Here is a 57,671-nt window from a genome sequence, read left to right on the forward strand (position 1 = left end):
TTGAGGCTGAACCAGTTGTTGAGGCTGAACCAGTTGTTGAGGCTGAACCAGTTGTTGAGGCTGAACCAGTTGTTGAGGCTGGCGCAAATGATTCTCAATTAACAGCCCACTCTGATGAAGATCCACGTACGTTGCTGCGTTGTCCACCTCAAGAACTGACAGGCGAGTGGAACCCAGAAAAGTGGGACTACTGGTTACAAACTGCTCGTGAAGGCGAGGTATTGGCACAAGATGAGCTAGCACTGGCACGACAAGGTACAATGACTGGTCAATGCAATGGCAAAGCCACGTTTTTGACCAGTGTTGATAGTAAGCATTTGCAGGTCACTTTTCAGCAATTGGCAGCTAAGCTACAACAGCAATTTACGCAAGCTGACATTGACTTGAAAATTGATAGTAGTATCATGCAGACCGAAGATAAAACCCCAGAGCGCCGACAGAAAAAACGTTTAGAGCAAGCGAAAACCGTTGCTGAAACGAAATTACTAAAAACACCAGTGATGCAGTATTTGACTGAACGCGGTGAAGGGAAAATGGGTAAAGTACAGCTGTATTGAAACTTTAGAGCAGTGATTGGTCAAAGTATTTGAAAGTATATTTATATATTGAACGTAGTTTTATATTAAATATCAAGGTGATAGCGATATACCATCTTGATATTTTTGTTTTTATTACGGGTCAAAATATATTTATCAAACAAGAGAGAACCATTTGATAACGATAAGATGAATGTAAAGTCGTTATAATGGTTAAGTTATATTAAAAACTGAAATGACGTTTAGGTGAGAATATGTTGGATAATTTACGCGGTATGGCTGTGTTCGCCAGTGTGGTCGGACATGGCTCTTTTAGTGGCTCAGCACGTGAGCTAGGTATTACAACCAGTGCAGTCAGTCAGCAAATTCGTTCATTAGAGAACGAGCTTGGCGTGGTATTGCTACATCGCTCAACTCGTAAGCTAAGCTTAACAGAAGCTGGTGAGAGCTTTTATGAAGCGGCAAAAGACGTCGTCAGTGCAGCGGAGCAAGGGCGTATCAAAGTTAATCAATTGCGTGATGAGCTAGCAGGTAGCTTGCGTGTATCGACCACGCCTGAGCTTGGTGTTAATCACATATTGCCAGCACTCTCTACTTGGATGGCGGCACATGATGATCTTAGCGTCACCTATCTAGCAGACAATCATTATATTGATATGATTGATGAGCGTATAGATATTGCTATTCGCATGAGTCCATCGATTAATGACTCTAGTCTGAGCAGTCATCCATTGACTGATGTGCGCCAATTATTGGTTGCCTCACCTCAGTATTTGCGTCAGCACAGTAAACTAAATACGCCTAAAGACTTGGCTGAGCATCAATTAATCTGTATTGAAATCATGAAAGATGCCAATCAGATCGATATGATTCAGACTGAAACTGGCAAAAAAACGCGTGTCAAAATGAACTCGCGTATCTATACCAATAACGTGTTTATGGCAACGACGTTGGCTAAAGAAGGTCACGGGTTGGTTAGAATGTTAGAAATGGACGTCAAAAAAGAGCTTGAGAGTGGTGAGCTGGTAGAAGTGTTGACTGGCTATCAATTACCAAGCTTTGTGCTATATGCGGTCACTTTAAATCGTGACCAACAGCCAGCTAAAATTACTCGTTGTCTAGAAGTATTGAAAAAGTACTTCCATGCAAATTAAGTGTTGTTCTCACTACGCACGAAACGTTTTTAGTTAGCAGTTAGCAGTTAGCAGTTAGCAAAAAGCCTATAGATAATGAATCATCTATAGGCTTTTTTGTTGTCTATTATTAACGTTAAAGCATGCTTTAAAATGATGGCTTTAATAAATTAATTAAACGCTCAATAACTTGTGTGCTTTCATCACGGCTCATGTTAAGTGGTGGCAGCAAACGTACAACATGACCACCCGTCACATTAATGATCAGCTTTTGCTCATCACGGGCACGATCTACCAGTTGGTTACAATCCATATCTTCAGGTAGCGCGATACCAATCATCATACCTGCACCGCGACTACTAACGCCATGTTGGCCAAATGTATCAACGATACTTTCTCTAATGAATAAACCCTCAGTCACTGCGTTTTCCATGATATTACTATTTGCTAGCACGTCATATACGCTATGTACCACACGGCTGGCCAATGGTGTGCCACCATAAGTAGAGCCATGACTACCAGCACCAAACAAACCATTGGCACGGCCACGTACCATGCACGCACCAACTGGGAAACCATTACCTAGACCTTTGGCTGTCGTCAACACATCAGGGCGAGCATTGCTATGTTGATAAGCAAAATATCTACCCGTACGGCCATTACCTGTTTGCACTTCATCCAGCATAAATAGCCAGTTATGAGCGTCACATTCTGCTTGCAAATCTTCAAGATAAGTGAAGCCATTGGCAGCAGTGTTTAGGCCACCTTCGCCTTGGATCGGCTCTACAAAGATAGCGCAGATATCATCATGTTCTTGAGCAGCTTGTTTGACAGCTTCGATATCGCCAAATGGCACACGAATAAAGTCCTCATCTAGTGTATAAAACCCTTCTCGCGCTTTTGGATTTGCAGTAGCTGACAAAGATAATAACGTACGACCATGGAACGATTGCTCCATTACGATAACTTTTGGACGTTTAAAGCCTTGTTTGTACGCGTATAAACGTGCCAGTTTCAATGCAGCTTCATTGGCCTCGGCGCCGCTATTGGCAAAAAACACACTGTCCATTTGGGCTGCGGTACATAGTATCTCTCCAGCACGCTCTTGCCAGTCAATGCCGAACAAGTTGCTTGTATGAATTAACGTACCTGCTTGCTGCTGAATCGCGTCAGTGACTTGTGGATGACAGTGTCCTAAGCCGCATACCGCAATACCAGTCAAGGCATCTAAGTAAGGCGTGTCATCTTTGGTATAGAGCCAACTGCCTGCACCGCGTGTAAAGCTGATTGGTTGACGATTATAAGTGGGCATCAGGTAAGTAGCAGACATGTAAAGCATCCTTGATATAATAATTGAGTAAAAGTGTGGGTTATAGCTCGTCAGAAAAAGGCGTGGTTTCTGCAGGTAAGGTGTAGTCTTCGTTTGCCCAAGCACCTAAGTCGATCAGCTTGCAGCGACTGCTACAAAACGGCTTGTATTTATTGTCTTGCCAGGCCGTCTGAGTGCTGCAACGTGGACAAGGGTAGGTCTTTGGAGGCGTGTTTGCAGTAGAGTCAGTCATAAGAAAAGAGCAATGTCCTAAATGTTATTAGTATTGGTTGCATATGGCACGAGCAGAAAACGCATCCGTCATTTAAATTACGACGAAACGAGGCGTACTTGCTATCGCTGTATTACTATTCAATTGGATTGACTATATAATAGCATGGGGCCGAATAATGACAAAAGACAAATGCTTTAAGGATAGTAGATGACCGACAATATTGATCTCACGCATCAGCAAGAGCGTGCCTTTCAACCACAAAAACTGTCAGCACCGCGTGACTTTATTATTCCAAATATCATCAATGACAATAAAGATGAAAAACCGTTGATGCTAGAGATTGGGGCAGGGAAGGGTAAGCATGCACTTAGCTTTGCCGCACAAAATCCTGATAAGCATCTGATAGCCATTGAACGCACGCGTAATAAATTTGAAGCATTCTCAAAATTAGCCACTCTACAAAATCTATCAAACCTAGACGCGATTCATGCGGATGCGATTGCATGGACAGTGCATGCAATCAAACCAAACAGCTTGGCTAAAATCTTCATTCTTTATCCCAATCCTGAACAGCACAATCCAAATCAGCAATGGCTGAACATGCCTTTTTTTGAGTTTCTCTTATCACGCTTGCAGGTGGGCGGAGAAGTGATATTAGTCACTAATATCGAATCCTATATGGACAATGCAGAACACCAAGCAACCAAAGTGTGGTGTCTACCATCAACACGTTCTCGAGTACCAGCGACCAGTCAGCGCACTCATTTCGAAGTGAAATATCTTGCCCGACAAGAGGTGTGTTGGGAGCTAAGTATTCGTAAGCCAAAGTGGTATAAAACAAGATTCGATGATTGGCAGGTAAGTGCTATAAGCGAAAAATAATAGCCTAAGCAAATAAAATTAAAACACTAAATAGCCGTCACTAAAGGACGGCTCAAAATTTACACATTTTATAAATAAGGTTTTACAAGGCTATTGGAGTTGGTATGAGCATCTAGAACAGTTAAAAAGGTATATGCACCGATAAACTTGCGGCTAATAAACATAAATTCTTTTGGTGGTAGATTAAATTCAAAAGATTGCATTGCGCGTGTAGCCGTAGTAGATAGGCGTGAATGTAATTTACTGTTGGCCCAAATATAGCGATTCTGCTCATCCAAACATTCGCTAGGGATATTAATGTGTTTCTCAGGATCACTAAAAGGCTCGGTAGCCAGTAAAAATAACGAAGCAATATCTGAACGTACTTTATTGCTCATGCTATCGAAAAAGTCATATCCTTTCATAGCAATGCTCATTGCTTGCTGATCATGGCGATATCCCGCACGTAGTAGATCACGGGCAATCGTTAATAAGTTACCATCAAACTGACGAATTGCTCCAAAATCTAGCAAAACCAATCTATCGATATCTTCTTCGTTGTCGCTCACACGCACTAGATAATTACCAAAGTTAGGATCGGTCTGCATCTCACCCCATACAAAAATCTCTTGCATCATGATTTCTATGGCTGCTTGGCCAATGGCATTACGGCGTTCATGAGGTAATAATTGTAATGCTTCCGAGACCACAGTGATACCTGGCTCGTATGACATACATAGCAGACGCTTTTTAGAATAAGTGCGATTAATCTTAGGCACGATATAGCGAGGATCATCGATTAAACGCTCGTAAAAACGTTCTGTCGTAGCCGCTTCCGCTTCATAATCGACTTCGTGATGGAGTAGGTCAAGTATTTCCTCAAACCAAGCATCGAGTGCGCGTGTTTGAGGGACGATATTACTTACTTTTAACAATCGTTTAAACAAGGCAAGATCAGAGTTGATAGCATCTGCCACACCCGGATACTGAATTTTTAATACAACTTGTTCGCCAGTGGCGAGTACGGTCGCACGGTGAACTTGAGCAAGAGAAGCGGTTCCGATGGGGACAGGATCAATGTCTAGCTCGTTTAGTTTGTTGCCCAGTAACTGGCGTAATGTTTGCTCAATCGTCGGCCAAGTCAATGTTGCTGTGTCGTCGTTAAGGGTTTGCAAAGCGCGTGTGATCTCTGGCGGCAGTATATGCTCACCATAAATCGCTAGCATTTGACCAATCTTGACGACCGAACCTTTCAATTTACCTAGCTCTGATGCCAGATAATTTGCTTGAGTTTCCATAAACGCCTGATTGCGTGCAGTACGAGCTTCTTTATTTAAGAACATACCAGACACGCTATTACCCGCCCAACGACGACCAATATTCAAAGAAGTTTTTGCAATCGACATACGACGATCAAACCCTGAGGTTTTTAGGCTATCGATTGATTGCTTGTTGCTAAAAGGTTTAGACGTATCATTTGCCATAAGTATAATCATTCATCCAATTGGTATTGATTTGCGGGTTCGAAACCTACAATACAAGGGAGACGTGATGCACAGGTACAAAATTGTATCATATAAAGCGCGTTGGTTTTATGAGCCTGAGCTGGCCATTGATAGTTACTTTGTAAGCCAATATCTAGTGGTAACTATTGATAAATAGGTGCTTACTAATTTGAGTATGATTAATAAATAGTTAGCATTTTCTAGCAAGTTCACTTGTTATTAAAACTTAATACTAAAAAATAAGACCTAGCATGATGCTAGGTCAAATAGTGATGTAGAGCTATAAAATACAGAAATACTATTAATCAAACATATTGAGCGAAACCTTCGCATTATCTAAAATGTTGTCCAAGACGTTACTCAATATGTTTTTAGGATGCCTTAGCTGCTAAGCATTTTCGCGAGTGATGGCATGGTGTCCAATATCACGGCGATACTGCGCACCATCGAAACTAATAGCAGCGGTTACTGCTAATGCGGCTTGCTGAGCATCAGAAATGCTATCTGCTAACGCAGTTACACATAATACACGCCCGCCGTTTGTGACGACTTCTTTATCATTATCGTTAGAAAATGCCGTGCCAGCATGGAAAACTTTAACGGCTTCGTCGTTGTTAGGATCTAGTTCTGGCAAGCCAGCAATCACATCACCTTTAGACGAAGTTTCAGGGTAGCCTTTTGATGCGACAACGATACCTAGAGCAGGGCGCGCATCCCATTTTGCTTCACTAGGTAATTGACCTGCCAAACCTTGTGCGACCAAATCGACCATTGATGACTGCAAACGCATTAAGATAGGCTGCGTTTCAGGATCACCAAAACGGCAATTGAACTCGATGACATACGGGTCGCCTGCCTTATCAATCATAAGACCAGCATATAAGAACCCAGTATAAGGATGGCCTGCGTGTTTCATGGCATCGACTACTGGTTGAATCACTTGCTGCATGACTTTGTTATGAACATCATTCGTAACAACTGGAGCAGGGGAGTAGGCACCCATGCCGCCAGTGTTTGGACCAGTATCACCTTCAAAAGCACGTTTGTGATCTTGGCTGGTTGCCATTGGCAAAATGTTATCACCATCAATCATGCAGATAAAGCTAGCTTCTTCACCCTGTAAGAACTGCTCGATAACCACTCGGCTGCCAGCATCACCAAACTTATTATCCGCTAACATATCGTCGATAGCTTCATGTGCTTGTTCGATCGTTTCAGCAACGATAACGCCTTTACCTGCAGCAAGACCATCTGCTTTGATAACGATAGGCGCGCCTTGCTCATCGACATAGGCTTTTGCAGCGACTGCGTCGGTAAAACCTTGATAAGCAGCGGTTGGAATGTTGTTTTGTTCCATGAACTCTTTAGCAAAAGTTTTTGAGCCTTCTAACTGTGCACAGTATGCTGTTGGGCCCCATGCTTTGATACCTGCTTCACGACAAGCATCAACAATACCCGTAACCAAAGGCGCTTCTGGACCAACAATTACCATGTCGATATCATTATTTTGACAAAACGCGATAACAGCACTATGCTCGCCTGCGTCAGCGTCGGTAGACTCTAGCGTAACGTTTTGGCATTTAGGCTCAAGGGCGGTGCCGGCATTGCCAGGAGCGATGTAGACATTTTTTACATTGTCATCTTTTGCACATTGCCATGCCAATGCGTGTTCGCGACCACCTGAGCCAACCACCAAAATATTCATCATACCTTTTGCCCTTAGCATTAAAGTTAATAGTGAGCGAGTCGTACGCTCTTAAATATGTTGGCATATTCTAACAAAAAAACGCCTTCAATTACCATGAGTATCCGCCTGCAAGCACCGAATCATTCATATCGACGTCCAAAACCGCATTGTCTCATTAGTAAAGGTTATCGACACACCGCTGATTCATGAAATGATGTTGTACACTTTAGCTCGCGCCTTATGTGCGTTACACTTCACTATATTGGTAGTATTAAATTCTGATGGCTACATATTAATAAAAAATAAGAGCAAAAAAGGAGAAAAATTCTAACTGTTATAAAAATAAAATAAGTCGCGTGAATGGAAATACTGCACCGTTGCACCAATGATGAATATGCAGTAACAGTAGTCAATCTAAATCGATAAACTTAAATAAATAAATGTTAAACCAAATCTATAAAAAAAGGACGCAGGAAATGCCAAACTCCCTCAGTATCGCAAAAGAGCGCATTAGCCAGATAAGCGATATTGCTACCAGTTATGTACAAAAAGACAAATCACTATTTGATCATTTTATTCATAGCTATTATCAGCCGCTGCATCAAGAAACTGCAGAGGCGATTAGTAATGCTGACTTGGCGGGCATGGCGCTACATCACTTTACACTACTCAAAGCTTACGACGGCAGCAAGCCGCAGCTGACAGTACTAAACCCAGCAGCAGAAGAGCAGCACTTTCACAGCTCGCACACTGTCATTCAAATCGCAGCTTATGATAGACCATTCTTAGTTGATACGATTTTGATGAGCCTAGAAGCAGAAGGTATCGATGTTCATCGTACTTATAACATCATCATCAGTGTTGAGCGTGATGAAAATGGTGATATCACCCATATCGAAGGCGCACATGAAAGTGCCACTTCACATATGTCATTGATTCATTGTGAAATTGCTTACCAAGACAACGAAGACTTGGAAGCACTGCAACAGATGCTGATGTCAAAAATTGACACGCTTGATACGGTCGTTGGCGACTGGAAACAGATGCGTGCGCAGTTGAACGATATCAAAACTGAGCTTTCGACTAAGCCGCTACCAGAAGTATTCTACTCACAACAAGAAATCCAAGCATTTTTAGATTGGATCTTAGACGATCACTTTATATTCTTAGGATATCGTGAATACCGCTTGGAAGGTGGTCAGTCTATCGAAGTGACTTCTGAGCCGACCGATTTAGATTTATTCGCAATCGGTAACAGTGGTCTTGGTCTATTACGTGGTTCTGAAAAAGACAAGCTATCAGAAAGCTTCAGCCAATTGCCTAGAGGATTAAAGCAATTATTGACTGAGCCGCGCGTGTTAATGCTGTCTAAATCAAGCCGTGTGTCACCTGTGCATCGTTCAGTATATATGGACTTTTTGGGCATTCATAAGTTCGATGACAATGGTAACCTAATTGGTGAATACCGCTTTATCGGTTTGCTTACGTCACAAGCCTATCAGCTTACTGTACAGCAAATACCGTTATTGCGCGAAAAAGCCAATAAGATTATGGCGATGGCAGACTTGCCACGTGACGGTCACGCTCATCATAAGATGATGCATGTGATTAATACCTTACCACGTGATGATTTGTTCCAAGCCAGCGTCGAAGAGCTATACCCAATTGTTTCGGGCATTACTCAACTACAAGACAAAAAGAGCTTACGTCTATTTAGCCGTATCGACCATTATCAGCGTTTTGTTTCGTGCTTGGTTTATATCCCGCGTGATAAGTTCAATACCGAGCTACGTATTAAAGTACAAAACGTCCTAAAAGACGCCTATAACGGTATGTCTTCAGGATTTACCACTGAGTTTAACGAATCTGCGCATGCTCGTGTGCATGTCCACGTACGTACCGTACCTGGCCAAGTAAACGACGTCAATATCGCCACACTTGAAGCCAAATTATCAGCACTCATGCAATCATGGGATGATAATTATCAAAAAATGCTCCTCGACAATGTGGGTGAGCAACAAGCCAATGCTTTAAATCGTCGTTTCTTAAACTATATTCCTGCTGCCTACCAAGAGCGTTTTGATGCTCGTACCGCAGTCGAAGACACGAAGCGTCTGGCAGGACTGACCGCAGAGCAACCAATGCTTTGGCACTTATACCAGTCGACAGGCGATGCACGTAACCAGCTCCACCTAAAGCTATACGGTCGCGAGCAGCCGGTTATCTTGTCAAAAGTATTGCCAATACTTGAAAACTTTGGTGTGTCAGTTATCTCAGCACAGACTTATGAGTTTGACTTGCCAGAGCAGCCTATCTGGATGCAAGAGTATGAACTGACCCTAGAGCATGTCGATACGGTCAATATGCAAGTAGTACGTGGTCAGTTCGAAGATAGCCTCAAGCAAATCTGGGCAGGTCGCGTTGAAAGCGATTCATTTAATGAATTGGTACTAACGACCAAGCTCGATACTTATGATGTCGTCGTATTGCGTGCATTGTCTCGCTATATGCTGCAAGCACGTGCGCCATTCTCTAGTGCTTATATTCAGCAAACTGTGGTCAAAAACAGCGATATCAGTGTCGCGTTAGGTAGTTTGTTTGACGCACGCATGAATCCTAAGTATAGCCTCGATACGCGTCAAGAAAAGGCTGCTACCATTCAAGAGCAAATCACAGCGGCGTTAGCAGATGTGGATAGCCTGGATGAAGATCGTATTTTGCGTTGGTACTTAGATTTGATCAATGCGATGGTACGTACCAACTTCTATCAAGTCGATAGTGATGGTCAGCGCAAAGATCGTCTGTCATTTAAGTTCTTGGCAGCAGACATTCCAAACTTGCCTAAACCAAAGCCAATGTTTGAGATATTTGTGTATTCACCACGCGTCGAAGCTGTACATTTACGTGGCGGCAAAGTCGCTCGTGGTGGTCTGCGCTGGTCAGATCGTATGGAAGATTTCCGTACTGAAGTACTTGGCCTTGTCAAAGCACAGATGGTCAAAAACGCAGTAATCGTCCCTGTAGGCTCTAAAGGTGGTTTCATTGTAAAAACCAAGAGCATGGCTGATGGTCGTGAGGCGTTCCAAGCAGAAGGTATCGCTTGTTATCAGACATTCTTACGCGGCATGCTTGATGTCACAGACAATATTGTAGATGGCAACATCGTCCCGCCAGCCAACACGGTACGCCATGATGAAGACGACCCGTACTTGGTTGTTGCAGCAGACAAAGGTACAGCTACCTTCTCTGACATAGCCAACGCGTTAGCAGCAGAGTACAACTTCTGGCTAGATGATGCCTTTGCATCAGGTGGCTCAGTAGGGTATGACCATAAAGCAATGGGTATCACAGCTCGCGGTGGATGGGAGTCGGTCAAACGTCACTTCCGTATGCGCGGTATGGACATCCAAAACCGTGATGACTTCACCGTTGTCGGTATTGGTGACATGAGTGGTGATGTATTCGGTAATGGCATGTTGCTCTCAACGCATACTAAGCTCGTTGCTGCCTTTAACCATTTGCATATCTTTATTGATCCTAATCCAGATACGGCGGCCTCATACGCTGAGCGCGCACGCTTGTTTGAATTACCACGCTCATCATGGGCAGATTATGAAGCATCATTGATCAGTCAAGGTGGTGGGATATTCTCGCGCCAAGACAAAACCATCGCTATCAGTCCTGAAATGAAATCGCTCTTCGATATCAGTGAAGATAGCCTTGCACCGAATGATTTGATCAGTGCGTTACTACGGGCACCTGTCGATCTTATTTGGAATGGTGGTATCGGTACTTATGTCAAAAGTGCAAACGAAACGCATGCTGACGTGGGCGACCGTGCAAATGATTCGCTGCGTATCGATGGTAATGAGCTACGCGCAGCTGTCGTTGGTGAGGGTGGTAATTTAGGTCTAACTCAGCAAGGCCGTATCGAGTACGCTCAAACGGGTGGACGTATCTATACAGATGCAATCGATAACTCAGGCGGTGTTAACTGTTCGGATCATGAAGTCAATATCAAAATCCTACTTGGCAAAGTGGTCGAGCAAGGCGATATGACGCTGAAGCAACGTAATGAGCTGCTTGAGAGTATGACTGACACCGTAGCAGAACTGGTATTACGTCAAAACTACTTACAACCACAAGCGATTGAGCTGAGCCATATTCGTGCAGCAGCTAATTTGAATGATCATCAGCGCTTTATTCAGATGCTAGAGAGTGAAGGGCGTCTGGATCGTGCGATTGAGTATCTACCATCAGACGAAGAGATTGCGAAGCGTCAAAAAGCGGATACTGGTCTGACCAACCCTGAGCTAGCAGTGGTCTTGGCTTATGGCAAGATGTGGGTTTATGACAATCTACTACTATCTGATTTACCAGATGATCCGTACTTTATCAATGAGCTACGTAAGTACTTCCCAGATGAGCTTGCGTCACGCTTCTTCGATGAGATGACTAAGCATCGTTTGCATCGCGAGATTATCAGTACTTACTTGACCAACAGTGTGGTCAACCGCTTAGGTATTGAAGCGCTATTCCGTCTCTTTGAGGAAACCGATCAATCACTAGCCACTATCGTACGTGGTTATGCGATTAGCCGTGATGTATTCAACGTATCGCGCGCTTGGAAAGCACTTGAAGCATTAGACAATCAAGTTGAGGCCACATTACTGCTGAACCTTGAGCTACGTCTACGTGATTCACTTGAGCGCGGTGTGGTCTGGTTCATCAATGCCTTCGGTCAAAATCTGCAAGTCGCTGATATGATTAGCCGCTTTAGTGAAAGCGTTGAAAAACTGACTAAGCCAAGTGGTTTTATCGAGCAGCAATTTGCACAATATCTGCAAGAAGATACCAAACGCTTGATGCAAAAAGAGCTGTCTGATAATGATGCTACGCTATTTGCGATGCTACCGTACCATGTCGATGCGCTCGATGCTGCATTGCTTGCTGAGCAATACGAGCGTCCTGTTGATGAGATTGCAACTTTATACTTTGAAGCCTATCAAGTATTACAGTTAGACTGGATGATGGAAAATATTGCGAACCTACCACAGCAAGATTATTGGGATCGCCGTGCACGCCATGCGTTAGTGAACGAGTTGTCACGCAGCTTGCGCTTATTGATGGATGCGGTACTGTCCAAACCAGATGCTAAGCAAGCATTTAGTGAATGGAGAGCAAGACACGTCGATCAGCTTGCAGCAGTCACCACAGAGATGAATAAGTTGGATGAGCTACATAGCAACGATGAAGAAGGTCAAATCGGTCTTTCAACGTTGTCAGTATTGATGAGTGAGCTTAGTGGTTTAGTTACTAAGTAATGAAGTAATATCACTCCCAAACTGTCGCACAAAAAAACCACCGTTCTTCATGTTCGGTGGTTTTTCATTGTCTAAAAGAAATAGTTTAATTGAAAGTATTAAGTAGTAAAGTGATTAACCTAACTTATGATGCTTTTTCACTGACGACTTTATGACACCCTTGACCACTAATTCGGCTAAATCCGCCCGAGAGCTTCTCGACTTTAATCTGGGTTAAAATGCGATCTTTTAGCGCCTGAACATGGGATATCACCCCGATTAATTTACCTTCTTGCTGTAGATTGGTCAGCGTATCAAGTGCAATGTCTAAAGATTCCTCATCCAACGTACCAAACCCTTCATCCAAAAATAGCGAATCCACACGTATATTTTGGCTGGCCATCTGTGATAGCCCTAGTGCTAATGCTAGGCTAATGATAAAACCTTCGCCGCCTGAGAGGTTTTTAGTGCTGCGAATTTCACCGCCCTGATAATTATCAATGACATTCAGCTCAAGTGGACTATTATCATCACGGGCCAGCAAATAGCGATCGCTCATTTTTTGCAGCTGCGTATTGGCGTGAGTGACCATAAGGTCAAAGGTTAGCCCTTGAGCAAAAGTACGGAACTTTTTGCCATCAGATGAACCAATCAATTTATGCAATTGTTGCCAAACTTGCAGTTTGTCCTTTTGAGCAGTGATAGCATCAAGCTGTGCCTGTTGGGTGGTTTTTTTGTCTTCATTGTCCTTTAGACGCTGACTGATTGCACCGATTGACTCAATTCGTTTGTTAAATTCATCTTGGGCTTGTGATTGCTGTTGGATAAGCATTTCTCTATCGTCTACTGTCAGCGGATTGGCTTGTTTATCTGCAAGTGTTTTTTGTGTTGCATCCAATAAAGATTGCGCTTGCTTTAGGGCATAATCGATATGCTGTTGCTGCTGTCTAAGTGCGTTACGCTCATCTATGGGCAGGCGTGCATTAGTAAAATCTATTTCATTAGCGAAATCAGAGGCGGCAAGCGCTGACTTAAAGGTATCTTCTTGGCTGCTAAGTGTAATCCTTACAGTAGTCATTTTCTCAGTCACCTGACGTTGCTTATCCAGCAATTGACTAAGTATGTGCTCAGCATTGTCTAACTGTCTTTGCGTAGAGGTCTGCGTGGTTTTAGCCTGATCTAACGCATCACGTAAACGCTTTTCTTCTGTTTCAGGATCTTTATTAGCAAAAACATACTTTCTATCTGTTTGTAATTTCTCAATCGCCTCAGTTCTTTCTGCCACGAGTTGAACCAGTTTACCAAGCTCATTTTTTTCTTTGTCGAGCTGAGACTGCTTAGTCTCGATTTGTGTTTCTAGACGACTGAGTGATGTTTTTAGGTTTTGTTGATCCTCTTTATAGTCGTTGAACTGTTTCTTGATTTGTAAAAAGGCACTGTGACATTGGCGCAGGGTGTTGATATGCGACTGATATTCCGTTTCACTTAGTATGGCTTGGCCTTCAATACTGGTTATCAACGGTTGTAATGATTGCAGTGAAGAACGTATCGCCATTTTTGCATCTGACTGATGTTTGTCAGCGGAATATTTATTTAACGGAGCTAATATATCGGTTTTGAGCACAGTCAATTCAGAAAAATTATCAGCAGATTTCTTGTCTAAGTTTTCTATAGCCCAGGTTGTTTTTTCACTATTGCTCTCAATATCGTTAATAGTGCTGGTTAGCTCACGCTGCTCCTTGTCTAACGCTTCGATGTCATTACGCATCGTAGAGAGCGACTCGCTAAGCGTTTCATATTGAGTTAACGTATTTTTAAGAGATTCTCTACGCTTACCTAGCTCGATTTTGCTACTGTCTAATAATGACAGCGCATCTACATGCGTCTCAATCTGCATCAATGGTTTTAATGTTTCAGCAACAAATTGAGAATAGCCTTTATTTAGTACTGAACTGACCAACTGGTCGATATCTGTCTTTAACTTTTGTATTTGGTGATTTAGCAGGGTTTGTTGCTCTTCCGCTTGCGCAAACTGCTGTCGTACAGTTGCTTGATTAATACGATGTTTAGATAAAGTATCTTCTAAATTGGATATAGTCGTATCCAGCTCTGCTATTTGCCGCTGAGTTTGCGTTGCTTCCGTTTCTTGTATCAAATGTGGGTGGTCTGCACTATAAGGATGCTCTAGCGATCCACAAAGCGGGCAAGGATGACCATCTTTTAGGTCAGCGATATAGTCTTCTAACTTGGCGACTTTTTGTAGTAAATGCAGCTGGGCTTGTTTGTCTTGACGCTTTTCTTTGGCAGCGCTGATAGCCGATTCATTATCAGCGATTAAGCCTGCCAGCTTTGTGAGGTCGTTACTCATTACTGGCAAGGTCGCAACTATTTTCTCTACTTGTACGCTAAGCTCATCTTGCTGTTTTGCCTTAACGCTCACTTGGTCAAGTTGACGGTTGATATCATCAATCTGCTCTTGCTCATCTCGCATATCAGCCAATGACTGCACTTGGGTTAATGCTGCTTGCTCTTGTTGTAAAGCGGCCAATTTATCCTGTATAGACAACATGGTGGTGTCTTTTGTCTTTTTCTGTTGATTTAAGACGTCAAGTTTGGCGCGATACTGGTGGATCTGTTGCTGCTGGCTTGTTTTATCATCTGATAGGGCGGTATTCTCTTGCAATAGGGCTTTTAGTCGGCCGCAATGACTCTTAAAATTCGCTATATCACTATCGATAGTGTTTAATTCATGGGCGTCATTAAGATAGCCTTCGACACGTGTGAGCTGGATTTTATTCTGCGCAGCCTGCTGTTTATGGTTGTCTATCTCTTTACTTAAATGTTGAGTGCTGCTCATTAGAGTTTGCTGTCTTTGCTCAATGTCTTTTAGGACATTCTTATTCTGCGCAATTTCCACATCGAGTTTACGCGCCTGCGCAATATTAGGTAGAGCCGTTTGCAAAGCTTCGTGGGCAGCTTGTGTATGATTTTTTGCTGTCTCTAGATGTGTGGTCGCTTGTTCTAAGTCATTTTGTTTCTGCGGTAGGATGCCAGTTATTTGCTGCTGTTCTTCTTGTAAACGTTTTAGATTATCTCGACTATGGACAAGTTGGCTGAACTGACTATCAATCTCCAACGCTTTATTAGCAGCGATTAAGCGTTTGGCACTAGGGATGAAGTCTTGCTGAGCCTGCTGAGCCTGCGCTAGATCATTTTGATAAGTATTCAGTTTTTCTTTTGATTCTGTGACGCTATCTAGCCACTTTATCTTTTCGGCCAAATCTTGAATGGTCTGCTGCTGTTCACTTTGAGCACTTTGATATGACTGCAAGTCCGATTTTAACTGACTTTCTTCATCGGTATTTAAAAGCATCAACCCGTCTAAACCGTATTGCAGCTTATTAAGAATTTCTTCCTCGGTACGTTTCTTATCATGAACCTGTGTTGAGATGGTCGCGTAAATATCAGTGCCAGTGATTTTCTCTAAAATATCTGCGCGTTCATCAGCCTTTGCCTTTAGAAATGCTGAAAAACTGCCCTGAGCTAGCAATATAGAGCGAGTGAACTGTTGAAAATCCATCCGAGTCAGTTCAATGATCTTGTTTTTGGTATGCTTTAAGGTACTCTCTAACAGCTCATCCTCTTTTGACGAGTCATCAACGTTTATCTTAGCGATTTCATGAGTCGCATCTTGCAGATTGCCATCTGCTTTATTGTAAGCACGGCGTTGCCCCCAGCGGCAGCGATACTGCTCACCATTTAAGTCAATCACTACTTCAGCGAAACACTCTGCCGTCTGCCGCGTCATCACCTCATTACTGCTCTTACTGATACTATTAATCCTTGGCGTCTCACCATATAGCGCTAAGCAAATAGCATCCAATATGGTGGTCTTGCCAGCACCTGTTTGCCCAGTGATAGCAAAGATACCTTCATTGGTAAAGGCAGTATCAGCAAAATCAATATGCCATTCGCCTTTTAGGGAGTTGAGGTTTTTTAGTCTGAGTTCGATTAGGCGCATGGATAAGTCTTAATATTAGTAATAGCCGCAACTGCGAAAAATTGAGAGAGATAAGGAAGTGTGGTCATGATATGTCACTTATATCATTCTGCCTGTTTGTCTTCATGACGTAAGTTATAAAGTATCTGACCATAGGCATCGCGCAACGAGTCTTTTTGCGAATCGGGTATGTCATTAAGCGTCAAACAGCGCTCAAAAACTTCCATCTCATTTAAGTCCTGCAAGTTCTCGGAAGTCTGCTGTTGATTAAGCACTTTATTATAAGTACGAGTGTTTTTTATCTTAAGCACTTCACAGGGTAACCCTTCTACCATTGCTTGCACTTGCTCACGCAAATCACTGACAATCTCATCGCCTGTATAGACAATCTCTAGCCAAATAGAGTCCGATTGTGTAAGCGCTTGAATGGTTTGTTCAATTGTGGTTAGGTCACCAGATATTTGCGCCAATTGTTGGAACTTTGGAATGGGTAGGGATACTACTTGCATCTGATTAGCGTCATCGCGATGTAGAATTTTATTGCTATTCACGGCGTCAGTAGAAGTTTCTCGAATGCTTTTATATTGCTCAGGCTGAATAGGAGTATTTTCTACGACAGTAGATTTTTTAACTTCCTCATCTTCTAATGGCTCATCAAAGCCAAACAAGTCATCCATGAAAGGCAGTTCCTGACTAGACACTTTTTTAGCGGTTTTTTCTGCTAATTTATCTACTGATTTTTTCACTTGGGCGACTTCAATGTCAGCAGCTGTATCGATAGCATGAGGAGTAATACTATCAGGTGCGACGTTTAACCCTAAAATGTCGTTATCAAAATGCTCTGCGGCACCAAACTGTACCAGCAATACTTGCTTTTGCTGTTTGGCCTCTCCGAAACCCATCGCGATGGGTGAGCCTGAATAGCGAATACTCTCACGACCGCCAACGCGCTGCGGTACGTGCAAATGCCCAAGAGCGACATAATCAAAGCCATCATTGAACATATCGGCAGATATTTTACCTAGTGAGCCGACATAGAGCTCGCGTACACCGTCATCCTCAGTTGTTTTGCCACCAGACGCGAATAGATGCCCTGTGGCGATGATAGGAATATATCGCTGATGCGTTTTGTTTAAGTCAGCTTGCTTAGTCTTCGCAATGTCTGCGACATTGTCATAATGCTCGCAAATACCAGCGATAACATTGGCGTCTTTGCTATCTGCGGACTCGCCAGCGCTACTGCTACGCACATCTCGATCGCGCAAATAGGGTACAGCAGCAATAATACAATGAGGGTTGTTGTCGTCATCACCCAAGACTAATACTTCATCGTCCAAGTCATCACAAGCAGTGCCAATTACATGTACGTTCAAAAATTTAAGCACATTACTTGGTGCGTCTAAAAATGTCGGTGAGTCGTGATTGCCTGCGACAATAACCACATGCTGACAGCAGGAGCGTGAGACCTTACCCAAAAACTCATAATACAGCGCTTGGGCTTTATTGCTTGGGGTCATGGTATCGAAGATATCACCTGCGACGATCAATATATCTACTTGCTGTGCGCTGATGGTGTCTTGTAGCCAATGCAGGAATAACTCAAACTCTTCATAGCGAAGACGCCCATATAGGCGTCGCCCCAAGTGCCAGTCTGAGGTATGCAATATGGTCAAAGGTTTCATTTGCGTGGTCAAAGAAGAAGACAAGCTAGCATCAGGTATGGGCATAAGTAGACTATGATTATGAGCAGTAGAAAGTCTTCATTCTAGCAAGAATCGTTGAGATTTGCGCTGTTGCCAAAAGAAAACCCTACCAATAATATACTGGTAGGGTTTTCTTCTTATTTGAGACTCATCGTTTTGCAGGTTAGCAGTAAGCGCTAGTCAACAATCAATTGCTCCAGACCATCTCCTTGCTGTGTTGCAAGATTTGCGACCATCGATAGGGCATGTGCTTGTTGGTCTATCGGTTGTTTTACTGCTTCACCTCTTGAGCCTTCACGCAACCAATTTTTAGCTATATCATCGCTATTTTGACTGTGCTGCTGATTTTGTAAATTATACCAAGCCAAATCATGATGCAAGCTGACCACGTCGCCCATGATGAGAAGGGCAGGCGTTGGCAATTGTGCTTGTTCTTGTTTGGCAACAATCGTTGCAAGCGTACCTGTCAATACTTGCTGATTGGACATACTCGCATTAGAGACGATAGCAATCGGCGTCTCGCTACTACGACCAGCGTCAACCAAGCCTTCAGTCAAACGTGCCAGCGAGTGCAGACCCATATAAAATACGACCGTCTCATCAGTATTTAAGAAACTCTTAAAGTTACTGTTAGGTGCACCAGCTTTCAAAAATCCTGTCACAAAACGCACTGATTGTGAATGGTCACGGTGAGTGAGCGGAATGCCTGCATAGCTAGCAGCGGCATTGGCTGCAGTGATACCCGGTACGACTTGATATGGCACATTATGTGCTCGTAGGCTTTCGATCTCTTCACCGCCACGTCCAAAGATAAACGGATCGCCACCTTTTAAACGCACCACACGGCGACCTTGTTTGGCATGATTGACAAGTAGCTCATTGATGCCTAATTGCGCAACTGTATGATTGCTGCGTTTTTTACCGACGAATACTTTGTCAGCATCACGGCGGCATAAGTCTAAGACCTGCGGTGAGACTAAAGCATCATAAAACACCACATCTGCTTGTTGCATCAAACGCAAGGCTTTAAATGTCAAAAGCTCTGGATCACCAGGGCCTGCGCCAACAATATAGACTTCACCAATGGCTGGTAAGTTTTTTTCTGACTCATCCGATGCGACGGGCTTGATGGCATCTGACTCTCTAACCGAATTTGTATCGTCGCTTTTCTTACTGATAGCAGCGGCAGTACTATCCAAATCAGCTTTTAACTGTGCAGTCGCTTCGGTTTCATTACCTGCAAACATGAGCTGACTGACCTGACCTTCAAATGCGCGCTCCCAAAACTGACGACGGCCAGTAAGCGTTGGTATCTTGGCTTTTACCTCACTGCGGAATTCACCTGCCAGCTTGGCTAATTTTCCATAGCCTTGCGGGATTAATGTCTCAAGGCGTGCCCGTAATAAGCGTGCCAGCACAGGCGCTTTACCATTTGATGAGATACCAATCACAATAGGATTACGATCGATAATCGCTGGAAAGATAAAGTCACATAAATGAGGGGTATCGACCACATTGACTGGAATGTTTAGCTCAGTCGCATCTGCATGAATTTGGTGGTTCAGCGTCTCATCGTCAGTCGCGGCAATGATTACCCGTGCGCCTGACATATAGGTTTTATTATAGTTCTCATAGATAAATTCATGTTTGCTGTCAGTGAGTAAGGCTTGTAGCTCGTGGCTGATATCGGGTGCAAGTATAGTGATACAGGCGCCTGCACGGCTGAGCAAGTCCGCTTTACGCAGTGCCACTTCGCCGCCGCCCACGATAAGCACTTTACGGTCTTCTAATTTAAAAAATAGCGGGAAGGTGTTCATAATGTCACCATATATTTAATTGTTTATTATAAAAGGTAGAAAAGATATAAGGAATGTCGCCATTATGAGGTATCACAGGCACACTCTCACCTAGTGAATTGGCATTAGTATATTCGTTTTTGAAATATTAATTGATATTTTTCTTGCCAATAGGAATAGATTAAATGACTTTCTTAAATCAATAAATTATCTAATACACGCTAACATATCCCAAAATTAGGGTGTGCTAGCATGTCTTAAGATAATTAATCGTATATCAATAATTCACAATATTTAAAAAGAGTAAGCATACTATGAAATTATAAGACAGAGTGGCGATTATATTTGGTGGCACTTCAGGGTTGGGCGAGGCGACGGCAAAGGCGTTTGCTAATGAAGGTGCTAAAGTCGTCGTCACAGGACGCGATGAGGAAGATGGCAATCGAATCGTCAAAGACATTACAGATAACAATCAAGATGCCATCTTTGTAAAAGCTGATGTAACACAAAAGAGTGATATTCAAGCCGTAGTTGATAGCGCATTAACGACTTACGATAAAATTGATATTTTGTACAATGGTGCTGGTATTCATGATGGTTATGACAATGCTGTTGAGCTAGAAGAAGATTTTTACGATAAATTGATGGCGATTAATATCAAAGCGCCTTATCTGGCTTCAAAAATGGTGATTCCGCATTTATCAAGCAAGGTGTCGGCGCTATTATTTAGGTCGCAAATAGCTTTAGTAGTTGCAAATATGATCGTCAACCATGAAAAAAGCCCTCTCTTAAATTAAAGAAAGGGCTTTTTTCATTCAGAAAACACTAAAATTACAACTGCGTGTGCAGACCGCACTCACGGCTTTCTTCTACTTTAGTTGGATCAAAGTAGTCATGCTCGTTTGGCAAGTTGTGCTCATCTAAGTATACATCCAAATCTGCATCGGTTTTTTCAAACAATGGCGCTACCTTTAGTACGCCGTCTTTTGATAAGCTAAGTACATCAAGACCTTGGCGGAATTCAGTTTGGTCTTTACGAATCGCATTGAACCAAACATCTGGCTTTAGCTCATCTAACGCACGGCGGAATGGCTCAAGTTTCACTTGTTCAGTGAACTCGCCATGTTGCGGGTTGTCAATGCCTGGGATGCCATTCATGGTGGCGTCACGATGGGCAGCGGTTTGTTTTGGGATATAAGTCACAACGTTGAGATCAAGATCACGAATCAATTTGTTGGCAAATTGATAGGTCGCATCGGTGTTATAGCCTGAATCTACCCATAATACCGTGATGTCAGGGCGCTGCTTGGCAACCAAATGCAAGATCGCTGACTCATACGGACGGAAGTTGGTGGTGATGATTGGGTTTTTGGCTTGCGTCAATGCCCACTCAACGATTTGCTCAGGTGATTTACCTTGCAAATCTTGGTTTGCTTGGTCGATATCTAGGTTTGGGTGTAATTGGCTCATAATACATTCCTTAATAATTGTTAATATAAAAATAGCGATTTGATAGTGAATAATAAAATCAGTTTTTTGAGAACATCGGTAATGCTGAAGCGTCTCGACCATCATAGCTACTGGCTAGGGCAGTGAAGGCTTGGCTAATATCAGATTTAGCATCATGCTCATTGAGTACAAAGCTGGTCGCACCAGCGCGCAGCAAATAAGCGATTTGATCACGACCAAACGCGCCTGCCATGCGAATATCACCTTCATAACCAAGCTGACGCAGGGTCTGTGCAAAACTAAAACCGCGACCGTCCACAAAACTTGGGACATGAATGACGATCAAGTCTTGCGTCAATAAAAATTCTTTTACATCAGGCAGATCATCAGCATCGGTGTTGGACGTGATCCACACACCCAATCGGCTGCTGTGCTGCTTGAGGATATCCAATACTTGCTCTAGCAAACCGTTTGCCAGTTTTCCATCAGCATTTAATAAATCTGCTAGTGGGACAAGTACATCAACTTTTTCTTGTTTGTGTAACAGCTCAAGTAAGGTCAGGTTTGATAACGCGATACCGTCAGGCAGCTGCGCTGTCGCTAGCGCTTGCCAAGTATCTTCGCCACTGATGTCTGCGCCATGGCTATCAAGCACATGATGATTACCCATAGACCTTCTCCTTAAAGGGTGCAAGGCCAATACGATTGATCAGCTCACCAAAGCCTTCTACCTCATTCTCATTAGCCACGCGTTGCTCTAGATAGACATCTACTATCTTTTGTATCGTCGTCGCGACATCATCAGATGGCACCGCTTTACCCAATATCTTGCCGATTTTGGCGTCGTTACTAGAGTTTCCGCCGAGGCTGATTTGATACCAGTATTCGCCTTTTTTATCGACACCAAGGATACCGATATCGCCGGTATGATGATGCGCACAGGCATTCATACAGCCAGACATATTGAGGCGGATTTCACCCAAATCATAAAGATAGTCGAGATCATCAAATTGCTTTTCGATTTGTTCAGCGATATTGTGGGTTGTGGCATTGGCGAGCGAGCAAAAGTCCCAGCCTGGGCAGACGATCATATCGGTGAGGGTATTGATATTTGGACGGGCCAAATGTAGCGCAACCAACTGTTGCCATAGCTCGTATAAGCGGTTGGTTTGTACATCAGCGAAAACCAGATTTTGCTGATAGGTACCACGCAATTCACCAAAGCTATGTTCATCAGCGAGGTCGGCGAGGGCGTCCATTTGCGACTCACTGATATCACCTGAAGGCACGTACTTACCATTGACCAACCCTGCTTTTAACGAAATCACCACGGCGCGATAACCTGCGATTTTATGGGCGACCGTATTTTGGTTATACCAATTGGCAAAGTCTTTATCAGCGTTTAATTGCTGCTGCAAGTCCGACTGTACTTGGAGCGCATCAAAGCTTAGATAATCAGGTTCGGTAAAATAACTACTGGCTTTGTCAAAGTTGGCATCGGTTAGAGTTAATGAGCCATCTTTGGTGTGTGCTTCCCATTCAGCGTCGACCAGTTTAGCAAAGGCAGGACCGCCCATGCTCTCGACTAATATTTTGATACGCGCTTTGAATTTATTATCGCGGCGACCATGCAGATTATAGACGCGCAAAATCGCATCTAAATAGCTGAGTAAATGATGGCGTGGTAAAAATTTATTAATGGTTTTGCCAATCACTGGCGTACGTCCTAAGCCACCACCAACGATCACTTCAAAGCCAAGCTCGCCTTCTTCATTGGTTTTTAAATGCAGTCCGATATCATGCACCTGCGTCGCTGCCCGATCATTGGCGGTACCAATGACGGCAATCTTAAATTTGCGCGGTAAAAAGGCAAACTCAGGATGAAAGGTTGACCACTGGCGAATAATCTCACAATAAGGACGTGGATCGGCAATCTCTTCTTTATGAATACCGGCGTAAGGATCCGTTGTCGTATTACGGATACAGTTACCTGAGGTTTGGATGGCATGCATCTGTACCGATGCCAGCTCTGCCAAAATATCTGGCACTTCTTCAAGTTTTGGCCAGTTCAGCTGCATATTGGTACGGGTGGTCATGTGCCCATAGCCTTTATCATACTTACGGGTAATCTCAGCCAATTTGCGTAGCTGATAGCTGGCAAGCAAGCCGTAAGGAATGGCGATACGGAGCATAGGCGCATAACGCTGGATATAAAGACCGTTCTGCAAACGCAGCGGCAAAAATTGCTCTTCTGGCAGCTCGCCTGCCAAAAACCGTTCGGTTTGGTCGCGAAATTGGGCAACTCGTTCCTCTACCAAAGTCTGGTTAGCGTAATTATATTGATACATGACGTAATCTCAGTTTTGTTTTTAATCTTAAAATCAGCGACGAAAATGATTTGCGTGTGTAATAGGTTTTATTGCCGTTCGCAATGTAAATAATTCAGCTATACATCATATAAGCTTGTAGCCAGAAACATAAATTCCTTTCAGACATATCCATATCCAAACACAGCATAAATTTTCATAACGAAAGTTAGGTAGCCTATGCGTATCAAATTTAATGCCCAGTCGCTAGTACGCTACTTATTATCTAGCGACGGCTTTCTTCTCAGTTTTGTACATTTAATCGCTTTTGCATTTTTGCTCATCTCTTCCAACCATTCTTTCTAATAAGAGGTTTTAATAACTATATGTCTCAGACTCAAAGCCCAACTCAATCCCAATTCAAATCAAAGCTGGTTCCACCACATGGCAGTGCCGAGCTTAAGCCACTATTATTAAACGGTGCAGCACGTGATCAAGCATTAGAGCTTGCCAGCACATTGCCGACCATCACTCTAAGCTCACGTGAGCGTGGTGATTTAATCATGTTCGGTATTGGTGGTTTTACTCCGTTAAATGGTTTTATGAATCAAGCGGACTGGCAGGGCGTGGTTGATAATATGCGTTTGCAAAGCGGTGAAAACGCTGGCTTGTTTTGGCCAATTCCTATCACTTTGTCTGCGCCAAAAGAAACTGCGGATAATTTGAGTCAAGGCGACAAAGTAGCCTTGGTCGCTCAAGATGGCGAAGTCATGGGTATCTTGACGGTAGAAGAGACTTATACCATCGATAAAGAACATGAGTGTCAGCAAGTATTTACGACCACGGATTCAGAGCATCCAGGCGTACAACAAGTATTGAACCAAGAAGCCGTCAATATTGCCGGTAGTGTTGAAGTGCTGAGCGAAGGTGAGTTCCCAACGTTATATCCAGAAATCTACAAAACGCCAGCAGAAACGCGCGCAATTTTAGATGCTAAAGGCTGGAAAACAGTGGCTGCATTCCAAACGCGTAATCCAATGCACCGCTCACATGAGTATTTGGCCAAGATTGCGATTGAGATCTGTGATGGTGTGTTGATTCATTCATTATTAGGGGCATTGAAACCTGGCGACATCCCAGCAGAAGTTCGTCAAGAAGCCATCAAAACCTTGATCGACAACTACTTTAGACAAGATACCGTTATCCAAGCAGGCTATCCGTTGGATATGCGCTATGCTGGCCCACGTGAGGCATTATTACATGCGCTATTCCGTCAAAACTATGGCTGTAGCCATCTGATTGTCGGTCGTGACCATGCGGGTGTCGGCGATTACTACGGTGCGTTTGATGCGCAAACTATTTTTGAACACGTTGGTAAAGATGATCTTATCACCCAACCGCTCAAAATTGGCTGGACGTTCTGGTGTAATGCTTGTAATGCGATGGCTTCTGACAAGACTTGCCCACATGACGCGTCTGAGCACGTTAAAGTGTCAGGTACTAAGCTGCGTAAAGCACTATCAGAAGACGAAGATGTACCAGAAAACTTTAGCCGTCCAGAAGTACTACAAATTTTGCGTGACTACTATGCTGGTATCGCAAAAGAAGAGCGTGCTGAAGTTAAATTAACGGGTGCATCTGCGGTATAAGGGCAGATCATCAGTATAAAAAACTTGTACTAAGCCAGTCGTAAAAAAGGTGTCAGACTTATGGTCTGGCACCTTTTTGTTTTTATCATCATGTTTAAAATGGAAAACAACTTAACGCATACTAGCGCTGTCTCTTAAATCTCCAAACCTACTGCCAGCTTTTTATATTCTCCAGCAAGCGAGCCACCACCTGAGCAAAAATAGTTCAGTGCATATTTATCTGGGCTGTCGATGATGAGGGTGTCGTCCTTAAATTGGAAAAAAGCCGTACTGTCATTTACTTTTGCCTGAAAAATCGTACCGTGAGCAGTATCTTGGCCCATGAGTATCGCCTTACCATCGAAGTGACAAGTAGGTTTTTTGATATCGCTGCGTGAGCGAACTTTAATATCAATCTGTTGATCACCATCTGCTCGTACTATCACGCCAACCCAATCATAGCCTTGCGCTCGTTTGTCGTAGTCAGCAGTAGCGTAATCCGCTGAAACCTTGTCTCCAAGAATATTGTTGTTACTCACTGGCATGGCTAGTGTTTCACTAGTGACTATTTTAACAGCGCTGTGACTATCACTATTCACCGTAGGCGACATACTATTACAGCCTGTTAAAGTAGCTAGGGTAGAGGTCATTATTATTAGCCCTACAATAGAATGAAATTGACGGTATGAAGTATTCATATAAGGGCCTTTGGTCAAGTAGAAAAGTAAGGTTCGCATAGTATCGGGATAATGAAAGTATCATTAATACAGCAAACTTTATAACGTACAAATAATGGTACAGCCTACCCAAATCATAGTCTACTTAATAAACCTGCCAGCAGTTATTTACCTCCTTTTATGCTTGATGCCGCAAAACGATTGCTAACCCCACTTATGCCAACTTCACTAGTCGATAAGCTAATTCGTCACTAAGCGTTTGCTATTTATGCTGCTAGCATAGCTTGCATCATCCCGACAACCGAACTCAAAAGATTGTAGGCTCTGTGATGATGGTCAAGATTTTGACAAAACGCTTCTACTACTTTTATCGAGAGCATCATGCAAAAAAAATTCCAACAAATCAGCATTGCTAGCATTCAATCAACTAATAATAAGCCTGTAAAAGCGCGTGTACTTGCCACCAGCAGCATGCTCGCAGCAGCGATGATAATGACAGGCTGCAGTCCAACAGAAGCGACACAAGATGACGCGGCAAATAATGCCAGTGGTGGGACACAGGATATTAATCTACTTAACGTCTCCTATGATGTGTCGCGCGACTTTTATAAAGACTACAACATTTTATTCAGTACCGACTACCAGAAGACTCACCCAAATAGCAAAGTAAATATCAATCAGTCACATGGCGGCTCTAGTAAGCAAGCACTCTCTGTCGCTAATGGTTTGCAAGCGGATGTGGTGACCTTTAACCAAGAGAGCGATATGAATCTATTGGTGGAAAAAGGCTTGGTCGCTGCTGACTGGCAGCAAGCACTACCAAATAATGCCGTGCCGTATACTAGCACCATGGTATTACTGGTCCGCGCTGGCAATCCAAAAAATATCAAAGACTGGTCGGATTTGGCCCGTAATGATATCGATGTGGTCATCCCGAACCCAAAAACCAGTGGTACAGCGCGTTATGCCTTTTTGGGTGCTTATGGCTATGGCTTACACCAATTCAAAGAAAACAGTAATGAAAACCCTGTAAAAACCAATGACTTTATCAAGAAGTTGCTGGCAAACGTGGTCACTTATGACAATGGCGCACGCGCAGCAACGACTAGCTTTACTCAACGTGGTCTAGGTGATGTGTTGATCACGACTGAAAACGAAGCACACTTGACTGCCCAGCAATTTGCAAAGGGTAACGTTGACATCGTATATCCGAGCTATTCGATTACGATTGCCAACCCGATAGCGGTCGTAACGGCAGTGACTGAAAAATCTGGTAAGACGGAAGCGGCTGGTACTTATCTAAAAGGCTTATGGGATAAGCCTGCCCAAGAGCTCATGGCAAAAATGTATATGCGTCCAAGTGATGAGCAAATCCTAGCTGCTCATAAAGATACCTTGCCTGATATTGAAACGTTTGAACCTGTGGCTGTGTTTGGCTCATGGGCAGAGATTATGGATGCTTTCTTTGTAGATGGTGGCCGTTTTGATCAGCTGGCAACCACGAAGTAGTCGTTAATTCTTGGTTTATAAAACTATCTATCTTAGCTGCTTTTAATGAAACGTGGACAAGATAGATAGGGCGCATGCCAGTATTAAAACCATCAATAAACAAACAGTCAGTTATACATATAGATTCTTTTAACAACTTATTGATATGTCTAGCTTTGTTTACTGGTTATTCCCTTTTGGCAATAACATACGCATATTCATCATTAAACATAATAAGATGGCGCTGTTAGCATACTTGCATTACACAACAGACATCTTTGAGGTATTTATGACAGACGTAGCTCGTTATCAACAGAAAAGTAAAACTCTTAGTGCATTGAGTATTGCTGGCGTTGCTTTGACACTTGGTCTGGCTGGTTGTAGCAACAGTGAAACCACTGATGCCGCGGCTGACGGGTCAGCGACGACAGAAGGGCAAAATATCGAGCTACTTAATGTCTCATACGATGTGGCACGTGATTTCTACAAAGACTACAACCCGTTGTTTGTTGAGCACTACAAAGCTGAAAACCCAGACAGCAATATCTTAATAAAACAGTCACATGGCGGCTCAAGCAAGCAAGCATTGTCTGTGGCGAACGGCTTGCAAGCGGATGTCGCTACCATGAACCAAGGGTCTGATATTGAGCTGCTTGAGAAAAAAGGCTTGGTTGAGTCAGATTGGGAAAGCAAATTCCCAGACAACGCAGTGCCGTTTACCAGTACGATCGTATTTTTGGTACGTAAAGACAATCCAAAAAACATCAAAGACTGGGAAGATTTGACCAAAGACGGTGTTGAGATTGTCATGGCCAATCCAAAAGTGACAGGTAACGGTCGTTATGCGTTCTTGGGTGCTTATGGTTATGGTCTACATGCTTTTAATGAAGATGAAACAAAAGCTAAAGGCTACGTAAAAGACATGCTAAAAAATGTCAAAGTCTATGAAAACGGCGGACGTGCCGCGACAACGACTTTCGTACAGCGCGGCATCGGTGATGTATTGGTCACGTTTGAAAACGAAGCCAACCTTGCAGCGACTGATTTTGGCGCAGGTCAAGTAGACATCGTTTATCCAAAATACTCGATTAAGTCAGAAAGCCCTGTGGCAGTTGTGAAGACGGTAACAGACAAAAAAGGCACTACAGACGCTGCCAAAGCGTATCTTGATTACTTATGGAGTGAGCCTGCTCAGCAGCTAGCGGCCAATCTATATCTACGTCCTAGCGTTAAGAGCGTGCTTGACAAAAACGGTGACAAATTACCGCCAGTTGAGACTTTCCGCCCGAACGATGCCTTTGGTACGTGGGATGAGATCATGAGCACTTACTTCAGTGATGGCGGTGTGTTTGACCAATTGGCAATTAACGCGCCTCAGTAATCACTTGCTGAGTAGTTAGAGCAGCTACTGCGCTAACCGCTGGAACGGATTAACTCAATTATTCGTACAGTCAGTCATGAAGCACCCCATAAAGGACATGGTCGTACGCACTATGTCCTTTATATCATAAGCCGACCAATAATAATTTTGATAACAATGGTAATAATGGTCTTACAGTGAGCACCCTCGCTAAGTACCATCAGTTAGGCAATAGGACATCACTATGAGTGCAACATCTTCTTCTGCCAGTAAGCCCGGCAATAAAAAAGGTTGGCTGACCCGTTTGCGTCAGCGCAATGTGCTACCCGGGTTCGGTCTGAGCATGGGTATTACTGTCTTTAGCTTGTCGTTATTGGTGGTGCTACCGTTTGCCATGATGGCCTATACCACGACGCAGATGGGTTGGACGGGCTTTTGGGAAACCATTACCCAGCCACAAGTTACTGCCGCTATCAAGCTCAGCTTATGGATGTCATTTTTAGCGATGTTGACCAATATGGTATTTGGTACGTTGGTCGCATGGGTGCTTGTGCGCTATGAGTTTTGGGGTAAGTCACTGATTAATGCCTTGGTTGATTTGCCATTTGCACTACCAACAGCCGTTACAGGTATCTCGCTTGCCACTTTATATGCGCCTAATGGCTTGATTGGTCAATGGTTTGCCAAGTTCGATATTCAAGTAGCCTTTACGCCGATAGGTATTTGGCTAGCACTGGTTGTGGTGAGCTTTCCCTTTATCGTCCGTGCAGTGCAGCCCGTACTCGCTGAGCTATCGGTTGAGTTTGAAGAAGCGGCTGCGGTATTGGGTGCCAATCGTCTGACGACTTTTCGTAAAGTGATTTTGCCGGAGTTATTGCCAGCCTTGCTGATGGGTGCAGGTATGATGTTTGCTCGTGCCACAGGCGAGTATGGCTCAGTTATCTTTATCGCGGGCAATATTCCGATGCAGTCTGAGATTTTGCCGCTCATCATCATCAGTAAACTTGAGCAATTTGATATTCAAGGGGCTTCTGCGGTTGCACTATTTATGCTACTCATATCATTTGTTATCTTGTTGACCATTAATATCATGCAGTGGAAACTGTCGCGCCGTGTAGGAGCTCGCTAATATGCAAATATCTAATAGCTACGACTACCAAAGCAACGCCGCGACCAAAGATACGCCATGGATACGCCGTACCTTTATTGCCATTGCAGTGCTATTCATGATTGTCATGTTGGTCATTCCATTACTGGCAGTGTTTTACGAAGCCTTTAAAAATGGTTGGCAGTTGTATATTGCTTCATTAGTAGACCCTGAAGCTTTGCAAGCGATCAAACTGACATTGATCACAGCGGCGATTGTCTTACCAATTAATATGGTAATGGGCATCGCAATTGCATGGTTGGTCACGCGCTATCAGTTTAAAGGTAAGCAGCTGGTCACCACTTTACTAGATTTGCCATTTTCGGTATCACCAGTGGTTGCAGGTTTGATGTTTGTGCTGCTGTTTGGACTGAACTCTACTATCGGCGGCTGGCTTGAGAGTATGGGTTTCCAAGTAATATATGCAGTGCCTGGTATCATTTTGGCAACGTTGTTTGTGACCTTTCCTTTTGTTGCGCGTGAGCTGATCCCATTGATGCAGACTCAAGGCGACTCTGAAGAGCAAGCAGCGCTAACATTAGGCGCAACTGGTTGGCAAACATTCTGGCATGTGACACTGCCTAATATCAAATGGGCGCTGCTATATGGTTTGATTTTGACCAATGCCCGCGCGATGGGTGAGTTTGGTGCCGTCAGTGTGGTATCTGGTCACATTCGCGGCGAGACCAACACCATGCCGCTATTGGTTGAGATTGCCTATAACGATTATAACTTTACCGCTGCGTTTGCCTTATCGAGCATCTTGGCTGCATTGGCCTTAGTGACGCTACTGATTCAGCAAGTCATGACCAAGATACAAGAGCGTAAATTTGCTAAGTCTGAGCGGCTTGCCAGCGCACCTGAACTGCCAGTGAGTGCTAACGCAACGGTCACTACTGAATCGACGAGTGCGGACAGTACTGGCAAGGTATAACTGCCATTATCTGATAAATGATGTTAATACTACGGATGCAGTCGCTACTCAGCTACTTGCCACGATACGACAAAAGATATAATAAGAGATACGATTATGAGCATTGAGATTCGCAACGTTAATAAAAAATTCGGCAATTTTACGGCTTTGGACAATATCAATATCACTGTGCCGACTGGCAAACTGACGACGTTACTAGGCCCGTCAGGCTGCGGTAAGACCACCTTGCTACGTATTATCGCAGGTCTAGAATATGCTGACTCTGGACAGGTACTGTTTGATGAGATGGATGTCACCAATACGCCAGTACAGAAGCGTCATATTGGCTTTATGTTTCAGCATTATGCACTGTTTCGCCATAAGAACATCGCGGACAATGTGGCGTTTGGATTGACCTTGTTGCCAAAAAACGAACGCCCAAGCAAAGCTGATATCAATAAGCGTGTGGCAGAGCTGTTAGACCTCGTACAGCTACCACAAGTTGCCAATGCTTATCCACATCAGCTATCAGGTGGTCAGCGTCAGCGCATTGCCTTAGCACGTGCACTTGCTGTCAAACCGAAGCTGTTGCTGCTAGATGAGCCGTTTGGTGCACTAGATGCCAAAGTCCGTAAAGAGCTGCGCACATGGCTAAAAAACATCCACCACGAGCTTGGTATCACCAGTATCATGGTAACGCACGATCAAGAAGAGGCACGTGCGGTATCAGATGAGATCGTCGTGATGAATCAAGGCCGAGTAGAGCAGGTAGGCACTTCAGAAGAGCTAATACACCAGCCTGCCAATGCCTTTATTAGCGACTTCTTAGATCTTGTATAAGCATTTGATCTAGCGCAATTTAAGTCAAATTATCAATAGTTGAGCAAAAAAAAGACCTACGAAAGTAGGTCTTTTTTGGTCTGGAGCATTGCCGCAGATTTATTGTCTTAAACGCTTTTTATAAGGCACAGTCAAAGAGCTAAAAATCTAAGCGGACACAAGCGGACAATCGTATCTAAGCAAGATCCGATACATCTCTCCTGGTTCCTCTAGGAGTGATTTGCTCGTAGGTGATGTCTAAGATATCTTGACACCAATCTGGTAAATCATCAGCGACCTCATACCACATCCAAGTACCATCACGTACACAGCTCAAAATACCCAGTTTTTTCAAATGGTTTAGGTGGCGTGATATCGTTGGTTGTGGCTGGTCAAGCATATCTACCAAATCACCCACGCAACGTGCTTCTTTTTTAAAAAGAATTTGAAATATTTTTAGACGTGTCGGATCAGATAGGACTTTGAATAAATCGATAGGTCGTATCGTAAAATTATTATCAGACATAGGTGAATTCCAATGGGCTTCGTTAATAGGGGTTCAATATAACAGCAGTTATCTACAAAATCGATTAAAAAATAATCAAATTTACAGTTCATCGTCAATTCACTACCTTTGACAATATTCGGTTACACGCACACTTATATCCACTTACATAAATGAACTGCCTGTAATATAAGGATACTGTCTCGAAAAATAAATATATCGAATGTGATTGAAAATGATAATAATTATCGTTATTATACTGCAAGCGATAAACGTGATTTCAACGACTAAGTTTTCATTGCTAAAAAACAGTAAATTATCCGTTTATCAATGACACTTATCACAAAGGTTTTTATATAAGTGTCGTATGCTGTCATTATCGAATAGTGGTATCCCGAGGAGCCAATCCATGTACGTATGTATCTGCAACAACGTAAAAGAAAAGCAAATCAAAGCAGCTATTGCTGCAGGTGTTGATACGCTCGATGGTCTAAAAGATACGCTCGATGTAGCAACGTGCTGTGGCTGTTGTGAGCCGATGGTCAATGACTACCTAGACGAACACCATGCAAAACTCGATAATCTAGCATACGCCGTTTAAATATTATCAATCATATACCTTGTAATATAATACGATAAAATATATTCAATATTCTGCATCTAAATTTATTATACATAAAGGGTTGGGTGCAAGCGTCCATATAATCTCACTCAAACGCCAACATGTTACATAACACATATCAATACTAGTTGTAGCTAATTATGATTCTCAATTAGCATCTTATTCTTAGTTCATAACGTTACACCCTATACTGCGCCTGTATGCTACTATATTTACCTGAGATTAGAAGCCATTTTATTGATTTTGATTTTTACTGATCAGTTTGCCAATTATGCTATCCTTATATAATGAATTGTGGATGTATGGTGATCGGTAAAAATAAATAGGGGAGTACGCGTTATGATAGGTAGCCAGAAAGTCATTGATTATTTGAATTTCTTACTAGGTGGTGAGCTTGCCGCTCGTGACCAATATTTTATTCATTCAGAGATGTACGCTGAGTGGCACTATGGCAAGTTATACGACCGTATCCATCATGAAATGGAAGACGAAACGCTACACGCACAGAATATCATTCGCCGTATCTTGATGTTGAGTGGCACGCCAAAGATGTCGGTCGACGCTATCCATATTGGTGCGACTGTCCCTGAGATGTTGCAGTTTGACCTAGATTTAGAGTACCAAGTACAAAAGCATCTAAAAGAAGGCATCGCACTTTGCGAAGCAGAGCATGACTATGTCACGCGTGAGATGCTGGTTGAGCAGTTGAAAGATACCGAAGAAGATCATGCGCATTGGCTTGAGCAGCAGCTCCGTCTCATCGACATGATTGGTCTACCGAATTACCTACAAAGCCAAATGGCTGAAGTCACTCCTAATATTGTCTGATATCATCCTACATATAAGTAGCATTCACAGTATTTAGCATAAATAACAGAGATTAAGGGAGAAAGGTAATGACAGGGGATAAAGAAGTTATTCGCGCGTTAAACAAAGTACTTGGGCAGTCATTGATTGCCATCAACCAGTATTTTTTGCATGCACGTATTGCACGTCATTGGGGTCTAGAGGCGCTTAATGACTCATTATATAAGCAATCTATTGCTGAGATGAAATGGTCAGACGACCTAATCGCTCGTATTTTATTGCTAGGCGGTTTGCCAAACTTGCAAGAACTGGGCAAAGTATTGGTTGGCGAAGATGTACCAGAAATCATTGAGTGCAACCTACGCCTTGAGAGACAAAAATTTGATATTATTACTGATGCCGTCACCTTATGTGAAACAAAGTCTGACTATGTCTCCCGCCAGCTATTAGTCACGTTAAAAGATGGCAATGAAGAGTATGAAGACTGGTTAGAGACGCAGCAGGACTTAATCAAGAGTATTGGTGTAGAGCGCTACATCCAATCGCAAATGAGTGATGATGACGCATAATAGTATTAACTATTGATGTAAGTCGTAATAAAAAGCCAGTATGAGATTGATAATCCAATCGCTTACTGGCTTTTTTCTGTCTATAGATAAGCTATTTTTAACGTTTCGGCTATATAGAATAGAGATGTGTCGTACGTAAAGTCTCACTTAATAGAAAGCTTTTCTCGATTGAAGACACGCCCTAGTATAAACCGCGGCCATCCTCAGGTTTTAAACGTAAAAAATACAGCCCCGAGAGAATGGTCAAAATGCCCAATATCCAATAAGTGGTTTGGAACGCTACTAGTGTATCCATCTGTAGACGCTCACGTAATAAATTCAATACAGCAGCACCGAACGCAATACCAAAGCTAATCGCTAGCTGCTGATTAACTGCCATTAAGCTGTTACCACTACTGGTTTGTGTGCCCTGTAAATCGCCAATCGTAATCGTATTCATCGCACTGAACTGCATGGAGTTACAGGCACCCATGATGGTCAGAATAGGTATAAACCATAGCCACTGCGAGGCATCATTAAACTGCGCTAGCACAATGATAAGCGAACCCATAAACAAGGTATTGTAGACCAGCACCTTACGATAGCTAAACCGTTGAATAATTTTGCTAACCCAAGGTTTGATACCTATAGCACCCACCGCAATCGGGGCAAGCAACCAACCTGCCTGCGAAGGTGAGTACTCAAACACCACTTGGAGTAACAAGGGCAGCAAAAATGGCACGGCACTGATACCAAGCCGCGTAAACAAATTGCCTGTAATACCAATTCGAAAGGTGCGAATATCAAACAAGCTGAGTGGAAACAGGGGAGCTGCTCGCCGTTTGGCATGCCAGACATACGCGCCTATCAATAGACTTGCGCCCAACCCAAGCAACAACCCATAAACTCCGCGACCTGTCTGTGAACCAAACTCGACAGCCAGTGTAAACCCGCAAGCAGCGGCAGCAAACAATACAAACCCTGTCCAATCAAGACGCTTAGTATCTTCATATAGCGCTGGCACCAGTTTTTTGCCCATAATAAAACCTGCCACGCCCATCGGTATATTGATCAAAAATATCCAATGCCAGCTGGCATATTGCACGATATAGCCGCCCAATACTGGACCGACTAATGGTGCAACCAATGCAGGTATCACAGCAAAATTCATCACAGTTAGCAGCTTATTGCGCGGATAAGACTTAACCAATATCAAGCGAGCGACAGGCGTCATCATGGCACCGCCGATACCCTGTACCACACGTGAAGCAACCAAAAAATCTAGCGTTTGCGACGCCGCGCACAGTAATGAGCCAATACAAAAAATGATGACCGCGGATAGAAATACGCGGCGTGTGCCATATTTATCCGCTAAAAAACCACTGATAGGGATAAAAATCGCCAAGGTTAATGCATAGCTGATGACGGCCCATTGCATCTTCAATGGTGACTCACCCAGTGCTTGCGCCATTTGTGGCAACGAGGTATTCAAAATAGTAGCGTCTAAAATCTGCATAAATAGCGCTACCGCTAGCACATAGGGTAAGTATTTATCTTGAGTCGGGGTGAGCGTTACCATGTGAGTCCCATTGAACGTCTCGTTATGAAGTAAGAAAATAGCGGATTTGCGAACAGATCACTATGCAAGCTGAGTAGTATAAGAAAGCTTAACTCATAATAAAAGTGACTCAAAGTAACTGATATAAGATAACTTATATAAGAGCAACGATGCGAAGGATTGCTAAAAAGGAAAAGAGGCGAAACAAGACAAGAAATTCGATGCGTGCTAATAGCTCGTCTCTTTTTACTTTAGCAGTAGAAACACAACATTGATTACAAGAGAGGACTTTAATATCGTTACGAGTTCTCGTTATAGTAAACCTTCGCGGCAGTCATAAATACAAACCGAGGATAAATTATGAGTCAAGATAATAATAAATACGTACCACCAAAAGTTTGGACGCAAGATAAAGACAACGGCGGCAAGTTTGCTAGTATTAATAGTCCAACGTCTGGAGCTCGCTATGATAAAGAGCTGCCCGTTGGTGATGCCCCGTTACAGCTGTACTCGTTAAATACACCAAATGGTGTCAAGGTAAACATACTATTAGAAGAGCTGGCAGAGCTTGGTATTGACGGGGCAGCATATGATGCCTACAAAATCGATATTTCTAAAGGCGAGCAGTTTGGCTCAGGGTTTGTAGAGATAAACCCCAATTCAAAGATTCCAGCCTTGGTCGATCATTCTACTGATACAGCGGGGGAGCCGATAGCACTCTTTGAGTCAGGCGCTATCCTAATGTATCTAGCAGAAAAGTTTGATAAATTTCTGCCACTGGCTACTGGCAAAGCGCGAGCAGATTGTCTGTCTTGGATTATGTGGCAAATGGGTAGCGCGCCTTTCTTAGGTGGCGGCTTTGGGCACTTTTATGCGTATGCGCCTGAACCTTTAGAGTATCCAATCAACCGCTATACGATGGAAACCAAGCGTCAGCTCGATGTATTAAACACGCATTTAAAAGATCATGAGTACCTATGCGGCAATAATGAATCTGATTACAACATTGCGGATATGATTGTCTGGTCTTGGTATGGCCAGTTGGCACTAGGTAAGCTCTATGATGCAGCAGAATTTTTACAAGTAGAAGACTACAAACACTTGCAGCGTTGGGCTAAGAAAATCGCCGAACGTCCTGCGGTCAAACGTGCAGTAGCGCTAGAGCTAAAACCAATCGACTAAACTAAGTACTCAGTACAGCTTAGATCTAACAGTACAGTTTAAGCATAAATAAACCTTAAACAGAGCAGCAAGGCTGATAAGCAAATAGCTTATCAGCCTTTTTATATATTCATAAAAATGAATATAACGTATGCTAGGTCTTCCTTTTGTATTTACACAATGATACATTAGTACAACAGATAGAAACACTAGTGCGTTAAGATAGCCGAGCACCATTACAATAGACAGGTGTTTATACTTCTTCTACTGAAAGGTGATGATTATGAAAGACAATAATTATATAAACAATATGTCGCTATCAAAAGGCGTTGATTTAACTGGTGTTAGTAGGTCAGGGATTACCTATGACGATAATAAGTATGATGACAATAGCTATAAAGATAGTGCCCAGTTTAATAAAAATCCCAAAAACATCATTATAGAGTATTACTCAGAAAACATACCTAAAAAAATAAAAGAACAACCCACCTATATGATAAAAAATAAAATATTACTGCCTGTACTTGCAGCGCTTAGCACAGCTTTATTTAGTACCACCAGTATGGCCAGTACATCGACTGAGTTTACCAGTCAAGACTGGCAAGTCGCTTGTGATAATACGCGTACATGCCGGCTGGCAGGGTATCAAGCAGAGAATAACAGCGAGTTCCCGGTTTCTATATTGCTCGTACGCCGCGCAGGTGCGAATGCTGGCGTGGATGGTAAAGTAAAGCTTGGCGGGGCAAAGGACAGCTCGTCTAAAGCCCTAATGCAGCTCGGTAATCGTCATCGCATCTCGTTGTTTATTAACGACAAGGATTATGGCGAAACGAAGCCATATTCAGCCGCTGCAGGTAACGCTGAGCTTACTCAAGCGCAGGTAACTGCATTATTAGAGGCTTTGACTAAATCTAGTAAGATTACGTTGGCCTTACGCAACTCACGTTGGCAGCTATCTGACAAAGGTGCCAGTGCTGTCATGCTAAAAACTGATGAGTTCCAAGGTCGCGTTGGTACATCCAGTGCTTTTATCAAAAATGACGATGCTGTGAAATCTAGTGGCGGTATATTGCCTCCCAAAGCCGCACCGGTACTACGGTTTGTCGTGCCAAGTGCCAAAGCGGACGATGATAATGACAAAAAGTTTGTGATGAGGTCCTCTCAGTTGGCAGCGTTGGTAAAAGGCACAATGAAAGATGCAGACAGCGTTTGTCCCAATCTTTCAGACAAATCACCTTGGCGTATCAGTCGTCTAAATGGCTCTCAGCTGTTGGCACAGCATGAGTGCTGGACAGGCGCTTATAACGCTGGAGCAGGGGTTTGGGTAATCAATGACAGTAAACCTTATAAGCCAACATTGGTGACGACCAATGCTACTGGCTACGATAAAGGCAAGCTTACCTCTGTACAAAAAGGTCGCGGCATCGGTGATTGCATGAGCAAAACCGATTGGCTATGGACGGGCCGTACATTTGAAAAGAGTCATGAAAGCACCACTGGACTATGCCGCTTAATCGAGGCGGGCGGGGCATGGCAGCTACCTACCTATGTCACAGAAGTCAAAGTAGTACGATAGATAAATAGCGAGTAGTTCATTTGCTTTAGTTATTCAATTTTGCTTTAGGTATTAAATAAATCACCTAAAATTGTTTATTATCAACACTGTTAGTGCTTATTTACTTAGTAATTGAAGAAATAGGTACATATATTTTTTTTATTGTGCTATACTGCGTCGCCACGTTAGCTTAGGCTTTCGTGAATTATGAGATTGATAACATCGCCTGCGATTTTGGGTCTAGGATGACCATAAGTAATTGTTGCCGATGATTTTGTGTACTTAAATAACCTTTTAAAAATATCAGTTATTTTTGACTCATATCTTATCTACTGGCCTATAACTAGGGTCTAGATTGGTTGCTGTTTGCCTTTATCTGCTTTGGACAAAGCATTGATAATGAGCGTATATCAAGCAAGGATAAGACACTCGGCACTACCACCAAAATACGTCAGACAGCACGAACGCATTTATTATAAAGACGCTAAGCTCTATTGGCTTGGTTTCTAATTATCGACAATTTTATATTGCTCGGTAATGCTAATAAGAGCAGCGTGGTGAACGGTTATCAGTGGTATGCATCAAGTTTGCTGAATTTACAGCAACTTATACTTACCAAGGATTACTATGACTGACATCTTATCTGCAATCGCCGCTGAAAACGGCATCATCGAAAGCACTGACACTCCAAATACTGATAATAATACTCAAGCGGCTGCTACTGACGCCACTGAAGAAAACAAAATCACCTTTACTGATCTTGGCATTGCTAAGCCAATTCTTACTGCGCTTGATCGCAGTGGCTATACCAATCCAACCCCTATTCAAGAACAAGCCATTCCTTTTGCTCTAGCAGGTCGTGACCTTTTATTGTCAGCGCAAACGGGTAGTGGTAAAACAGCGGCTTTCGTTATCCCTGTACTTGATCGTTTGAGCCGTGCTACTAGCTTTGACAAACTAACCAAAGCACTTATCCTAACGCCAACGCGTGAACTTGCTCAGCAAGTACATGACAGCGTTCGCACTTATTCTAAAGATATGCGCGGTCTATTTTGTGTACCACTAGTTGGCGGCGCACCATACAACGGTCAGATCACTGCCTTGAAAAAGGGCGTTCAAGTAATCGTTGCAACTCCTGGTCGTCTACTTGACCATATCAATGCAGGTCGCGTTGACTTATCAAACCTAGAAGTATTGGTACTTGACGAAGCTGACCGTATGCTAGACATGGGTTTTGCTGATGACATTAGTGATATCCTTCGTGCAGCGCCAATCGATCGTCAAACGATCATGTGTTCAGCAACTTGGGATGGCCCAGTAGGTAAAATCGCTGCCAGTTTCACTAAGAACCCTGAGCGCGTATCAATCAAAGTAGAATCTGCACACATCGAAGAAAAAGTGTACTACTGTGATGATTTTGATCACAAAAACCGTTTACTTGACAAAATCGTTTGCCAACAAGATATGGAACAAATCATTATCTTTGCTGCTACCAAACGTAGCACTGAAAAACTGGCTAAACAGTTACAAGAAGCAGGCCATAAAGCAAGCTTCCTACATGGTGACTTGCCACAGAGCAAGCGTAACCGTATCGTTCAAGACTTGCGTAATGGTAAAGTAAAAATCCTAGTAGCGACTGACGTTGCTGCTCGTGGTCTAGATATCCCAGCTATCTCGCACGTTATCAACTATGACTTGCCGCGTCAGACTGAAGATTACGTCCATCGTATCGGTCGTTGTGGTCGTGCTGGTCGTACTGGTGTTGCTATCAGCCTATGTAGCATGGATGATCGTCCACAGCTTAACGCTATCAACCGTTATCTAGATCGCAAAATGGAAGTATGTGTTATCGAAGGTATGGAGCCTAAGAAAACTTACGTACCTAGCGAAAACAAAGGTAATGGTCGTGGCCGTGGTCGTGGTCGTTCTAACGGCGGTGGCGGTCAAGGCCGTGGTCGTTCAGGCGGTGGCTATGCTGGTAAATCTAGCGGTGGTGGTCAAGGTCGTGGTCGTTCAAGCGACAGCGCTCCAACTGGTCAACGCGCTAGCAACGACAGCGGTTATCAAGGTAAGCCACGTGATACGTCAGGCAAACCGAATGAGCGTTCAGGTGGCAAGCCGTATCAAGGCAAGCGCACTGGTGGCCCAAGCCGCGGTGATAGCAATGGCGTTCCACGTGGTGAGCGTGCTGCAACTGGTCGCGGTCGTCCAAGCGGTAGCCAAGGCCGTCCAGCTGGTCGTTCTGACAGCCGTGGTCAAGGTCGTCCAAACGGCGGTAACCGTGGTAACAACTCGTAATACAGCTATATTTGACGATTAAAATCATTGATTTATTAATCGTCTAAAGATAGCACTAAAAAAGCCAGATACTTGTTATCTGGCTTTTTTGCGTTTACTTGTTTTGTATAGCGCCATGATTAGCTTACGTCCTTACTTGCCTAGCCGTTACCTTGCTATTCATTCTGTTAAATACTACTCAGCAAATCCTAGCTAATAGTCGATGGCTGCTTGCAGGAGTTTTTTGCCTTGTCTATACTGATTTACTTTTGCCCGTTGTAATTCTTGGAGCACCTTGATGCCTGCCACCTCAAATTTAGCAATTGATAATTTGCCATTAGCCTTTGGCATCATTATGGCCATTATTGGTCTGGTTTTTTATACCCAAGGCTTACCGGGTAAGTTTTGGCGTCGGTTTTATGCCGTATTGCCTGGTATTGTACTTTGCTGCTTTATACCAGCCACTCTAAATAGCTTGGGTGTGTTTGCCGATGGTATTGGTTCGCAGATTTATGGCTTTACTGCGACTTATTTGCTGCCAGCAAGTTTACTATTGATGACCTTATCTATGGATGTACCAAAAATACTAGGGCTAGGCTGGAAGGCGATCGCGATGTTTTTCGCTGCTAGTATCGCTATCATCATTAGTGGTCCGATCAGTTTAGGGATTGCCAAATGGGTATCGCCTGAAATATTCACTTACGATACATTATGGCGTGGGTTCTCTGCTGTAGCGGGCAGTTGGATTGGCGGGGCGGCTAACCAAGCAGCGATGAAAGAGCTGTTCGGGGTCAGTGATGATTTATTTGGCATGATGATTTTGGTCGATACCACCAATGCCTCATTGTGGCTACTGGCTATCTTGGTCATGGCAAAACACAGCGAAAAGATAGATCGTTTTCTACGCGCTGATACCAGTAGTATCGATAAAGTAGTTAAAGCGGTTGAAAGCTATGAGCGTGATCATGCCCGCCCAGCCACCATCAATGATTTGATGGTGATGTTTGGCTTATGCTTTGCGATGGTCGGAGTGGCGCACTTTGTCGGTGGCCAGATTGCAGATTTCTTTGCGCCTTATAGTTGGGCCGTTCAATATAGCTTTGCCAGCTCGTTCTTTTGGATGGTGGTAATTATTACGGTAATAGGTGTTATATTTTCGTTTACTAAGATACGTAGGTTAGATCATGTTGGCGCATCAAAAATCGGCACGGTATTTATCTTTGTATTAATCGCCGCGATTGGTATGCAAATCAATCTGGCTGGAGTCGTCTCACAGTGGCGACTATTGCTTATCGGTTTACTATGGATGAGCATCCATGTCGTTATCATATTTGCCGTTGCTAGAATCATTCGAGCACCGTTCTTCTTTTTGGCAGTTGGCTCTAATGCCAATACGGGCGGTGCTTCTTCTGCACCGATTGTCGCCACAGCTTTTCATCCATCGCTAGCGCCTGTTGGCGTGTTCTTGGGTATTTTAGGTTACGCAGTAGGGACATTTGGTGGTTATATCAGCACCCAATTGATGCGCTTGGTTGTGTCTTAATGTCTAAATTTTCAGTTCTTGCTAAACAAAACCCGCCTTGATGCGGGTTTTTTATTATTAATGATTGGGTGACTTGAGTTATCGTTTTGTCTATCTATGCTATTGATATGTAAGCCTAGCCATGGCCACACATGAGTACGTGTTAACCTTTCTGCTAATTAAATAAAGACAACTAATCAAGTAAAGAAAACTAAGCACGTTAGGAATAAACAACGATTCGATAGGAACAATAACGCTATGGCAAATTCAGAAAAATTAGAAGAAAAAACAAGTAAAACAAGCACAGTGAGAAATACCCTTTATAACCCTGACCAAGACAATATTCAGGTCAGAGGTGCGCGCGTACACAATTTGAAGAACGTTGATGTTGACTTACCTCGTAATGCCTTGGTGGTCTTTACTGGTATCTCAGGCTCAGGCAAGTCGTCATTAGCATTCGGTACACTATTTGCCGAGTCACAACGCCGTTATCTTGATTCTGTATCGCCTTATGCCAGACGACTCATTGATCAGGTCGATGAGCCGGATGTTGATACCATAGAAGGGTTGCCACCAGCAGTCGCCTTGCAGCAAAAGCGAGGTACGCCTTCAGTGCGCTCGTCCGTGGGTAGCGTAACGACGATATCCAATGGTCTGCGCATGCTGTACTCACGAGCAGGAGAGTATCCTGCCGATCTAGAGATTCTATACGCTGATGCATTCTCTCCCAACACCCCAGATGGCGCTTGTCCGACTTGCTCAGGTATCGGCCGTGTCTTTGAAGTCACTGAAAAGCTGTTGGTGCCAGACAATACCAAGACCATCCGTGAGCGGGCGATTGCAGCTTGGCCACCAGCGTGGCAAGGTCAAAACCTCAGTCGTATATTGACCACATTGGGCTATGATATTGATAAACCATGGCACACACTACCTAAAAAAACACGCGACTGGATTTTGTTTACAGATGATACGCCGACAGTGCCTGTCTATCCTGAATACAATCTTGAGCAAACGCGCGATGCGATAGAAAACGGTGAGAAACCAAATTATATGGGTACTTTTGTCAGTGCCAAAAACTTCATTTTGCATTCTTTTGCCACGACCCAAAGCCCGCGTACCAAAAAACGTGTCTCGCAATTTATGCAAATATCTGAGTGCCCAGAATGTCACGGCAAAAAACTAAAGAAAGAATCGCTATCGGTTAAGTTTGCAGGATTGGATATAGGCGAGCTATCACAGCTAACGCTAACAGAAATGGCGGAAAAATTAGAAGTAACCGCTTGTACCAAGGTAGCCGATAACACACCAAACCGCGAAAAAGCTATCGTCGCCCAACGTATTGCCAGTGATATCCTCTCTCGTGTTGAAGCGCTGACAAGGTTAGGGTTAGGCTATCTCTCGCTTGAGCGTACCACACCGACACTCTCTCCTGGTGAGCTACAGCGGTTGCGTTTGGCTACTCAAATTCGCTCGCAGCTGTTTGGCGTGGTCTATGTCCTTGATGAGCCATCGGCAGGTCTGCATCCTGCTGATACTCAAGCATTGCTAGGGTCTTTGGATGAGCTAATCGCGGCTGGTAACTCGGTGTTTGTCGTTGAGCATGACGTTAGTGTCATTAGACATGCTGATTGGGTAGTCGATGTCGGGCCAAAGGCAGGCACGCATGGTGGTGAGATTGTCTATAGTGGTCCTGTAGATGGTCTTCGTGAGGTTGAACAGTCGCATACTGGTCAATATCTCTTTGCCAATACTACGTCTAACGCGAAGTCAAAATCTAGCACGAGGCAGCCGGCAGCCTGGCTCAAACTTGCCAACATTGAGCGAAATAATATTACAGGATTAGACGTTGAGTTTCCGCTTGGGGTCATGACCAGCGTTACAGGGGTCTCAGGCTCAGGCAAATCAAGCCTCGTCAGCCAAGCATTGGTAGAGCTTATTAGTGAAGCGTTGGGGCAGAAGACAGTTACAGAAGCGCCTGTCGGTGAAGCAGATTTACTTGAGCAGGAGCTTGAGTCAGTAACTGGCGGTGAAATTGTCGCTGGTATGGAGCACGTCCGTCGCCTTATTAATATTAATCAAAAAGCAATTGGTCGTACACCGCGATCTAATTTGGCAACCTATACTGGTTTGTTTGACGATGTACGCAAGCTGTTTGCGGCCACCAAACAAGCAAAATCTCATGGCTATGATGCTGGCAGGTTCTCATTTAATACGACCAAAGGTCGTTGCCCAAATTGCGAAGGGTTAGGGTTTGTCAGTGTTGAGCTGTTATTTTTGCCAAGCGTCTATGCGCCTTGTCAGGTTTGTTATGGTCAACGCTATGACGAGGATACGCTAGCAATCACTTATCAAGACAAAAACATCGCTGAAGTTTTGAATTTAACAGTTGAAGCGGCACATGAATTTTTTGTTGATGAAGCGCCTATTTTGCGTGCATTAGAGGCGTTGCTGCAAGTTGGGCTTGGCTACTTACGTTTAGGTCAGCCTGCCACCGAGTTATCAGGCGGAGAAGCGCAACGGATTAAACTTGCCACTGAGCTGCAACGCACACAGCGAGGCGACACCCTATACATATTGGATGAGCCAACCACAGGTCTACACCCTGCCGATGTGTCTATGCTTATGACGCAGTTAAATGGTCTCGTCGATGCGGGCAATACTGTCATCATGGTTGAACATGACATGCAAGTGGCTAGCAATAGCGATTGGATCATTGACATCGGACCAGGGGCAGGGGATGCGGGCGGAGAAATCGTCGCTCAAGGTACACCACATGACGTGGCCCAATCAAAAGACAGCCGTACTGCACCTTTCTTATCGGTATGATTTTATTGAAGTGACGACAAGTCTTCAAATTGGGTTCGAAGGTGGAAGGACTATCCCCAATAACCATCAGGACATTTAGGCAATTCAACTAACGTGCGACGTAACGCATCTGACCACTGATGACGAATCGTATTAAAGTACTCATCACGCTCATCAATACGTCGGCCGTTGGGCAGAGCTAGGCTGTCATTGTTATAAAGTACAAAATCTATCGGCATACCGACTGATAGGTTTGAGTGAATCGTGGAATCAAATGACAGCATCAACGCACGTGCCGCGTGCCTTACATCCGTGTTGTAGCTGACAGAACGATCCAAAATAGGTTTGCCATATTTGCTTTCACCTAACTGAAAGAAGGGCGTATCTTCAGTGGCTTTGATGCAATTGCCTTCAGGATAAATCAGGTATAGCTCAGGTGGCTGTCCTTTTATTTGACCACCAAGCATAAACGAGCTGGTAAATGCACCATCGCGAGTAGAGTTAGCGACTGCTTTTGCATGGTTCATAACATCACGCATACATTCACCAACCATTTGCGCGGCATCAAACAACGTCGCTACTGTATTGAGGTTACTCTCAGCACGCTGGTCAATGTCGCTTTGTAGTTTATTGAACACTGCCTGCGATGTCGCTAAGCTACCAGCTGTCTGTAGCACCATAAAGCGCTCGCCTTCAACGCCGTATTGATACAACTTTCTGAATGTCGATATGTGATCAACACCGGCATTCGTGCGCGTGTCACTGGCAAAGACCATACCGTCTTTTAGACGAATGGCAGCACAATAAGTCATAAAATACCCTTGATGAATAAACGTAATAAAAAATAGCAAACGCTATGATAGCTTTTTGACTAATACCAAACTGTAAAGATTTTCGTAACCGCCGCCCATACGCACGCCGCGAACAGGCGCCGTATCTAGATAATCTCGCCCAATAGCCACATACACATGTGAGTTTGGGGTAAATGCCTGATTTGAGATATCAAAAGTATACCAGTAACCATCCAGCCAAACCTCAGCCCATGCGTGACTGGCCATGTGATTTTCGGTATCGTCATACAGATAACCAGACACATAACGGGCTGGAATCTGTTGATCGCGCAAGATACCTAAAAATACATGCGTATGGTCTTGGCACACACCAGCACTTGTCGCAAACGCCTCAGCAGCGGTCGTGCCCACATGCGTGACGTCTTTAACAAAAGGCATTTTCATAATAAGGGCATTCGCCATTGCCTTTAAGCTGTCGTGAGTAGGGGTTTTTAGATATGGCGCTGCAAATTCTCGCATCTCTTGTGAGCATTTGGTCAACGGGGTTTGTACGGTAAATAGCAGGTAGGGGACATGATCCATATCTTCTAAACGTTCGGTTTCGGTGTTGATCTCAACGATACCCGACGCCTGCATTTGTAAGTTGTTATGTGCCTCGTTACGACTGAGCGTGAGCCATGCATTACCAAAGCCATCCTTTTGATTGGTAGCCACTTTAGGGAGCATCACATCCCATTTATGAATGGTTTGGTGCGGCATTTGCATGGGGGTCATGCGTATATACTGTACACTGCGCTGTGCCAGCTCATCGTAATAATAGTTGGTTTGATGACTGATTTGAAGTTTCATGGCATTTTCCTTATAGCGTCTTTCTATTTCTATTTTCTGTTTATTCCATATGTCTCATGAGCCATTGTTATTGGTTTTTGGCTAGACACCTTCTATACACCTTGACGCAATATGAGATTGAACTCTTTGCTAATCAGCGCAAAATCACTAAATTTCTTTGACCTGATCATCTGGTTGGTCAAGCGGATAAGCTCACGCCAGCGCGTATTCTCCGGCAACTCATTAATCCAATGTCTGAATTCAAAACTGATCTCTGTTGAATCCTCTTCCAACAAGACGGCACGCTCAAGCTGCTCAAAGTGGCGCCCTAATTGCCAGAAGCAAGTCACTGTCGGATTTTCTTGTTTCATCGCAGCGTTACACGCGTGTAGCTGCAAGGTCGCTGCTCGATACGTGCCAGCACTTGATAAACGCTTGATCAAGTTATATAACTCAGCGGTATCTTTACCAATGACACCTTTGGCCTCTTGGACATTGTCCTCAATCGATTGCACGATATTGGGTATGATGTTTTGTTCCAAATCAGCCATCATTTGTGCTTTCATGGTGGTCAGTGACACTTCACCATCAACGGCAAACCCTAAGTGACTAATTAGATGCCTAATCTGTGATTTTTTGAGATCGCCTTTGATGAGTTGTTTCATCACATCGTCGTAGTAATACAGACGCTCACTATATCGGCCTAGCCATATTAAGTGGCTGGCGGTAGAGAGTAGCAGTATCATGGGCGCATCATCTAAACTCTCGTAACCTGTTTCTAAGGGCTGGACGCGATCATAGTAGTTCGCATGCCCTGAAGCATTGACACCTACTGATGATAAAGGCGAGCACTTGTCGGTTTGCTGGTTGTCTAAATCACTGTCATCAATAATCCAAGTGTCTTTGATACCGCCGCCTTGGGATGAATTGACGACCAAAGAGCCTTCAACCATGGCCACTCGTGTCAGACCACCAGGTACAATATCTACTGTGCCATCACCATGACTGAGGATAAAGGGACGTAAGTCAATATGACGCGGTGCGATACCGTCGCTTACGGCAGTGGGATTGGTAGATAATGAGATAGTCGGTTGGGCAATAAAACCGGCTGGGTTTTCAAGCAGACGCAGGCGATATTCTTCGATTTCTTTTTTGGTTGATGTCGGACCAATGAGCATTCCGTAGCCACCTGAACCTTGCGTTTCTTTTACCACCAGCTTGTCTAGATTGTCGAGTACATATTTGAGATCGTCGGGCTTACGGCACTGGTATGTCTCGATATTAGGTAGGATGGGCTCTTCATTTAAGTAGAATTTGATCATATCTGGCACAAAAGGATATAAACTCTTATCATCGGCCACACCCGTACCTGGGGCGTTAACAATTACCACGTTGCCAGCGCGATAAGCACTCATTAGCCCTGATACACCCAATATGGAATCAGATTTAAAGGCTAACGGATCAATATAGGGATCATCAATGCGGCGGTAGATCACATCGACTTGTACCTTGCCGCGAATGCCTTGCATATAGACTTTGCTGTCCTCAACGACCAAATCATAACCATGAACGAGTGGTACATTCATCTCATGCGCTAAGAAGGCATGCTCATAATAGGCACTATTAAAGCGACCTGGCGTTAAAATGACGACTTGTGGATCATATTTGGATGTTGAGCTGGCAAGACAGGCTTTGAGACGGCTAGGGTAATCACTAATACCCATAATAGGGGTGTCAGAAAATATATCAGCTAATAGTGTCTCTGATATATTGCGACTCTCAAGCATATATGAGACGCCTGATGGGGTACGCAAGTTATCCTCTAATACACAAAATCTACCTGTCTCGTCTCGAATCAAATCAATACCGCTGATGTGCGAATAGATAGGTTTGTCGAGCTCAATGCCCATCATCCATGGCTCATAACAGCCACTGGCATAGACGTAGCTGGCAGGGACAATATCCGCCTTCATGATGGCTTGGTCATGGTAAATATCATGTAAGAATGCATTGAGAGCGGTGATACGCTGTTTACAGCCTGCTTCTATTTGTTTCCATTCGCTCGCGGCAATAATGCGTGGAATGATATCAAACGGAATCATACGCTCGATGTTTTTGGCATCGCTATAGACGGTAAAGGTAACCCCTTTACGGTAAAAGATATTTTCTGCTTGTTCGTTTAGATAATTGAGGGCATCCATGTTGATGTTATCAAGCCAATGGCCAACAGCTTGTGCCACTGGGCGATACTTACCCTTACTTATCTGCAATTCATCGAAACTTTGTGGTTTTTTCTCAGGTTTTTCTGAAGTGTCTTTTGTTAAGGTATCTTTGGCCATCGTTGAATCAGGACTTGTGGTATCGGTTCTGGTTGCTTTAATGGACTGACTCTGACTCTGACTCTGATTTGCAGATTTTTCTTTGTCTGGGTTTCCATCCTTAGACTGACTTTGAGATGCTGTTTTATTCATAAATACCTCACGTATCCTTGGTAAAGTTATACTTTATGATGAATACACTGTCTATGCTAAGTAGAGTAGCACTTGTACTGCGCCCAACAGGTAGTCTATCTCCTGTATGGACTATACAACGGTTAATGAGCAATATACAACAAGAGTTAAATAATAGATTTTTAAAAACTTGAACCTAATTCTAATAAGTTTAACTAAATATAAACAGGAGGAGAGAAGACGTGAAGCTACGTGGTAGGCTCTTAATGCTAGCAAGTATAGGGTTGTCAGCGACTATCAGTGTGACTGGCTGTGGTAGCGAGCCCCAACAAGATACCTTGCCCGCTGGTAGCACAGTGATCGCACTTGGCGACTCTCTAACCTATGGTTACGGCGCAAATACTAAAACAGCGTATCCTACGGTGCTAGCAGAGCTAAGCAAATGGAACGTCGTTAATGCAGGCGTCAATGGTGATACTTCTGCAGATGTACTGACTCGAGTGAATGAGATCACTGAGCAAAACCCTGATTTGGTCTTACTGGGTGTGGGTGGTAATGATGTATTACAGCGCATTGCGCCTGATACCACGCGAGCTAATATCATCGCGACTATAGACACCTTACGATCCAATAATATTGATGTTGTCCTAATCGCTGAGCCGCATCTCAGTACCAGTGCTTTGTTTGGTAAGGCCAGTGATAATCCACTGTATGAAGATATTGCGGAAGCTGAAGACATACCTCTGTATTCTGATGGCTGGTCCACTGTACTGTCAGATGATGCATTGAAATCTGATAAAATTCATGCTAATGCAGCAGGCTACAGACAGTTCGCTGAAGGGTTGCATGAGTATCTAAAAGATGAAGGGTGGGTACGCTAAACCGAAATTTAAACCACAGTTTTTAAGTTTAAAAGCTTTTAAGTTTAAAAATTATGAGTAAGGTGTATGTCTGTAGTCAGTGTATAACGCACACAAAAAGCAGAGAGTTTATTGGCAAGACTCTCTGCTTTTTTATTTGTATTTTGCTAATGACAAATAGTCGCTAAATTTTATAGCCTAGTCTTTTTCATTGTCGCCCATGACAACTACTAAACCTTCATCAGCGGCTATTTTACCTTCGCAAATGTCTTCATAAACCTCCAGCAAGCCATTAACCCCGTCAAGCTCTTTAATTTTTAGCCATGCATTGGTTTTTGCTGTACTGTTCATGACGTAGCGCATAGAGCGTTTATTAAATTCTTCAGGGCCCCATTCTTTCATGCATTGCTGTACATGGCTGGGCGCAAAAAACTGCTGGCTACGTGCTTGAATGATACCTTCGGCATGACGTGGCTCGTCCCAATGCGTACGACCGACATTGCTGGTATAGCGCATGTTGTCGCCTAAGTGTCTGTGTAGACGGCTAAGCACGTCAGTATTGGCTGACACATCTACAATGACTGTCGGTTTGGTCGCATCAATCTGCTCAAGCGTGTCATAGCTAAGCACACTGTCATAAGCATCGATGGAATTAACAAATAGTGTCCTTACTCTAAGTTGAGCTTCTATCAACACAATCAATTCATAATTGTTTGTGCATAACAGTGTTATATACTAGAATAACACTGTTATAATTGTCAAGACCTAGTGAGAATCTAATGGATGCCAGAACCAAAATATTAAATGCTGCATCAGAGCTTTTCTTAGAAGGAGGCGGGGATGCCTTAAGCGTGCGTGGTATCTCTAAACGCGCAGGCCTGTCTACAATCGGTATATACAGCCATTTTCAAGGCAAGCAGGGCATACTAGATGCGCTGTACATAGAAGGGTTTAACCTAGTCCGTGAAGCCATGGATGTGATTCCAGAGGGCAAAGCATGTAAAGAGCAAGTATTAGAAGCGTGCTTGGGTTATCTCAATGTGGGCGAGCAACACGAGGCACACTATCGGCTGATTTTTGGGGAATCTGATGCAGGATATCAGCCCTCTGAAGAAGCAGTTGCAGCCAGAGACAGTGCATTTTCAAAACTGGTACGGGTGGCAGGTTCTTATTTATCAGAAGATGCTAGCATGACGGAACGTCGGCAAATAGCGTTAGATATCTGGGCAATTGTGCATGGGTACGTCAGTATTAGTCACCATGTAGTGTTCGCCGATGAACTGGAGCTAGATTGGAAGACGATGGCACTTCGTGTGGTTGGAGTACAGTTGGATGCCATAAAGTCTTCTTAATAACGATATTGGTATATTTGTGGCAAGTGAGTGCACGCTAGGCTGAGTTATTTCAATATCGTAAGGTTTAAGGATAGCAAATTATGTTTGACATCATAAAAGATTGGCGTGAACAGCGTATATTAGATAATAGTGAATTTACCCATGCCGATTGGATGCAAGCGGCTGAGCGTATCGTGATACTCGACAGATTGAGTGTTGACGAGATGACGCATTTATTTGAGCTCGCGACATTGTTTTTGGCTGATAAGTCCATCATTGGTGCACAAGGTTTTGAGATTACCAATGCTGTGAGACAATCGATTGCACTACAAGCCTGTTTGCCGATCTTGAACTTAGGTCTTGACTGGTATGCTGGTTGGTCATCCATCATCATTTATCCTGGCTCGTACAAGAGCGACAGCACCACCGTAGATGAGTTTGGTATCGTCCACGAAGGCAGTCAACACCGTAGCGGGGAAGCATGGCTGCGGGGGCCTGTCATTCTCTCATGGAAGGACGCTAAGCACTCAGGCGAACGTGACGGGCATAACGTTGTCATTCATGAGTTTGTTCATAAGCTCGATATGATGAATGGCCGTGCCAATGGCTTTCCGCCCATGCAACCTAATATGGATCCTGCAAACTGGACTCAGATTATGAGTCGCGATTTTGAAGATTTTCAAACACATCGCAAGTCAGGGCTTGATCGGTATGGCGCAACCAATCCTGCAGAATTTTTTGCCGTTCTCAGTGAAGTGTTTTTTGAGACCCCACAAAAGCTAGTTGATGCTTATCCGGATATTTATGAGATTATGGTGAAATTCTTTCGTCAGACGCCGTTATAAGTGATATTTATAGGGATGGTGATAGTAAGCTGTATTTAAGACAGCATAAGCATATTAGAATTAGGGAAGCTGAAATGACTAACGCTATAAGTGATAATGTGGCAAAAGCAGAAATCTATGAAAGTGCTGATGGAAAGGCGCAAGTAGATGTACGTTTCGAGCAGTAGACTGTCTGGCTGTCACAAGCATAAATGACCGAGTTGTTTGGTCGTGATCAATCAGTCATTTCTCGTCATATCGCCAATGCCATAAAAGATGAAGAAATCGCTGAAAAAAGCAATATACAAAAAATGCATATTGCAAATTCTGATCGCCCGGTGACTTTTTATGACTTAGACGTGGTTATATCAGTCGGTTATCGCATCAAATCTCCCCAAGGCGTGCAATTTAGACGTTGAGCACTGCAGCGGCGCTTTTTTGTTCGTGGATTTTTTACGCCGTAACCACCGACTGCTGAATAATAAAGGCGACATGGTCATCAATAATACTGGGCTTGCAGCTTTAATCTTACTGGTCGCTGAGTCTGACCCCAACCAAAAAGAAACTTTGATCAAATTGATTATGAATATGTTGTCGTTAGAGGGCTAGTAACAAAGCTTGTCATTAAAAACTATACCAAAAACCATGTAGCACAATCCGCTATATATCTTTAATTGAATATATATAGCATTTATATCCAGATAGAGTAAGCTGTCACTTTAAACAAGCCTTATAAAAGTTGTCGGGCAATCTTTCTCTACACCTTAAACCGTCCATTGGTCATTAATGATAGCCACTAGGTAACGCTTGCCTTGATACTCATCAAATACCAAGCGTAGTACCCGCCAGTCCATACCATCATACTCATCCGTGCCTTTATAATAAAATTCTACAACATCTGATGTTTGGTATATTTCTTTTAAATTATTGATAGAATTACCATTATTTTTGAATTCATTGACATTGATACTAGCATTATTGAACTTTTTGCCATCCACCCAAGTATCCAGATAAGCAGGCAACGGCGTGACCAATAGATCGCCAGTACCGTCTTTTTCGCCCCAAGTAAATTGAATGTTAGACTGCTGTAAATACTGTGCAAATTGCCCGCGGCTAAAGACTTTATCTGACTCAGGCCGTACATAAGCGTACATCGAAAAACGAACGCCGCGTGTTGGATGGATATCATTAGTGATTCTAGAAAAGTCCTTATTTGCCAGGGCGCGCTGTATACGTAACGCTTGCTGTCTAAGAGTTTGCTGACTGATATCAGCATTACTAGGTGTTGATGAGCTACTGGTTGGCTGAGATACAATGGCTTCACTGGACTCAGAAGCAGACTGACAACCCGTAGCAGCTAGCGTGAATAGCAAAAGACTACTATAGGCTAATGTCGCAGATTTTTCCTTAAAAAAAGCAGGTAATGTCATCATAAAATCATCCTTAGCACAGTTATTAGCGAAAGAAAAATCACTATAAATTGTCATGGGAACCGGTAAAAAATACCATAGAAGCGCTATGTAATCGATATTTTAGTAAGTAAACCTGAATGATACGATAATACAGCAGAGTCCGAATATAGGTATGATGTAATAATCATAACACTTATAGGACAGAAGCTCGCAGAGAATAAGATGCCAACATATAAATCGCTGACATTACTATTGACCATAGGACTGATGCCTGTCGGTCACGCTATAGCCGATGTATCAAAAGTAGATCAGAAACAAAATGCCATGGCTGATATGAAGATTGCGACCATCACGAAAATGTACCAACAAGATATTGATGACCAAGGTATGAGTAATCCTGTAGTGCTGCAGCAATATGCAGATGCTGACTTGCAAGCAGCCATGCAACTTGAGCAAGAATATTTTGATAAAACTCAGACGTCCTGCAATATAGATTACGATGTGCTTTGGAACTCGCAAGATCCTGACTATACGCAAGACAAGAAGTTTTCAATAACTGCTCAAGGATTGGTTCAGGTTAGCTTGGCACAAGGTAGCGATGTTTATTATGAGCTGTCATGTGATGACAATGATAAAAATTGCCAAGTCGCAGACGTAGTTTTAGATCAGGATGACAAAACTTTGCGTCAGCATTTACTTGAAAATTGTCGTTAGTAAAACTCTATAACTAATATTAAATCTGATATAAGGCATAAGAATGACATGGTGTAAATGGTTTTACGCTTAGCTACTAAAACCGCTAGTTTGTTTTCGCATAATGTATATTATGTTAAATGAAGTCTATTGAGTAGTATGCTTAAGCCTTACTAACTATAGAATCATAACGATTATGTATTTCTGATGCTGTTGGATATAAACATCCTACCAAACTGTTTAGCTCTCGCCGACTAACTCTGTCCTGTTAATTCAACCGAATCTTTTGGATTATAGTTCACACCTGCTAAAGTTGATTCTTCATAATTTTCATGGATGCGCATTTCATCAGTCAATTTTAACTTTTGCTAAATGGTAGAACTTGGACTCAATATATAACTGGTTATCAATGCTCTATACTTCGCTAAAATGCTAATTGCTACGCTCACATATGTTATTAGCTTTTTATTCGAGATGATCATGGCTGCTCGTCTACGATAGTTTATTTATTATCTATGTCCGCTGGTTAAATCCTTAATATAGAAAAGCTGATAACCTATTTTCGATAACCATCATTTGTATGATTAGAAATCCTCTAATATTACCAAAATAGATTAAATTGCAAAAACTCAGCCGAACGTTATAACTCCTTCGAATATTTCTAATCTTATCTAGCCTTCAATCACTATGCCCAAGTCATCACGTATAACCTTTCAAATTTAACTCATAGACAGATTGTTAAATAATTAGAACTGACGCTGTTTTCTTTTGCGTAGCGATAAATTTTATCTACCCACAAACAGCCATCCTCTATTTATTGTTACCAAGCCATTTTTAAGATGAATGAGCTATCTATTGATATTTTTTAATGTATTTAGTCCGTCGTTATATATTTTCTATATACCCCTCAAAATTGGTGCATTCCAAATTTGCACAGAACAGTATTATGACCCTGATTTTTATATTCTGTGCGAGTACAGGAGCATGTGTTTTATAGAGAATATGCTCAACTCCTTGCCGAATCAATCATGGATACCATAATCGCATTTAACTATGTATCGAAATAACTGGTAGAAATGCCGTGTAACCCTCTCAGCGTATGGCCTACTCAATATTTGGCCACTATGCTATAATTATCCCCAAGTTAACCTTGGGGATAATTACGTCTTAAAAACTATTATCTAAAAGGCTTTACTAACAACACTAACGAATACCAGTGTCCATGATAGTGTCCAATACTTCTATATTTTTCTACAGAAGAGACTTTTTATAAGTCATCAATCATAAACCTATCATCAACCTTAATTATCATATGACGGATATACATTATGGCTATCGACACAGCAAACGATATCAACAAGCTCGAATGCCGAGACAAAGATTATTCTGTCAGTGTCTCAGGTGTAGCTGGCTTAAGTCTTCGTATTTATCCAAATGGCAAAAAGGAATACTACTTACGTTACTCCCATCCGCATATCGAGGGCAAACGCCCTAGGATGATGTTGGGTAAGATTGAGGATGTCAGTCTCCATGAGGTTAAGTATAAAGCAGACACCATTCTTGATATGGTCGCAAAAGGCTCTGACCCTAAAGCTATCCAGCAAAAAGAACAAACCAATAAATATATTCACCTAAAAAATGCACCATTTTCTGAGATTGCAAAAGCATGGCGAGAACACAAAACAGCAGGTCGCAATCAAAGTAAATCTAAAAAACCGTCATACAGTGAGTCAACCCTCAAGTTCTGGGATTTATGTCTAGGATATATGTGCCAAGAGATTGGTGATTTAAGAATGGACGATATCACCAGTGAGATGATACTGAGTGTGTGCGAGTCGATTCAAAACAATGGCAATCAAGCGACTTTCGTTGGTGCGAGCACTCGGCTATACACTGAAAAAGTCTTTTCATTCGCTGTTGCTCGAGGGTTGTGCGATAGAAATGTAGCTGTCGATACCCGTGGTGAGCTTGCCCCTGCCAATTCAGGCCATCACTTGCCAGCCATCACCAAACCAGATCAATTTGCGACGCTTCTAAAAGATATGTCTGATTTTAGAGGTGCAAGTAAGATTACATTAGAGGCGATGAACTTATTGCCTTATGTATTTGTACGTAGTATCGATCTGCGCTCGATGCGTTGGGATGACATCGATTGGGATAATAATACATGGGCGTTCTCCCCGACCAAAGGCGAAGGTCGTGACGATATGGTCTCTCACTTAGTTGTCCCCTTGGCCACGCAAGTGATTTCTCGATTACGAAACATTCAGTCAATTACAGGGCATAAAGAGCATGTATTTGCGTCGATGCGCGGTTCAAGCAATGCTTATATTAGTAAAGCGACGTTGGTGCAGATATTCCACCGACTTGGATACAAAGACGTGCAATGTGCGCATGGATTTCGAGCATCGGCTAAAACCTTACTCATGGAACAGCCTGAGCTACGCTATTCTGACATCGTCACAGAATTACAGCTAGGCCATCGTATCAAAGACACACATGGCGGGGCTTACAACAGACTTGATGAAATCGATACTAGGGTACAGATGATGCAAGATTGGGCAGATTATATAGATGAGCTTCGGAGTCGTTAGAGAGTTATTTTAGAGTCAAAAACCATATTTTTTTGCACTTATTTATGGCTCTTTGAAATGTATTTTACGGAAGTTCACAGGAGACATGCCAGTAAACTGCTTAAACTGTCGACTAAAGGCGCTATGATCACCGTATCCACAGTTTAAGGAGACTTGAGTTACTGTTAGCTTATGATTCGCTAATAGTCGAATGGCATGCTCTAAGCGCATTTTTTGTACAAACTGAATGGGTGACATATTCAGTACTGCTTTGAAGGTACGCTCCAATTGCGATTGACTAAGATTTGCCAATTTCGCCAATTGACCAATATTAATTTTTTGATCAAGATTGTCTCGTACGTATTGATCTACACTTGCCAACCGAGCGTGCTTATGTAATATCCGCTCGTTATCTTCATCAATATCTACTGATATACCTACCATTGCTACAATATGATTTTCTACATCATAGACGGGGATTTTTTGCGTGATACACCATCCCAGCTGTCCTGATGCATAGCTATGAAGTTCTAGTTTATCAACAATTTCCCTACCTTCCCTCAATACTCTCAAGTCCTGATTAAGATAATCCTTCCCTTGAGATTTCAAAAATACTTGCTCTGTAGTCAGTCCTATTAGTGCTTTTTTGTTTTTAAGCCCGCTACGTCTAATGAGCGTTTTACTGACTAAT

At 43.1% G+C, this 57,671-nt stretch carries 43 protein-coding genes and 2 pseudogenes (1 of these 45 running past the window's edge); 26 read left to right on the forward strand and 19 right to left on the reverse strand.

Annotated features, from left to right (window positions below):
* Together HCZ91_RS09380 and HCZ91_RS09385 are read left to right on the forward strand one after the other, a co-directional pair.
* Positions 1–557 (forward strand): annotated as a pseudogene (locus HCZ91_RS09380) (DNA polymerase III subunit gamma/tau); the annotation flags it as partial.
* 233 nt (positions 558–790) lie between these two features.
* The gene (locus tag HCZ91_RS09385) at positions 791–1,690 is read left to right on the forward strand and encodes a LysR family transcriptional regulator (RefSeq protein WP_057760292.1); all 900 of its coding nucleotides are present in this window, start codon (positions 791–793) and stop codon (positions 1,688–1,690) included.
* A gap of 127 nt (positions 1,691–1,817) precedes the next feature.
* Here the strand turns inward: HCZ91_RS09385 and HCZ91_RS09390 are convergent, their stop codons facing one another.
* Both HCZ91_RS09390 and HCZ91_RS09395 read right to left on the reverse strand, forming a co-directional pair.
* The gene (locus tag HCZ91_RS09390; protein WP_101205916.1) at positions 1,818–2,999 is read right to left on the reverse strand and encodes an aspartate aminotransferase family protein; all 1,182 of its coding nucleotides are present in this window, start codon (positions 2,997–2,999) and stop codon (positions 1,818–1,820) included.
* Positions 3,000–3,039: 40 nt separating this feature from the next.
* A complete protein-coding gene (locus tag HCZ91_RS09395) occupies positions 3,040–3,231 on the reverse strand; it encodes a DNA gyrase inhibitor YacG (RefSeq protein ID WP_101205915.1) in 192 nt (63 codons plus the stop codon).
* Between the two features lie 189 nt (positions 3,232–3,420).
* Here HCZ91_RS09395 and HCZ91_RS09400 point away from each other — a divergent pair, with 189 nt between their 5' ends.
* Positions 3,421–4,095: a DUF938 domain-containing protein gene (locus HCZ91_RS09400; RefSeq protein ID WP_101205914.1), complete on the forward strand. Its 675-nt coding sequence runs from the start codon at positions 3,421–3,423 to the stop codon at positions 4,093–4,095.
* A 68-nt stretch (positions 4,096–4,163) separates the two neighbouring features.
* Here the strand turns inward: HCZ91_RS09400 and HCZ91_RS09405 are convergent, their stop codons facing one another.
* Both HCZ91_RS09405 and purD read right to left on the reverse strand, forming a co-directional pair.
* Positions 4,164–5,558 carry an AarF/ABC1/UbiB kinase family protein gene (locus HCZ91_RS09405; RefSeq protein WP_179799153.1) on the reverse strand — a complete coding sequence of 465 codons (1,395 nt, stop codon included), beginning with the start codon at positions 5,556–5,558 and terminating at the stop codon, positions 4,164–4,166.
* A gap of 409 nt (positions 5,559–5,967) precedes the next feature.
* Positions 5,968–7,284 (reverse strand): phosphoribosylamine--glycine ligase, encoded by a 1,317-nt coding sequence (gene purD, locus HCZ91_RS09410; protein WP_179799209.1) that lies wholly within the window; start codon positions 7,282–7,284, stop codon positions 5,968–5,970.
* A gap of 458 nt (positions 7,285–7,742) precedes the next feature.
* Here purD and HCZ91_RS09415 point away from each other — a divergent pair, with 458 nt between their 5' ends.
* Positions 7,743–12,590, forward strand: coding sequence for an NAD-glutamate dehydrogenase (locus tag HCZ91_RS09415; RefSeq protein WP_179799154.1), 4,848 nt, complete (start codon positions 7,743–7,745; stop codon positions 12,588–12,590).
* Positions 12,591–12,714: 124 nt separating this feature from the next.
* Here HCZ91_RS09415 and HCZ91_RS09420 read toward each other — a convergent pair whose 3' ends face one another.
* The 3 genes from HCZ91_RS09420 to cysG all read right to left on the reverse strand — a co-directional run bounded on the left by HCZ91_RS09420 (position 12,715) and on the right by cysG (position 20,089).
* The gene (locus tag HCZ91_RS09420) at positions 12,715–16,590 is read right to left on the reverse strand and encodes an SbcC/MukB-like Walker B domain-containing protein (RefSeq protein ID WP_179799155.1); all 3,876 of its coding nucleotides are present in this window, start codon (positions 16,588–16,590) and stop codon (positions 12,715–12,717) included.
* A gap of 83 nt (positions 16,591–16,673) precedes the next feature.
* Complete coding sequence (locus HCZ91_RS09425; RefSeq protein WP_179799156.1) at positions 16,674–18,296, reverse strand: exonuclease SbcCD subunit D C-terminal domain-containing protein; 1,623 nt, start codon at positions 18,294–18,296, stop codon at positions 16,674–16,676.
* Between the two features lie 152 nt (positions 18,297–18,448).
* A complete protein-coding gene (gene cysG, locus HCZ91_RS09430) occupies positions 18,449–20,089 on the reverse strand; it encodes a siroheme synthase CysG (protein ID WP_179799157.1) in 1,641 nt (546 codons plus the stop codon).
* Between the two features lie 311 nt (positions 20,090–20,400).
* Here cysG and HCZ91_RS09435 point away from each other — a divergent pair, with 311 nt between their 5' ends.
* Positions 20,401–20,865, forward strand: a complete 465-nt coding sequence (locus tag HCZ91_RS09435) for an SDR family NAD(P)-dependent oxidoreductase (RefSeq protein WP_179799158.1) — start codon at positions 20,401–20,403, stop codon at positions 20,863–20,865.
* Between the two features lie 34 nt (positions 20,866–20,899).
* Here the strand turns inward: HCZ91_RS09435 and HCZ91_RS09440 are convergent, their stop codons facing one another.
* Genes HCZ91_RS09440 through HCZ91_RS09450 form a run of 3 tightly spaced genes read right to left on the reverse strand, consistent with a single transcriptional unit; the run spans position 20,900 to position 23,865 of the window.
* Positions 20,900–21,538 carry a phosphoadenosine phosphosulfate reductase family protein gene (locus HCZ91_RS09440; RefSeq protein WP_075107592.1) on the reverse strand — a complete coding sequence of 213 codons (639 nt, stop codon included), beginning with the start codon at positions 21,536–21,538 and terminating at the stop codon, positions 20,900–20,902.
* A gap of 58 nt (positions 21,539–21,596) precedes the next feature.
* Entirely contained in the window at positions 21,597–22,187 is a 591-nt protein-coding gene (locus tag HCZ91_RS09445) for a DUF934 domain-containing protein (protein ID WP_179799159.1), read from the reverse strand.
* The gene (locus HCZ91_RS09450; RefSeq protein ID WP_102090738.1) at positions 22,180–23,865 is read right to left on the reverse strand and encodes a nitrite/sulfite reductase; all 1,686 of its coding nucleotides are present in this window, start codon (positions 23,863–23,865) and stop codon (positions 22,180–22,182) included. The genes HCZ91_RS09445 and HCZ91_RS09450 overlap by 8 nt, the downstream gene beginning before the upstream one ends.
* Positions 23,866–24,209: 344 nt before the next feature.
* Between HCZ91_RS09450 and sat the strand changes: the two genes are divergently transcribed.
* On the forward strand, positions 24,210–25,472 hold the full coding sequence (sat, locus tag HCZ91_RS09455) for a sulfate adenylyltransferase (RefSeq protein ID WP_179799160.1): 1,263 nt from the start codon (positions 24,210–24,212) through the stop codon (positions 25,470–25,472).
* 134 nt (positions 25,473–25,606) lie between these two features.
* Here the strand turns inward: sat and HCZ91_RS09460 are convergent, their stop codons facing one another.
* Complete coding sequence (locus HCZ91_RS09460; RefSeq protein WP_257020031.1) at positions 25,607–26,101, reverse strand: hypothetical protein; 495 nt, start codon at positions 26,099–26,101, stop codon at positions 25,607–25,609.
* A gap of 408 nt (positions 26,102–26,509) precedes the next feature.
* On the opposite strand from HCZ91_RS09460, the gene HCZ91_RS09465 reads away from it, so the two are divergent.
* The 5 genes from HCZ91_RS09465 (at position 26,510) to cysA (ending at position 31,876) form a co-directional block, all read left to right on the forward strand.
* Positions 26,510–27,637: a sulfate ABC transporter substrate-binding protein gene (locus tag HCZ91_RS09465; RefSeq protein ID WP_179799162.1), complete on the forward strand. Its 1,128-nt coding sequence runs from the start codon at positions 26,510–26,512 to the stop codon at positions 27,635–27,637.
* Positions 27,638–27,905: 268 nt separating this feature from the next.
* Positions 27,906–28,997 carry a sulfate ABC transporter substrate-binding protein gene (locus HCZ91_RS09470; RefSeq protein WP_179799163.1) on the forward strand — a complete coding sequence of 364 codons (1,092 nt, stop codon included), beginning with the start codon at positions 27,906–27,908 and terminating at the stop codon, positions 28,995–28,997.
* 223 nt (positions 28,998–29,220) lie between these two features.
* Positions 29,221–30,105 (forward strand): sulfate ABC transporter permease subunit CysT, encoded by an 885-nt coding sequence (gene cysT, locus HCZ91_RS09475; RefSeq protein WP_057760265.1) that lies wholly within the window; start codon positions 29,221–29,223, stop codon positions 30,103–30,105.
* Position 30,106: 1 nt separating this feature from the next.
* Positions 30,107–31,057: a sulfate ABC transporter permease subunit CysW gene (gene cysW, locus HCZ91_RS09480; protein WP_179799164.1), complete on the forward strand. Its 951-nt coding sequence runs from the start codon at positions 30,107–30,109 to the stop codon at positions 31,055–31,057.
* Between the two features lie 96 nt (positions 31,058–31,153).
* Positions 31,154–31,876 carry a sulfate ABC transporter ATP-binding protein gene (gene cysA, locus HCZ91_RS09485; RefSeq protein ID WP_179799165.1) on the forward strand — a complete coding sequence of 241 codons (723 nt, stop codon included), beginning with the start codon at positions 31,154–31,156 and terminating at the stop codon, positions 31,874–31,876.
* A 175-nt stretch (positions 31,877–32,051) separates the two neighbouring features.
* Here cysA and HCZ91_RS09490 read toward each other — a convergent pair whose 3' ends face one another.
* On the reverse strand, positions 32,052–32,381 hold the full coding sequence (locus HCZ91_RS09490; RefSeq protein WP_179799166.1) for a metalloregulator ArsR/SmtB family transcription factor: 330 nt from the start codon (positions 32,379–32,381) through the stop codon (positions 32,052–32,054).
* Between the two features lie 388 nt (positions 32,382–32,769).
* Here HCZ91_RS09490 and HCZ91_RS09495 point away from each other — a divergent pair, with 388 nt between their 5' ends.
* From HCZ91_RS09495 to bfr (HCZ91_RS09505), 3 genes are all read left to right on the forward strand, one after another.
* Complete coding sequence (locus HCZ91_RS09495; protein ID WP_101205900.1) at positions 32,770–32,961, forward strand: (2Fe-2S)-binding protein; 192 nt, start codon at positions 32,770–32,772, stop codon at positions 32,959–32,961.
* Between the two features lie 360 nt (positions 32,962–33,321).
* Positions 33,322–33,810, forward strand: coding sequence for a bacterioferritin (bfr, locus tag HCZ91_RS09500; protein ID WP_057760257.1), 489 nt, complete (start codon positions 33,322–33,324; stop codon positions 33,808–33,810).
* Between the two features lie 68 nt (positions 33,811–33,878).
* Positions 33,879–34,358, forward strand: coding sequence for a bacterioferritin (gene bfr, locus HCZ91_RS09505; RefSeq protein WP_179799167.1), 480 nt, complete (start codon positions 33,879–33,881; stop codon positions 34,356–34,358).
* Positions 34,359–34,539: 181 nt separating this feature from the next.
* Here the strand turns inward: bfr (HCZ91_RS09505) and HCZ91_RS09510 are convergent, their stop codons facing one another.
* The gene (locus HCZ91_RS09510; protein WP_057760253.1) at positions 34,540–35,916 is read right to left on the reverse strand and encodes a DHA2 family efflux MFS transporter permease subunit; all 1,377 of its coding nucleotides are present in this window, start codon (positions 35,914–35,916) and stop codon (positions 34,540–34,542) included.
* A gap of 339 nt (positions 35,917–36,255) precedes the next feature.
* Between HCZ91_RS09510 and yghU the strand changes: the two genes are divergently transcribed.
* From yghU to uvrA, 5 genes are all read left to right on the forward strand, one after another.
* On the forward strand, positions 36,256–37,077 hold the full coding sequence (yghU, locus tag HCZ91_RS09515; protein WP_179799168.1) for a glutathione-dependent disulfide-bond oxidoreductase: 822 nt from the start codon (positions 36,256–36,258) through the stop codon (positions 37,075–37,077).
* Positions 37,078–37,339: 262 nt separating this feature from the next.
* Entirely contained in the window at positions 37,340–38,632 is a 1,293-nt protein-coding gene (locus HCZ91_RS09520; RefSeq protein WP_257020032.1) for a DUF1176 domain-containing protein, read from the forward strand.
* Between the two features lie 606 nt (positions 38,633–39,238).
* Positions 39,239–40,909, forward strand: a complete 1,671-nt coding sequence (locus HCZ91_RS09525) for a DEAD/DEAH box helicase (protein ID WP_179799169.1) — start codon at positions 39,239–39,241, stop codon at positions 40,907–40,909.
* A gap of 277 nt (positions 40,910–41,186) precedes the next feature.
* A complete protein-coding gene (locus HCZ91_RS09530; protein WP_179799170.1) occupies positions 41,187–42,431 on the forward strand; it encodes a DUF819 family protein in 1,245 nt (414 codons plus the stop codon).
* Between the two features lie 237 nt (positions 42,432–42,668).
* Entirely contained in the window at positions 42,669–45,236 is a 2,568-nt protein-coding gene (gene uvrA, locus HCZ91_RS09535) for an excinuclease ABC subunit UvrA (RefSeq protein ID WP_179799171.1), read from the forward strand.
* 50 nt (positions 45,237–45,286) lie between these two features.
* On the opposite strand, the gene HCZ91_RS09540 is transcribed toward uvrA, so the two are convergent.
* The 3 genes and pseudogenes from HCZ91_RS09540 to HCZ91_RS13970 all read right to left on the reverse strand — a co-directional run.
* Entirely contained in the window at positions 45,287–46,027 is a 741-nt protein-coding gene (locus HCZ91_RS09540) for a peptidase (protein ID WP_179799172.1), read from the reverse strand.
* Between the two features lie 42 nt (positions 46,028–46,069).
* On the reverse strand, positions 46,070–46,855 hold the full coding sequence (locus HCZ91_RS09545) for a transglutaminase family protein (protein WP_101205892.1): 786 nt from the start codon (positions 46,853–46,855) through the stop codon (positions 46,070–46,072).
* Positions 46,856–47,715: 860 nt separating this feature from the next.
* A pseudogene (locus tag HCZ91_RS13970) lies at positions 47,716–49,008 on the reverse strand (circularly permuted type 2 ATP-grasp protein); the annotation flags it as partial.
* A gap of 518 nt (positions 49,009–49,526) precedes the next feature.
* Here HCZ91_RS13970 and HCZ91_RS09555 point away from each other — a divergent pair.
* Positions 49,527–50,165 carry a GDSL-type esterase/lipase family protein gene (locus HCZ91_RS09555; RefSeq protein WP_346342188.1) on the forward strand — a complete coding sequence of 213 codons (639 nt, stop codon included), beginning with the start codon at positions 49,527–49,529 and terminating at the stop codon, positions 50,163–50,165.
* 177 nt (positions 50,166–50,342) lie between these two features.
* On the opposite strand, the gene HCZ91_RS09560 is transcribed toward HCZ91_RS09555, so the two are convergent.
* Positions 50,343–50,840, reverse strand: coding sequence for a DUF2855 family protein (locus tag HCZ91_RS09560; protein ID WP_346342189.1), 498 nt, complete (start codon positions 50,838–50,840; stop codon positions 50,343–50,345).
* Positions 50,841–50,923: 83 nt separating this feature from the next.
* On the opposite strand from HCZ91_RS09560, the gene HCZ91_RS09565 reads away from it, so the two are divergent.
* From HCZ91_RS09565 to HCZ91_RS13980, 4 genes are all read left to right on the forward strand, one after another.
* The gene (locus tag HCZ91_RS09565; protein WP_179799173.1) at positions 50,924–51,496 is read left to right on the forward strand and encodes a TetR/AcrR family transcriptional regulator; all 573 of its coding nucleotides are present in this window, start codon (positions 50,924–50,926) and stop codon (positions 51,494–51,496) included.
* A gap of 83 nt (positions 51,497–51,579) precedes the next feature.
* Entirely contained in the window at positions 51,580–52,323 is a 744-nt protein-coding gene (locus HCZ91_RS09570) for a M90 family metallopeptidase (RefSeq protein ID WP_179799174.1), read from the forward strand.
* Positions 52,324–52,514: 191 nt separating this feature from the next.
* The gene (locus HCZ91_RS13975) at positions 52,515–52,721 is read left to right on the forward strand and encodes a virulence RhuM family protein (protein ID WP_257020033.1); all 207 of its coding nucleotides are present in this window, start codon (positions 52,515–52,517) and stop codon (positions 52,719–52,721) included.
* A gap of 25 nt (positions 52,722–52,746) precedes the next feature.
* Entirely contained in the window at positions 52,747–52,911 is a 165-nt protein-coding gene (locus HCZ91_RS13980) for a hypothetical protein (RefSeq protein WP_257020034.1), read from the forward strand.
* A 155-nt stretch (positions 52,912–53,066) separates the two neighbouring features.
* Here HCZ91_RS13980 and HCZ91_RS09580 read toward each other — a convergent pair whose 3' ends face one another.
* On the reverse strand, positions 53,067–53,735 hold the full coding sequence (locus HCZ91_RS09580; RefSeq protein ID WP_179799175.1) for a hypothetical protein: 669 nt from the start codon (positions 53,733–53,735) through the stop codon (positions 53,067–53,069).
* A 201-nt stretch (positions 53,736–53,936) separates the two neighbouring features.
* Between HCZ91_RS09580 and HCZ91_RS09585 the strand changes: the two genes are divergently transcribed.
* Both HCZ91_RS09585 and HCZ91_RS09590 read left to right on the forward strand, forming a co-directional pair.
* Positions 53,937–54,428 carry a hypothetical protein gene (locus HCZ91_RS09585; RefSeq protein WP_257020035.1) on the forward strand — a complete coding sequence of 164 codons (492 nt, stop codon included), beginning with the start codon at positions 53,937–53,939 and terminating at the stop codon, positions 54,426–54,428.
* A 1,307-nt stretch (positions 54,429–55,735) separates the two neighbouring features.
* Positions 55,736–57,001 (forward strand): integrase arm-type DNA-binding domain-containing protein, encoded by a 1,266-nt coding sequence (locus tag HCZ91_RS09590; RefSeq protein ID WP_179799176.1) that lies wholly within the window; start codon positions 55,736–55,738, stop codon positions 56,999–57,001.
* Positions 57,002–57,043: 42 nt separating this feature from the next.
* On the opposite strand, the gene HCZ91_RS09595 is transcribed toward HCZ91_RS09590, so the two are convergent.
* Positions 57,044–57,671, reverse strand: the 3' portion of a protein-coding gene (locus tag HCZ91_RS09595) for a helix-turn-helix domain-containing protein (RefSeq protein ID WP_179799177.1). It continues 170 nt past the right edge of the window; 628 of the gene's 798 nt are visible here — the last part of the coding sequence; the start codon falls outside the window, past its right edge; the stop codon is at positions 57,044–57,046.

The sequence above is a fragment of the Psychrobacter sp. BI730 genome (assembly GCF_013414195.1).
GTDB lineage: Bacteria > Pseudomonadota > Gammaproteobacteria > Pseudomonadales > Moraxellaceae > Psychrobacter.

Excerpts from the sequence above, each read along its gene's own strand:
- HCZ91_RS09385 (WP_057760292.1), top strand. The coding sequence starts at position 791 with ATGTTGGATAATTTACGCGGTATGGCTGTGTTCGCCAGTGTGGTCGGA.
- HCZ91_RS09390 (WP_101205916.1), bottom strand. The coding sequence starts at position 2,999 with ATGTCTGCTACTTACCTGATGCCCACTTATAATCGTCAACCAATCAGC.
- HCZ91_RS09395 (WP_101205915.1), bottom strand. The coding sequence starts at position 3,231 with ATGACTGACTCTACTGCAAACACGCCTCCAAAGACCTACCCTTGTCCA.
- HCZ91_RS09400 (WP_101205914.1), top strand. The coding sequence starts at position 3,421 with ATGACCGACAATATTGATCTCACGCATCAGCAAGAGCGTGCCTTTCAA.
- HCZ91_RS09405 (WP_179799153.1), bottom strand. The coding sequence starts at position 5,558 with ATGGCAAATGATACGTCTAAACCTTTTAGCAACAAGCAATCAATCGAT.
- purD (WP_179799209.1), bottom strand. The coding sequence starts at position 7,284 with ATGAATATTTTGGTGGTTGGCTCAGGTGGTCGCGAACACGCATTGGCA.
- HCZ91_RS09415 (WP_179799154.1), top strand. The coding sequence starts at position 7,743 with ATGCCAAACTCCCTCAGTATCGCAAAAGAGCGCATTAGCCAGATAAGC.
- HCZ91_RS09420 (WP_179799155.1), bottom strand. The coding sequence starts at position 16,590 with ATGCGCCTAATCGAACTCAGACTAAAAAACCTCAACTCCCTAAAAGGC.
- HCZ91_RS09425 (WP_179799156.1), bottom strand. The coding sequence starts at position 18,296 with ATGCCCATACCTGATGCTAGCTTGTCTTCTTCTTTGACCACGCAAATG.
- cysG (WP_179799157.1), bottom strand. The coding sequence starts at position 20,089 with ATGAACACCTTCCCGCTATTTTTTAAATTAGAAGACCGTAAAGTGCTT.
- HCZ91_RS09440 (WP_075107592.1), bottom strand. The coding sequence starts at position 21,538 with ATGAGCCAATTACACCCAAACCTAGATATCGACCAAGCAAACCAAGAT.
- HCZ91_RS09445 (WP_179799159.1), bottom strand. The coding sequence starts at position 22,187 with ATGGGTAATCATCATGTGCTTGATAGCCATGGCGCAGACATCAGTGGC.
- HCZ91_RS09450 (WP_102090738.1), bottom strand. The coding sequence starts at position 23,865 with ATGTATCAATATAATTACGCTAACCAGACTTTGGTAGAGGAACGAGTT.
- sat (WP_179799160.1), top strand. The coding sequence starts at position 24,210 with ATGTCTCAGACTCAAAGCCCAACTCAATCCCAATTCAAATCAAAGCTG.
- HCZ91_RS09460 (WP_257020031.1), bottom strand. The coding sequence starts at position 26,101 with ATGACCTCTACCCTAGCTACTTTAACAGGCTGTAATAGTATGTCGCCT.
- HCZ91_RS09465 (WP_179799162.1), top strand. The coding sequence starts at position 26,510 with ATGCAAAAAAAATTCCAACAAATCAGCATTGCTAGCATTCAATCAACT.
- HCZ91_RS09470 (WP_179799163.1), top strand. The coding sequence starts at position 27,906 with ATGACAGACGTAGCTCGTTATCAACAGAAAAGTAAAACTCTTAGTGCA.
- cysT (WP_057760265.1), top strand. The coding sequence starts at position 29,221 with ATGAGTGCAACATCTTCTTCTGCCAGTAAGCCCGGCAATAAAAAAGGT.
- cysW (WP_179799164.1), top strand. The coding sequence starts at position 30,107 with ATGCAAATATCTAATAGCTACGACTACCAAAGCAACGCCGCGACCAAA.
- cysA (WP_179799165.1), top strand. The coding sequence starts at position 31,154 with ATGAGCATTGAGATTCGCAACGTTAATAAAAAATTCGGCAATTTTACG.
- HCZ91_RS09490 (WP_179799166.1), bottom strand. The coding sequence starts at position 32,381 with ATGTCTGATAATAATTTTACGATACGACCTATCGATTTATTCAAAGTC.
- HCZ91_RS09495 (WP_101205900.1), top strand. The coding sequence starts at position 32,770 with ATGTACGTATGTATCTGCAACAACGTAAAAGAAAAGCAAATCAAAGCA.
- bfr (WP_057760257.1), top strand. The coding sequence starts at position 33,322 with ATGATAGGTAGCCAGAAAGTCATTGATTATTTGAATTTCTTACTAGGT.
- bfr (WP_179799167.1), top strand. The coding sequence starts at position 33,879 with ATGACAGGGGATAAAGAAGTTATTCGCGCGTTAAACAAAGTACTTGGG.
- HCZ91_RS09510 (WP_057760253.1), bottom strand. The coding sequence starts at position 35,916 with ATGGTAACGCTCACCCCGACTCAAGATAAATACTTACCCTATGTGCTA.
- yghU (WP_179799168.1), top strand. The coding sequence starts at position 36,256 with ATGAGTCAAGATAATAATAAATACGTACCACCAAAAGTTTGGACGCAA.
- HCZ91_RS09520 (WP_257020032.1), top strand. The coding sequence starts at position 37,340 with ATGAAAGACAATAATTATATAAACAATATGTCGCTATCAAAAGGCGTT.
- HCZ91_RS09525 (WP_179799169.1), top strand. The coding sequence starts at position 39,239 with ATGACTGACATCTTATCTGCAATCGCCGCTGAAAACGGCATCATCGAA.
- HCZ91_RS09530 (WP_179799170.1), top strand. The coding sequence starts at position 41,187 with ATGCCTGCCACCTCAAATTTAGCAATTGATAATTTGCCATTAGCCTTT.
- uvrA (WP_179799171.1), top strand. The coding sequence starts at position 42,669 with ATGGCAAATTCAGAAAAATTAGAAGAAAAAACAAGTAAAACAAGCACA.
- HCZ91_RS09540 (WP_179799172.1), bottom strand. The coding sequence starts at position 46,027 with ATGACTTATTGTGCTGCCATTCGTCTAAAAGACGGTATGGTCTTTGCC.
- HCZ91_RS09545 (WP_101205892.1), bottom strand. The coding sequence starts at position 46,855 with ATGAAACTTCAAATCAGTCATCAAACCAACTATTATTACGATGAGCTG.
- HCZ91_RS09565 (WP_179799173.1), top strand. The coding sequence starts at position 50,924 with ATGGATGCCAGAACCAAAATATTAAATGCTGCATCAGAGCTTTTCTTA.
- HCZ91_RS09570 (WP_179799174.1), top strand. The coding sequence starts at position 51,580 with ATGTTTGACATCATAAAAGATTGGCGTGAACAGCGTATATTAGATAAT.
- HCZ91_RS13975 (WP_257020033.1), top strand. The coding sequence starts at position 52,515 with ATGACCGAGTTGTTTGGTCGTGATCAATCAGTCATTTCTCGTCATATC.
- HCZ91_RS09580 (WP_179799175.1), bottom strand. The coding sequence starts at position 53,735 with ATGATGACATTACCTGCTTTTTTTAAGGAAAAATCTGCGACATTAGCC.
- HCZ91_RS09585 (WP_257020035.1), top strand. The coding sequence starts at position 53,937 with ATGCCAACATATAAATCGCTGACATTACTATTGACCATAGGACTGATG.
- HCZ91_RS09590 (WP_179799176.1), top strand. The coding sequence starts at position 55,736 with ATGGCTATCGACACAGCAAACGATATCAACAAGCTCGAATGCCGAGAC.